The 57,671-nt window shown below is 53.7% G+C and carries 47 protein-coding genes (2 of these 47 cut by a window edge); 16 read left to right on the top strand and 31 right to left on the bottom strand.

The genetic code is table 11. From position 1 onward, the window contains the following. Window positions 1-2,413 carry the 3' portion of a tetratricopeptide repeat protein gene (locus tag ABU190_RS16640; protein ID WP_354691880.1) on the top strand. The gene continues 1,295 nt to the left of window position 1, outside the view, so 2,413 of the gene's 3,708 nt are visible here — the last part of the coding sequence; the start codon falls outside the window, past its left edge; it ends in the stop codon at window positions 2,411-2,413. A gap of 6 nt (window positions 2,414-2,419) precedes the next feature. Here ABU190_RS16640 and ABU190_RS16635 read toward each other — a convergent pair whose 3' ends face one another. From ABU190_RS16635 to ABU190_RS16605, 7 genes are all read right to left on the bottom strand, one after another. Continuing rightward, on the bottom strand, window positions 2,420-5,254 hold the full coding sequence (locus tag ABU190_RS16635; RefSeq protein WP_354691879.1) for a DUF4062 domain-containing protein: 2,835 nt from the start codon (window positions 5,252-5,254) through the stop codon (window positions 2,420-2,422). A gap of 26 nt (window positions 5,255-5,280) precedes the next feature. Further along, window positions 5,281-7,029 (bottom strand): hypothetical protein, encoded by a 1,749-nt coding sequence (locus ABU190_RS16630; RefSeq protein ID WP_354691878.1) that lies wholly within the window; start codon window positions 7,027-7,029, stop codon window positions 5,281-5,283. A 212-nt stretch (window positions 7,030-7,241) separates the two neighbouring features. Beyond that, window positions 7,242-7,937: an ABC transporter ATP-binding protein gene (locus tag ABU190_RS16625; protein WP_041852598.1), complete on the bottom strand. Its 696-nt coding sequence runs from the start codon at window positions 7,935-7,937 to the stop codon at window positions 7,242-7,244. Next, a complete protein-coding gene (locus tag ABU190_RS16620; protein ID WP_041852597.1) occupies window positions 7,930-8,712 on the bottom strand; it encodes an ABC transporter ATP-binding protein in 783 nt (260 codons plus the stop codon). The genes ABU190_RS16625 and ABU190_RS16620 overlap by 8 nt, the downstream gene beginning before the upstream one ends. Then, window positions 8,699-9,748 (bottom strand): branched-chain amino acid ABC transporter permease, encoded by a 1,050-nt coding sequence (locus ABU190_RS16615; RefSeq protein WP_041852596.1) that lies wholly within the window; start codon window positions 9,746-9,748, stop codon window positions 8,699-8,701. The genes ABU190_RS16620 and ABU190_RS16615 overlap by 14 nt, the downstream gene beginning before the upstream one ends. Then, window positions 9,748-10,647: a branched-chain amino acid ABC transporter permease gene (locus tag ABU190_RS16610; RefSeq protein WP_354691877.1), complete on the bottom strand. Its 900-nt coding sequence runs from the start codon at window positions 10,645-10,647 to the stop codon at window positions 9,748-9,750. Before ABU190_RS16610 ends, ABU190_RS16615 begins: the two co-directional genes overlap by 1 nt. Window positions 10,648-10,673: 26 nt before the next feature. Continuing rightward, window positions 10,674-11,780: an ABC transporter substrate-binding protein gene (locus ABU190_RS16605; protein ID WP_162303320.1), complete on the bottom strand. Its 1,107-nt coding sequence runs from the start codon at window positions 11,778-11,780 to the stop codon at window positions 10,674-10,676. A gap of 680 nt (window positions 11,781-12,460) precedes the next feature. Between ABU190_RS16605 and dgcN the strand changes: the two genes are divergently transcribed. From dgcN to ABU190_RS16590, 3 genes are read left to right on the top strand one after another with little or no spacing between them, the layout of a single operon-like run. Beyond that, on the top strand, window positions 12,461-13,462 hold the full coding sequence (dgcN, locus tag ABU190_RS16600; protein WP_354691876.1) for an N-acetyltransferase DgcN: 1,002 nt from the start codon (window positions 12,461-12,463) through the stop codon (window positions 13,460-13,462). Next, window positions 13,462-14,439 carry an N-acetyl-D-Glu racemase DgcA gene (dgcA, locus tag ABU190_RS16595; protein ID WP_041852592.1) on the top strand — a complete coding sequence of 326 codons (978 nt, stop codon included), beginning with the start codon at window positions 13,462-13,464 and terminating at the stop codon, window positions 14,437-14,439. Before dgcN ends, dgcA begins: the two co-directional genes overlap by 1 nt. A 26-nt stretch (window positions 14,440-14,465) precedes the next feature. Further along, complete coding sequence (locus tag ABU190_RS16590; RefSeq protein WP_354691875.1) at window positions 14,466-15,314, top strand: D-amino-acid transaminase; 849 nt, start codon at window positions 14,466-14,468, stop codon at window positions 15,312-15,314. Between the two features lie 558 nt (window positions 15,315-15,872). Here ABU190_RS16590 and ABU190_RS16585 read toward each other — a convergent pair. Together ABU190_RS16585 and ABU190_RS16580 are read right to left on the bottom strand one after the other, a co-directional pair. Next, a complete protein-coding gene (locus ABU190_RS16585) occupies window positions 15,873-16,706 on the bottom strand; it encodes a glycosyltransferase family 8 protein (RefSeq protein WP_354691874.1) in 834 nt (277 codons plus the stop codon). After that, window positions 16,703-18,085: a D-arabinono-1,4-lactone oxidase gene (locus tag ABU190_RS16580; protein WP_354691873.1), complete on the bottom strand. Its 1,383-nt coding sequence runs from the start codon at window positions 18,083-18,085 to the stop codon at window positions 16,703-16,705. The genes ABU190_RS16585 and ABU190_RS16580 overlap by 4 nt, the downstream gene beginning before the upstream one ends. Before the next feature lie 433 nt (window positions 18,086-18,518). Between ABU190_RS16580 and ABU190_RS16575 the strand changes: the two genes are divergently transcribed. Next, window positions 18,519-19,547 (top strand): LacI family DNA-binding transcriptional regulator, encoded by a 1,029-nt coding sequence (locus tag ABU190_RS16575; protein ID WP_354691872.1) that lies wholly within the window; start codon window positions 18,519-18,521, stop codon window positions 19,545-19,547. 68 nt (window positions 19,548-19,615) lie between these two features. Here ABU190_RS16575 and ABU190_RS16570 read toward each other — a convergent pair whose 3' ends face one another. The 19 genes from ABU190_RS16570 to hemB all read right to left on the bottom strand — a co-directional run bounded on the left by ABU190_RS16570 (window position 19,616) and on the right by hemB (window position 42,895). After that, complete coding sequence (locus ABU190_RS16570) at window positions 19,616-20,380, bottom strand: HpcH/HpaI aldolase/citrate lyase family protein (RefSeq protein WP_354691871.1); 765 nt, start codon at window positions 20,378-20,380, stop codon at window positions 19,616-19,618. A 29-nt stretch (window positions 20,381-20,409) separates the two neighbouring features. After that, window positions 20,410-21,192, bottom strand: a complete 783-nt coding sequence (locus tag ABU190_RS16565; protein WP_354691870.1) for a fumarylacetoacetate hydrolase family protein — start codon at window positions 21,190-21,192, stop codon at window positions 20,410-20,412. A 40-nt stretch (window positions 21,193-21,232) separates the two neighbouring features. Then, window positions 21,233-22,192: a D-2-hydroxyacid dehydrogenase gene (locus tag ABU190_RS16560; protein WP_354691869.1), complete on the bottom strand. Its 960-nt coding sequence runs from the start codon at window positions 22,190-22,192 to the stop codon at window positions 21,233-21,235. 73 nt (window positions 22,193-22,265) lie between these two features. Continuing rightward, window positions 22,266-23,576, bottom strand: a complete 1,311-nt coding sequence (tcuC, locus tag ABU190_RS16555) for a tricarballylate/proton symporter TcuC (protein WP_071195874.1) — start codon at window positions 23,574-23,576, stop codon at window positions 22,266-22,268. Window positions 23,577-23,707: 131 nt separating this feature from the next. Further along, entirely contained in the window at window positions 23,708-24,979 is a 1,272-nt protein-coding gene (gene eno / locus ABU190_RS16550; protein ID WP_354691868.1) for a phosphopyruvate hydratase, read from the bottom strand. Further along, window positions 24,976-26,004 (bottom strand): aminoglycoside phosphotransferase family protein, encoded by a 1,029-nt coding sequence (locus ABU190_RS16545; protein ID WP_354691867.1) that lies wholly within the window; start codon window positions 26,002-26,004, stop codon window positions 24,976-24,978. Before ABU190_RS16545 ends, eno begins: the two co-directional genes overlap by 4 nt. Window positions 26,005-26,471: 467 nt before the next feature. Next, window positions 26,472-26,918 carry a YetF domain-containing protein gene (locus ABU190_RS16540; RefSeq protein ID WP_354691866.1) on the bottom strand — a complete coding sequence of 149 codons (447 nt, stop codon included), beginning with the start codon at window positions 26,916-26,918 and terminating at the stop codon, window positions 26,472-26,474. A gap of 10 nt (window positions 26,919-26,928) precedes the next feature. Then, a complete protein-coding gene (locus ABU190_RS16535) occupies window positions 26,929-27,438 on the bottom strand; it encodes a hypothetical protein (protein ID WP_165159107.1) in 510 nt (169 codons plus the stop codon). A gap of 106 nt (window positions 27,439-27,544) precedes the next feature. After that, complete coding sequence (eutC, locus tag ABU190_RS16530; RefSeq protein ID WP_041852581.1) at window positions 27,545-28,315, bottom strand: ethanolamine ammonia-lyase subunit EutC; 771 nt, start codon at window positions 28,313-28,315, stop codon at window positions 27,545-27,547. Further along, window positions 28,312-29,700, bottom strand: coding sequence for an ethanolamine ammonia-lyase subunit EutB (locus tag ABU190_RS16525; RefSeq protein WP_354691865.1), 1,389 nt, complete (start codon window positions 29,698-29,700; stop codon window positions 28,312-28,314). Before ABU190_RS16525 ends, eutC begins: the two co-directional genes overlap by 4 nt. Before the next feature lie 9 nt (window positions 29,701-29,709). Beyond that, entirely contained in the window at window positions 29,710-31,089 is a 1,380-nt protein-coding gene (gene eat / locus ABU190_RS16520; RefSeq protein ID WP_041852579.1) for an ethanolamine permease, read from the bottom strand. A 996-nt stretch (window positions 31,090-32,085) separates the two neighbouring features. Next, a complete protein-coding gene (fbpC, locus tag ABU190_RS16515; RefSeq protein ID WP_041852578.1) occupies window positions 32,086-33,132 on the bottom strand; it encodes a ferric ABC transporter ATP-binding protein in 1,047 nt (348 codons plus the stop codon). Between the two features lie 12 nt (window positions 33,133-33,144). Next, window positions 33,145-35,223, bottom strand: a complete 2,079-nt coding sequence (locus ABU190_RS16510) for an iron ABC transporter permease (protein WP_103245873.1) — start codon at window positions 35,221-35,223, stop codon at window positions 33,145-33,147. Window positions 35,224-35,294: 71 nt separating this feature from the next. Then, a complete protein-coding gene (locus ABU190_RS16505) occupies window positions 35,295-36,326 on the bottom strand; it encodes an ABC transporter substrate-binding protein (protein WP_354691864.1) in 1,032 nt (343 codons plus the stop codon). A 4-nt stretch (window positions 36,327-36,330) separates the two neighbouring features. Then, on the bottom strand, window positions 36,331-37,641 hold the full coding sequence (uhpC, locus tag ABU190_RS16500; RefSeq protein ID WP_317077957.1) for an MFS transporter family glucose-6-phosphate receptor UhpC: 1,311 nt from the start codon (window positions 37,639-37,641) through the stop codon (window positions 36,331-36,333). 86 nt (window positions 37,642-37,727) lie between these two features. Further along, the gene (locus ABU190_RS16495) at window positions 37,728-39,269 is read right to left on the bottom strand and encodes an MASE1 domain-containing protein (protein ID WP_354691863.1); all 1,542 of its coding nucleotides are present in this window, start codon (window positions 39,267-39,269) and stop codon (window positions 37,728-37,730) included. Then, entirely contained in the window at window positions 39,269-39,898 is a 630-nt protein-coding gene (locus ABU190_RS16490; RefSeq protein ID WP_354691862.1) for a response regulator transcription factor, read from the bottom strand. Before ABU190_RS16490 ends, ABU190_RS16495 begins: the two co-directional genes overlap by 1 nt. 175 nt (window positions 39,899-40,073) lie before the next feature. Beyond that, window positions 40,074-41,792, bottom strand: a complete 1,719-nt coding sequence (locus tag ABU190_RS16485; RefSeq protein WP_354691861.1) for a GNAT family N-acyltransferase — start codon at window positions 41,790-41,792, stop codon at window positions 40,074-40,076. A 131-nt stretch (window positions 41,793-41,923) separates the two neighbouring features. After that, on the bottom strand, window positions 41,924-42,895 hold the full coding sequence (gene hemB / locus ABU190_RS16480; RefSeq protein ID WP_071195863.1) for a porphobilinogen synthase: 972 nt from the start codon (window positions 42,893-42,895) through the stop codon (window positions 41,924-41,926). 470 nt (window positions 42,896-43,365) lie between these two features. On the opposite strand from hemB, the gene ABU190_RS16475 reads away from it, so the two are divergent. Together ABU190_RS16475 and ABU190_RS16470 are read left to right on the top strand one after the other, a co-directional pair. Continuing rightward, the gene (locus tag ABU190_RS16475) at window positions 43,366-46,254 is read left to right on the top strand and encodes an autotransporter outer membrane beta-barrel domain-containing protein (protein WP_354691860.1); all 2,889 of its coding nucleotides are present in this window, start codon (window positions 43,366-43,368) and stop codon (window positions 46,252-46,254) included. Between the two features lie 94 nt (window positions 46,255-46,348). After that, window positions 46,349-46,975, top strand: coding sequence for a helix-turn-helix domain-containing protein (locus ABU190_RS16470; RefSeq protein ID WP_354691859.1), 627 nt, complete (start codon window positions 46,349-46,351; stop codon window positions 46,973-46,975). A 17-nt stretch (window positions 46,976-46,992) separates the two neighbouring features. On the opposite strand, the gene ampH is transcribed toward ABU190_RS16470, so the two are convergent. Then, entirely contained in the window at window positions 46,993-48,150 is a 1,158-nt protein-coding gene (gene ampH, locus ABU190_RS16465) for a D-alanyl-D-alanine-carboxypeptidase/endopeptidase AmpH (RefSeq protein ID WP_041852568.1), read from the bottom strand. A 196-nt stretch (window positions 48,151-48,346) separates the two neighbouring features. On the opposite strand from ampH, the gene ABU190_RS16460 reads away from it, so the two are divergent. From ABU190_RS16460 to ABU190_RS16450, 3 genes are all read left to right on the top strand, one after another. Next, window positions 48,347-48,880: an isochorismatase family protein gene (locus ABU190_RS16460; RefSeq protein ID WP_354691858.1), complete on the top strand. Its 534-nt coding sequence runs from the start codon at window positions 48,347-48,349 to the stop codon at window positions 48,878-48,880. 128 nt (window positions 48,881-49,008) lie between these two features. Continuing rightward, window positions 49,009-50,229: a peptide antibiotic transporter SbmA gene (gene sbmA, locus ABU190_RS16455; RefSeq protein ID WP_041852566.1), complete on the top strand. Its 1,221-nt coding sequence runs from the start codon at window positions 49,009-49,011 to the stop codon at window positions 50,227-50,229. Window positions 50,230-50,295: 66 nt separating this feature from the next. After that, window positions 50,296-51,366: a DUF1615 domain-containing protein gene (locus ABU190_RS16450; protein ID WP_354691916.1), complete on the top strand. Its 1,071-nt coding sequence runs from the start codon at window positions 50,296-50,298 to the stop codon at window positions 51,364-51,366. On the opposite strand, the gene ABU190_RS16445 is transcribed toward ABU190_RS16450, so the two are convergent. Further along, window positions 51,363-51,665, bottom strand: a complete 303-nt coding sequence (locus ABU190_RS16445; protein WP_041852564.1) for a YaiY family protein — start codon at window positions 51,663-51,665, stop codon at window positions 51,363-51,365. The genes ABU190_RS16450 and ABU190_RS16445 overlap by 4 nt on opposite strands. Window positions 51,666-51,918: 253 nt before the next feature. Between ABU190_RS16445 and ABU190_RS16440 the strand changes: the two genes are divergently transcribed. Continuing rightward, on the top strand, window positions 51,919-52,155 hold the full coding sequence (locus ABU190_RS16440; protein WP_047371635.1) for a DUF2754 family protein: 237 nt from the start codon (window positions 51,919-51,921) through the stop codon (window positions 52,153-52,155). On the opposite strand, the gene ddlA is transcribed toward ABU190_RS16440, so the two are convergent. Beyond that, complete coding sequence (gene ddlA, locus ABU190_RS16435; protein WP_354691857.1) at window positions 52,152-53,252, bottom strand: D-alanine--D-alanine ligase; 1,101 nt, start codon at window positions 53,250-53,252, stop codon at window positions 52,152-52,154. The genes ABU190_RS16440 and ddlA overlap by 4 nt on opposite strands. A gap of 84 nt (window positions 53,253-53,336) precedes the next feature. Here ddlA and ABU190_RS16430 point away from each other — a divergent pair, with 84 nt between their 5' ends. The 5 genes from ABU190_RS16430 to psiF form a co-directional block, all read left to right on the top strand. Continuing rightward, window positions 53,337-54,020, top strand: coding sequence for an extensin family protein (locus ABU190_RS16430; RefSeq protein ID WP_354691856.1), 684 nt, complete (start codon window positions 53,337-53,339; stop codon window positions 54,018-54,020). A 170-nt stretch (window positions 54,021-54,190) separates the two neighbouring features. Beyond that, window positions 54,191-55,381: a multidrug efflux MFS transporter gene (locus ABU190_RS16425; protein WP_103281663.1), complete on the top strand. Its 1,191-nt coding sequence runs from the start codon at window positions 54,191-54,193 to the stop codon at window positions 55,379-55,381. Between the two features lie 258 nt (window positions 55,382-55,639). After that, window positions 55,640-55,900 carry an anti-adapter protein IraP gene (iraP, locus tag ABU190_RS16420; RefSeq protein WP_041852560.1) on the top strand — a complete coding sequence of 87 codons (261 nt, stop codon included), beginning with the start codon at window positions 55,640-55,642 and terminating at the stop codon, window positions 55,898-55,900. Between the two features lie 100 nt (window positions 55,901-56,000). Continuing rightward, window positions 56,001-57,419, top strand: coding sequence for an alkaline phosphatase (gene phoA, locus ABU190_RS16415; protein WP_354691855.1), 1,419 nt, complete (start codon window positions 56,001-56,003; stop codon window positions 57,417-57,419). A 92-nt stretch (window positions 57,420-57,511) separates the two neighbouring features. After that, window positions 57,512-57,671, top strand: partial view of a phosphate starvation-inducible protein PsiF gene (psiF, locus tag ABU190_RS16410; protein WP_354691854.1) — the 5' portion only. 161 nt of this gene lie beyond the right edge of the window; the window shows 160 of its 321 coding nt (coding positions 1-160); it begins with the start codon at window positions 57,512-57,514; its stop codon lies off the right edge, out of view.

Raw genomic sequence — 57,671 nt, 5'->3', positions numbered from 1 at the left:
TCGCCGCGAGGCCATAACGTTGTTTTTGCGCCAGTACAGTAAAAAGCTGCCGGAGACCTTAGTCGGGCAACTGGTTGCCGCGCCCGCCTGCGGTAACGCGCTGTTTTTGCGTCTGGTGATGGAAGAGTTACGCCTGCATGCGGATCACGACTCCCTGATGGCACGGGTGAGCGCATTACTCACTTATGATGATGCGGGGCAACTGTTCCTGGCGCTGTTAAATGAAACCGACCGGGATTTTCGCACGGAGGGATACTCCCTTGCCAGCCATGCGACGACGCTGATTGCCGCTTCCCGCGCAGGGGTATCACACAGTGATTTAGCCGTCCTGCTGGCACCGCATCTGCACCAGTCAGGCCTGAAAATGGCCGACCAGACCTTGCTGCGCTTGCTGGCGCGTATTGCGCCGTTTTGCCTGAACGAAGACGGCAGGTTGCGTATCACCCATACCATCTTTACCCAAACGCTTACCGCGCTGTCGCCGTTGATGTCCCCGTCCCGGCGGGCGCTGGTGGCCCGGTTTAATCAACGGGATGCGTTTTCGGTGGCCGAGCGCACATACCAGTGGATGGCGCTGGAAAATTATGAGCAATTGGTGGAGACCCTCGGGCATGTCGACGCCTTTTGCGCGTTACAGCAAAGCTACCCGGAGCTGGCCTCGCAGGCAATGCTCACACTTGGCGCCGGGCGAAGTTCCCTTTCGCTGTTATTACATGCGCTGGTGGAAAACTGGAATGTCTGGCGCCCTGAGGTGGTGTTTACGCCCACAATGAACGCGGTAAGCGCCTGGTTTTTGCAACGCGGATTCTGGCAGATTGGTGTGCGCTGGAGTGAACTGGCGGCTGTTCTGGTACGCAAAGCCACGCCCGTTAACGTGATCAACACCATGGGGACGATCAATAGCCTGGCGCTTTTCTATCGCCTGCTTGGGCAGTATGACAAAGCGGAACCGCTGCTTCATGATGCGCTGGCAATGATGCGCAAGATGTTGCCCGCAGGGCACCCGGATATTGGCGTCGTGCTGAATAACCTGGCCGGAATTTACGGCGCACTGGGCCAGCCGGAAAAAGCAGAGCCGCTGTTGCGCGAAGCACTGCAAGCGGTGAGCAACGAAAACAGTATCGATTTTGCCAACCTCGCCCAGAGTCTGGGGGAGTGTTATCAGCAACTGGAAGAATATGAGCAGGCGGAGTCTTTACTGCGTAAATCGCTGGCGGTGAGAACGCGTCTGCAGGCCCGCGACAATCCCCATCTCATCGGCTTAAAGCGCAGCCTTGGCGGGCTCTATATGGAGCTTATGCGTTACGACGAAGCCGAACCTGTTTTGCTTGAAGTGCTGGCCTTGCGTAAGGCGGTTTTGCCGCCGGAACATCCCGATATCGCCACAAGTCTGAACGATTTGGGAGAACTCTATTATCGTCAGGGCGACGCCGATAAAGCCGAACCGCTGTTTACGCAGATGATGGACATCCGGCGTAAATCGTTATCGCCGGGCCATCCTGACTTCATTGCCGGGCTGTTCTATATGGCGGAGTTATACCATTCCATGGGGCGCCTTGAAGACGCCGCATCGCAACTGCGCGAAGCCATCCCTTTGCTTGAGCATCTGCCGGATAATCAGGCGGAGCTGCTATTTGCCCGACAATCGCTGGCAAACCTCTATATGGAAGACGATCGCCATGAAAAGGCGATCCCGCTGTATGAAGCGATGATGACCACGCAGTCTGAACTGAGTCGGCCTGAAAGCCCGGTGATGTTACGGTTACTTGATGACCTTGGCATGCTCTACCTGGGCCAGGATCGTCTGGATGAGGCGGCCTCCTGCTGGGCGAAATGGCTCGCTGTACAGGAGAGTAAGCTCGCACCGGAGAATGCAGGCAGGCTCAAGGTCATGCGTAATCTGGCCTGTACTTACAAAGCACAGCAGAAATATCAGGAAGCGAAAGCATTGCTGCTGCAAATTATGTCGCTTCGTGTTGAGCATAACCATGGTGACGTTGAGCTTAAGGCGCAGTCCGTGGCGGAGGCAGCAGAAATGCATTATTTTCTGGCCGAGTATGCGGCTGCGGAAACCTTATATCGCACGCTCTTTACCATGGTGGAGCCGCAGTGGCTTGAAGCATCCCCGGAAAAAAATGCGCTGTTTCAATGGCTGGTGGCAAGAGGCGTGCTGGACAAAACGGGTCGCAAGGAACAATGGGGGCAGACGCCTGTCAGTATGGCGACCGCGTCATGGCAGACATCCCTAAAAGTCGACGTCTCAACATGGTCAACAGCGGCACAACCTGGAACGCCAGCGGAGCCGGTATCCATGACAGATGAATCTCCGGCGGAACCTGCAAGCGCGCAAACAGAGGCAAAGCGTAGCGTGGGCGAAAAGCTACGCAGTGCCTGGAATAAGCTCGTTCACTAAGCGGGCTTACTCTGTCTGGCCGTGCTCGCCGGCCAGGCGGTAAAACAGATTGCGACTTTCCTCGAGTTTGCGTATCTCGGTTGCGTCGCTGCTGTAAATTGTTTCTACCGCGGCAATGGCGCGGTCATAGAGCTCGACGGCGCGGGCAAAGTTTTTTTCCACCAGATAAACGGTGGCGAGTTCCTGATAGAACGATGACAGCATAATTTGCCGCTGCGGTGTTGGCGGCATCTGTTCGATGAGTGCAACCGCTTCCTGCAGATGCTGTTCCGTTTCGGCGGTGTTGCCGCTTTGGGCCTTAGTCTGCGCGATTTGCATGATAATGTTGGCCAGAACGGCAGGGTCCCGCGGGGGTTGCAGGGCCGCGACTTTTGCCTTTTGGTAAAGTTCCAGCGCCTGTTCACTCTTACCCGCCGCATTGAGTTGCTGCGCCATGTTAGACATGGTTACGGCCAGCATTTTCATTCCGGCTTCACCGGGGTTAAACAGATTTTCCAGCACCTGATCCATGGCCTCTTTTGCCAGTGCCGGGTCAGCGGTTTTTTGCGCCAGCACCGAGAGCGTATTGTAAAAGTGCGCTTTCAGCCCTGGCGGCGTTTTCTCGTTCTCTACGGCAGGTTTAATCATCTCTGCCCACTGTGTCGCCGCCGTTTCCGCCCGGCTCTGACGTAACCAGGTGAAGATGGAGAGCGCGGCAGGCAGGTGGTTTTGCAGCACCGCCGGTTCCGGGGCGCTCCACGCAAATGTCTGTTCAAACCGGGGGTCAAGACGCCGCCCGTCGTAAATACCACTAAACTGCCAGACGGTGTGTAACAGGGCCGGATCCACCTCGTGCAAACGGATCACCGCCATCACCTCAGAGAGTTCGCGTATGACCGGATCGATCTCACCGAGCGACAGCCACTGCCAGGTGCGTTCCGCCAGCGCAAAGCCGCTGCTGTCCTGGGTCTCCCCGAGAATACGTTCCCGGCAGCTTTCCATTTCATCATTGTCCTGTAGCGCCTGATAGAGCGTGTTATGCAATAACCGCAGGCGACCATCGCTGTTCTGGCAATACGGGGCAAGCCGTGCCAGCAGCGGCACTAACTCGCTATCCGGGACTTTCAGCGAGGGGTAAATCGCCAGAATGCGGGACAGTTCGCCATGGGTCAGCCCGCGACGAGAGGCCGCAATGGCGCAGGCGGCGCGGGTCGCCAGTTTCGAGGAGAAATCACGGCCAGACGCCGCTAATACGGAGGTAAACAACGCGCCAGGCCCGGCACAGGCCAGCAGCGCGCTCAGTCTCTCCGGCAGCGCTTCGTGTCGGGCATGCAGGCAAAGCTCTTCTAATACCAGGTGCATAAACAGCGGATTGTCGCAGGCGGGTGCGCTGATAAGCTGCCCGGTCAACTCCCCGGACAAGGACTTGCTGACCAGGCTCAGGCTTGCCTGGCAAAGCGCTTCGCGCTCTTCCTGCGTCAGCGCCGGGAGCGAGTGGCATTTCCAGGTGATTTTTTGCTGCTCAAGGAATGGCTGCACCTCTGGCGTGGCGGACAAGACCAGCAGCACGCGTGAAGGCCATTCAAGCTGTTGCAGGCGGTGAATCGCAAGCTCAGGTTTATCAAACTGGTTGATGGCATCCAGAATCAGAACCAGCGTCGCATTCTCGCGCTGACGGAAGCGTTGAACTCTTTCCATCACCTGTTGCCAGGCGTGATGGTCATCGGAAGCGGGCTCTGTGTTATCTCCCTCTTCGGCCAAAAACCAGAACAGCCGGTTACGCCAGTTGTCGAGCGTCGTGTCGCCATCCGCGCCAATATAGTGGCTGAATACACGATAGTTATCGTCCTGGCTCAGGAGTTCGCTAATTTCAAGCGGCACATAATCGTCGTCCCACGGCATCGGCGCCTGCCGGTTTTTCTCCCGCAGTGTGCTTTCTAAGTCGGCTAAAAAGGCGCTTTTACCCATCCCCGACGGGGCGGTAATCAGCCAGGGCTCCGGGGAAATGGCCATCCAGCCCTGGTTAAGCTCGCTGACTATCTGCTGGCGAAATGCTGTAAGCGGCACATAGGCCCGGCGACGCACGGCGGCGAACTGCGCGTGTTCATGGGTGCGCTGTTGCCAGCGATTGGGCATATTTTCCGCCGGATACAGCGTATCGATGGCGCTGAGCAGGTAAGCCCTTACCGCCTCGCCGAATTGTTCCACGCTGTCATAGCCGTCGATAGCGATAGTCTGCGGAAAACGCTGACGCAGCCGTTGTTTCAGGGAAGCCAGTTGTGCTGTGCGCGTGCTGTCCGGCGTGCCATCAGGCAGGCGATCAAACCAGACATCCTGCGGTGCGTTAGCGCTTGCCAGGGTGGCGGTGAAGGCCGGATCGCGTAAAAACATCTGCACACGCGGCGTGTTGGCAGAAGAGAGGGGGGCGACATCCGGCGGGGGAGCCAGAAACGCAAAGCGAATTTCCAGCTCCGTGACGCTGATATTTTCTTCCAGTGCGTCACGGATCAGCCCGGCGTAGCGCTGGTCCGGTGATTGCTGCCAGTAGGCGGCCAGATCGTCAGCCTGCGGCACCCAGCCGTAGCGCTCGCCAAGGAAACCGATAAAGAAAGGAGGAATGCCAAGCGACCGGCAGCGTTCAATCTCTTCAAGACAAATTTGCACCGTGCGGCCATTGTGGGCCGCCTCTTCGGTGATTCCCCAGCGCAGATCGATTTCGCTGAAATTGATCATCCGCTGATAGCAGATCTGGCGGATCTCCGGGAAGACGCGGGTCACCAGATAGTGGCGTTCGGCGTCCATATCCCGAAATGTGGAAGAGAGAAATACCCGGATTTCGCGCTGCGTGGTTGCCTGAGTCATCGTGCCATTCCTTCGCCTAAAATGTGTTAGCCGCCAATAATTTCCACATCACGTCCGGTGGTGCGCGCCACCCAGCGTGCATTTTCCTGTAGGGTTTCGATACCGAGCGCATACAAAATTTCCTGCAAGTCTTCGGTATCCGGCGTCGGCGAATGGGCTTCCATTTTCGCCAGCGCAGTAGAGAACAGCACCGCAGACCGTTCGTAGTCGGCGATATCCTCTTCATAGCCAAGAAATTTTGCGTAAGCGGCGCAGAGTGCGGCGCAGGCGATCAAAAACTCCGCCAGGTGCTCGCCCACCATATTCCAGAAATGGAGCGTATGCGCCAGGTGCTCATCGGTAAGCCCCCACAGGCTGGAGGCCAGCACCACAGACGTGATGGCGATACCACAGATAAACAGTCCGAAAGCCATGCGTTTTGCGAGGCGATGCTTGCGCTCTTTTTTATGGACGTTCTTTTCGAAGTAATTTTTCTGATCGCGCACCCAGCTCTCTTTCACTGCGTTAATCGCCGTTTTCAGCGTGCTGGCCTCGCTTTGTGGGTAAATACTCGCAGCCAGCATTGCCCGGCGCACCCAGGCGATATTGTCGTGGCTGCGGCGCAGATAATGTAGCGAAACAGCGCGTGCAATCCCGGCCTGACGCCAGACGTTCTGCACACGCAGCCCCTCCGCCAGTGCACGCAGTTCGGTGGCATTGCGGTTGGCGCGAGAACTGTGGACGCGGCTGAGCGCGACGGAAAGCAGTACCAGCAGGAGCAGCGACAGGCTCAGCGAGGTGATAACCCAGTGCTCGCCATCACCCGGCACACGGTTGCCCACCAGGGCCATGATGGCCGCCAACCCAAAGATAACGTTGTATACCTTACGCATATCTTTCATCTGTTTATTCGCCAGCCTGTCGATATGGGCGAAAGCGGCATGACAGAGATGCGATGCGCCGAGGCTGGCATTCGCCTCATCTTCTTTGGTGATACGCGCATTCAGCGTATCGAGGCGCTCAAGACTGCGATACCAGGACTCTTCACCGTGGATCGATGGCGTCTCCGGCTGGCCTTTGACCGGCAGCGGCGGATACCAGGAGACAGAAGGGGCGGTGGCGCCGTTAGCATAGGTTCCCGCTTTACGGCGCACGTGAATATGGCACACCAGGCCGGTGTCCGGTACATCCAGCAGGTTGGATTGGCCCAGATAGCGCTTGATGCCGGGCAGTCTGGCATTCAGCGCGGCCAGGTCGTGCTCCTGAATACGCCCTTCGCGGCGGAAGTTAACCACCTGCGCGGTGCCCCCTAAGCCTCTGGCTTTTTCGCCATCCCACAGCGCGAAAAGAATATGACAACGCTGCGCCAGGTACATACCCGCTCTGGCATATTGCAGGTCGCGGTAGAGAGAGCCCTGCGGGTTTTGATCCAGGGAGATCATCGATTCAGAACCGGGGATCACCGTGTCGATGCAGTAGATACCGCCGGTCTTTTGCGCGTAATCGTAGAGTTCGCGAAATTCCGTCACCGTGTCGGTGAAGTCACGCTCATACTCTTCTTTGGCAAAAGGCAACACTACATGCAGCGGTAATCTTTTTTCCATGATCACGCGGGCAAACAGGCGGTCCGCCCCTTCGGCCAGCGAAGAGAGCGCCATGACCGGTGAATGAGGATAGCGCGCCTGAATCGCGCTGATTTCACTCTCCAGCAGGGCGAGAAGCTGCTCTGTATCCTGCACATCGCGGTGTCCGGTGACGCCTAAGGTCACGGGTAAAGATGAAAATTGAACGGGCATAGTATCGACAACAAGATGAATGAATTTGCGTCAATATACGTTCTATTTCCCGGAGGGAAAACTACTAATATTTCGACTCATCATGCGGAAAACAGAGGGTTTTTTGCGCGCAATAGCCGCAGCAATCACCGCTGAAAGGTAAGGTTATGTTGACCCGCGATCGTGGCGAGGTCACCCGGACAAGGCGTTGCGCCGTCATCCGGGAACCGGGTTTATCCTCCCAGATACATCTTCTTCACTTCCGGGTTTGCGAGCACATCCTTTGCCTCGCCGGAAAGCACAATCTTGCCGTTTTCCAGCACATAGGCCCGGTCGGCAATCCGCAGGGCCGCCGTGGCGTTTTGCTCCACCAACAAGATGGTGATGTTCTCCTCACGCAACTGGCGAATGGTGGCAAATAACTCACCCACCACTTTTGGCGCAAGGCCCAGACTCGGCTCATCAAGCATCAATAACACCGGCTCGCTCATCAAGGCGCGGGCGATGGCGAGCATCTGCTGCTCACCGCCGCTCATCGTGCCTGCCATCTGTTTACGGCGCTCTTTCAGACGCGGAAAGAGGCTGTACATCCTGTCGCGCAGACGGGTGAAATTCGCCAGATTGTTATATGCCCCCATGCGAAGGTTCTCTTCGATGGTCAGGTTGGTGAAAATTTTTCGCCCTTCCGGTACCAGCGCCAGCCCCTTGCGGACAATGTGGTGCGTCTGACTGCGGGAGATGTCCTCATTAAGAAAATTGACCGTTCCGCTGGAGCGTACCATATTGACGATACCGTTCAGCGTCGAGGTTTTCCCCGCGCCGTTGCTGCCAATCAGCGTCACAATTTCCCGGTCGTTAATCTCGATATCGATGCCTTTCAGCCCCTGAATAACGCCATAAAACACTTTCAGCTCACGGGCGCTAAGCATAATTTACGTCCCCCAGGTAGGCGGAGATCACCTCCGGATGTTGAATCGCGTCGGACATCAGTCCGCTGAATAACGGTTTGCCATATTCCAGCACCATGACGCGTTCACACAGGGCGTTCACGAACGGCATATCATGCTCAATTAACAACACGCTTAACTGGTAATCCTTACGCATACGGAAAATCAGGCTTGCCAGATCTTCTGTCTCTTTGGGGTTCATCCCGGCGGCGGGCTCATCCAGTAACAGCAGTTTTGGCCCGGTCGCCAGCGCGCGGGCAATCTCCACTTTGCGCTGGTTGCCATAGCTCAGATTGGTGGCCTGCATGTTGGCGTATTCGGCGATACCGATATAGTCAAGCAGCGCCATCGCCTTCGCCCGGGCGGCACGTTCGGCAGGGAAATAGCGGCCAATGTGCAGCGCGGCTTCCAGCAGTGAATAGTGGCTGCTGTGATCCAGCCCGACCATCACGTTTTCCAGCACGGTCATCGAGTTAAACAGACGGATGTTCTGGAAGGTGCGGGCAATCCCTGCGTTCACCACCTTGTTTGGTTTTAAGCCCTTGACCGATTTGCCCGCCAGCAGCACGTTGCCACTGGTCGGTTTGTAGTTGGCCGTGATGACGTTAAACAGGGTGGTTTTCCCGGCGCCGTTGGGGCCAATCAGGCCAAAGATTTCGGCTTCATCAACGTGAAAACTGACATTATCAATCGCCCGCAGGCCGCCGAACTGCATGACAACCTCCTGCACTTCGAGAATCGCGTTATTTGACGTCATGACGGCGTCTCCCGAAGCGGACTTGCCACACTTCTTTTTTGCCCAACAGACCTTCACGGGCGAATAACATAATGATCAGCAGCAGCAGTGAGAACACCACCATACGCAGCCCCGGATAAGAGCCCAGGTCGTGGCCGAACAGCGACAATGGCTGGTCGAGGAAACGCAACCATTCGCCGCTGCCCACAACCACGATGGTGCCGAGCAGTGCGCCCGTGGTGCTGCCCAGACCGCCAAGCACGATAATGATCAACAACTGGAAGGTCAGCATAAAGTCGAACAATCCCGGTGCGATGGTGGTCAGCAGCGAGGCCAGCAACCCACCGCCAATGCCTTCGAAAAAGGCGCTGGTGGCAAAGGCACAGGTTTTGATGCGAAAAGTATTCACCCCCATGGCGATGGCGGCGTCTTCGTCATCGCGGATCGCCTTCATCATGCGGCCATACTTTGACCACACCAGTTGCAGGATCATCCCCGATGCCGCCAGGGCGAACAGCCCGCACCAGAACAGCAGATGGGGCTGCTGAGGAATATCATTAAGCCCAATGGCGCCGTTGGTGATCTGCGGGTTATTGATAGCGAGGATCTTGATAATAAAGCCAAAACCCAGGGTCACAATCGCCAGATAGTCGCCGCGTACGCGAAATACTGGAAACGCGAGGCAGACCGCCAGGAAAGCGGCGCATAGTCCGCTTATCAACAGCGCCGGTAAGAAACTGGTGTGTAACATCAGGATAAACGGGCTTGGCGCGGTCATCTCGAACATATCGATTTTGCTGTCGCTGGAGAGAATAAACAGCGCGGTAACATAGGCTCCCACGGCGACAAATCCATTGGGCTCCAGTGACAACTGCCCGGTGACGCCGTTAATCAGGTTGTAGCTCACCGCCAGGATCATAAAGACAAATACGGTGCTGATTACCCGAATAATGTAATCGTTGAAAACCAGATTCATCCCGGCCAGCAGCGCAATGGCGAGCACAATAATGACCAGGTTACGCCCCTGAGCGCCGAGAGTGGTTGAAGCGTTAAACATTAGAAGCGGCTCCTTTCCAGACGTTCGTCACCCATAATGCCCACCGGGCGGAACAACAAGACCAGAATCAAAAACATAAAGGCGAAGGCGTCTTTGTAACCCCCCAATTCGGGGTACAGCGCGACAGCGACCACTTCGGTGAAGCCAAGAATAAACCCGCCGAGCACCGCGCCGGTGACGCTGCCAATGCCACCGAGCACGGCGGCGGCAAACGCTTTCAGGCCAATCAGTACGCCCATCAACGGATCGATAGTCGGGTAGCTGATGGAGTAAAAAACACCGCCCAGCGCGGCGAGACTGCTGCCCAGGGCGAACACCAGCGAGATAATGCGGTTCGCATCAATACCCATCAGGAGCACGGTATTGACGTCAAACGCCACTGCGCGGATCGCCATCCCGTAGCGGGTGCGATAGAGCAGCCAGAGGATCGCCAGCAGCAGAAGCACGGTGATCAGCGGCACAACCCACGCCACGTTAGTGATGATGATGTGACCAAAAGTCAGGGTGTTGTTGAACCAGTCCGGAGCAGAAAAGAAACGCGAGCTGCCGCCGAAGAGGACGTTAAACAAGTTTTCCAGGAAGAAGCTGACGCCAATGGCGGTGATCAGCATGGAGATTTTTGATGCCTGACGCAGCGGGCGATAAGCCACCCGGTCGATAAACATTCCCAACAGGCCGCAAAGCCCGAGGGTCAGTAAAATGGCTACCCAGAAGGGCAGCCCAATGGAAGAAAAAAGAAACAGGGTCGCAAATGCGCCGACCATCATGACATCCGCATGCGCGAAGTTGATCAGGCGCAGGACCCCATACACCATGGTATAGCCAATGGCGATCAGGGCGTACATGCCGCCCAGACTCATGCCATTGACGACCTGCTGGAGAAAAATGGTGCCATCCATCTCGTTTAATAACCTCTTATTACTGCTTACGGATTCACCACAGTTTTGAATGCCAGTTGACCATCTTTCACTTCGTTAATCACCGCGCTACGAATGGCGTCGCCGTCTTTCAGAGTTAACGTACCGGTTACACCCTGGAAGTCTTTGGTCGCGCGGATTTTCTCGTTAACGCAGACGCGATCGTGCGGATCGCTACACTGGTTCATCGCATTGACGATCACGTTGTAGGCATCGGCTGCCATTGCGCCCCAGGTATGGGTTGGCGATTTGAATTTCTCTTCCCAGCCTTTAATAAAGGTTTCGCCTGCCGGAGTCTGCTCTTTGGCGTTCGGTGAGTAGTAGTCGGTGGTCATGTACCCGTTCACCGCATCTTTGCCCACATCAAAGAACACCGGATCCGCCGCCAGACCATCGCCGCCAACAACCGGTTTGTTTAAGCCCAACTGTTTTGCCTGCACGGCAATCAGTGCGCCTTCGGTGTAGTAGATCGGCATGTAGATCATGTCGACGTTTTTGGCTTTCACGCTGGAAAGCTGCGCTTTAAAGTCTTTGCTGCCCGCAGGTGCCTGGACTTCAATAGGAATGGTGCCGCCGTTTTTCAGGAACTGGGCGCGGAAGGCTTTGGCCAGGCCAACGGAGTAGTCGTTGCTGCTGTCAAAGACGATAGCCGCCGTTTTCGCATTCAGATCGCGTGAGGCCAGGTTGGCACCCACCACGCCCTGGAAGCTGTCGGAGAAACAGACGCGGCTGACATACGGGTGGTTACGGGTGACGCGGTCGTTGGTTGCGGTAGAGGAGACCAGCGGAGTTTTGCTGTCGTCGGCAATTTTGACCATCGCCAGCGTGTTACCGGAGGTGACTTCACCGATCACCGCGTCGACTTTGTCGCTGGAGACCAGGCGCTGCATGGCGTTCGCGGCTTCAACTTTGTCACTTTTATCGTCAATCACGATAAGCTTGACGGTGTCGCCGTTTTTCAGGGTCGGGGTGATGCTCTGAATCAGTTCCAGGCCTTTCTGTGAAGGTTGACCATATCCGCTGAGCGGTCCGCTCAGGGGCAATACCACACCGATTTTAATCTCTGCCGCCAGTGCGCTGTGCGCCCCAGCCAGGCCGGAAATCAGTACTGCTATTAAAGAGACTTTCCCACAAAAACTCTTCATTGTTACCTCACCGTCCGTCAGTTAATTGTGAATGTTGAAGCATCAAATACCGCGTAACACTGAATACTGATGCGCCTGGCACCACGCGGCCGCTTCGTCTGGAATGCGCTGCATGTCGTACTGACTTCTTCCGTAAGCGCGAGCCTGATATTTCCGTTAGAAACGAAAGCCGGAAGAAAGGAATATTAATTAATGGCCAGGCCTTTTGATTTTCCAGAGATATATCTGGCGACAATTTCCATCAATAACGGATTCACCTTACATCCATTAATTGGATTTTTCTCATCCATTCTTCTTATAGATTTATCGTGCGTAATAGCACTGTTTTGGATCGCTAAAATAGTGCATTGCGCTTTATTGGTGCGTGAATAGTGATGAGATCACATTATGATAAATATTTTTATTGCCTGGCTGATGGGAGGGTGTGGATTTAAAGATTAATATTTTCACAAGCGTTTTCTGGATTTCTTTTATCAGAATAAAACACTGCCTATTTGCAATAAACATGGTAAATAAAGCCTGCAATAGCGACAGTTGACAATAATAAAACCCTTGTTATTCTGCATAAACAGTCAGCCTTTATTTAATTTTTTCAGAAATGTTATTTCTGCGTTAATTTATTTTCAGTCTTATCCTGAGGGGGATAAATAATGAATATCCAAAAGCCCTATCTGCTTTTTCTTGGTGATGCGCATGACCAACTGGCAGCAAAAGTTGCCGATGGGATTAAACAATGGCACCCGGAATATTGCGTGGGTCAGTACCGTATGGCGAATTGCCATGCCGATTGCCAATTAACGGATATGGATATTGATGCTGCGGTTAAAGCGGGGGCAAAAACACTGGTGGTGGGTGTGGCTAACCGTGGCGGTATTATTTCAAAAGAGTGGATTTCAGTACTGAGTGCGGCGCTGGAAAAGGGAATGGATTTAGCGGCTGGCCTGCATAATAAGCTGGCCGATGTTCCTGAGTTAAAGGCGCTGGCCGACCGGCTGGGTCGCAATCTGTTTGATGTTCGCCATCCGACGCAGCAATACCCGGTTGCCAGCGGGCGCAAACGCAGCGGTAAACGCGTACTGCCGGTGGGCACTGACTGCTCTTGCGGCAAAATGTATACCGCGCTGGCTATTGAAAAAGAGATCCTGGCGCGCGGCGGCAAAGCCACATTTCGCGCCACCGGGCAAACCGGCATCCTGATTAGCGGGGCGGGGGTGAGCGTTGATGCGGTGGTCTCCGATTTTGTCTCCGGCGCGGTGGAAACGCTCGCTCCGGCGAACGAGGCCGATCACTGGGATATTATTGAAGGGCAGGGGTCACTGTTTCATCCCTCTTTCGCGGGCGTGACGACTGGCCTGATTCATGGCGCGCAGCCGGATGCGCTGGTGCTGTGTCACGAGCCGACCCGCACCCATATGCGCGGCGTGGATTATCCGATTCCGGACATCGCTGACTGTATGGCGCTGAACCTGAAAATGGCGCAACTGACCAACCCGGATGCCCGTTTCGTGGGCATCTCTTTGAATACCTCCGCCCTGAGCGATGCCGTTGCGCGGGCGCTGATGGCTGAACTGGAAGCACGTCACGGACTGCCGGTTGTGGATCCGTTCCGTCAGGGCGTTGGCGCGATTGTTGATGCGCTGGCGGCACTGTAATGGAACTGACCATCGCCCATGAACGCTGGCCGTTGCGCCATGCATTCACCATCGCCAGGGGAAGTCGAACCGTGGCCGATGTGGTGAGTGTCACCCTACAATTGCAGGGATTTACCGGACGCGGAGAATGTCTGCCTTATGCGCGTTATGGCGAATCGGTTGAGAGCGTCATGGCACAAATCGAGCGTCTGCGCCCGGCGCTGGCGGCGGGTATGACACGTATGCAATTGCAAAGCGCACTGCCTGCGGGGGCGGCGCGTAATGCGCTGGACTGCGCGTTCTGGGATCTGGAGTGTAAGTCGTCCGGGCAGAGTGTCTGGCAGCGGGCCGCATTGCCCGCACCACACAGTTTGCATACCGCGTACACCTTATCCCTTGATACCCCGGCGCGCATGCAGCAAATGGCGCAGGAAAACGCCTGGCGTCCGCTACTTAAACTCAAGCTCGCCGATGATGAGGACATTGCCCGTGTCAGCGCCGTGCGGGAAGGGGCGCCACAGGCCAGACTGATTGTGGATGCCAACGAAGGCTGGGATGAGACGATCTATCTGCGTCAGGCTCCCGAACTGGCGCGCCTTGGCGTCACGCTTATTGAGCAGCCGCTCCCGGCAGGTAAAGATGCGGTGCTGGCTCAGTTGCCGCATCCGGTGCCGCTGTGCGCCGATGAATCCTGCCACGATCTTGGCTCGCTTGGCGCTATTGCCGGGTGCTACGAGATGGTGAATATCAAGCTGGATAAAACAGGCGGATTAACCGAGGCGCTGCGCGTGCGGGAAGAGGCCACGCGTCTTGGCCTGCAGATTATGGTGGGGTGCATGGTCAGCACATCGTTATCGATGGCGCCCGCCGTGGTGGTGGCGCAGCAGGCGAGCGTGGTCGATCTCGACGGGCCGCTATTGTTGGCTGAAGATCGTGAAGACGGGTTGCGTTACGACGGCAGCGAACTTTTTCCCCCGACCCCGGCGTTATGGGGTTAGTGGCGTAATGATGTAAGGAGATGGACATGTCACGCACGGTTTACCTCAACGGGGAGTATGTGCCGGAAGAAGAGGCCAAAATTTCCGTTTTTGATCGTGGTTTTTTATTTGCCGACGCAGTGTATGAAGTTACGGCGGTGGTGAACGGTAAGCTGGTGGATTTTGCCGGTCATGTTGCGCGGCTCGCGCGATCTTGTCGTGAGCTGGGCTTACCTCTGACGCTTTCGCAAGACGATCTGCGCGAGATCCATCAACGCCTGATCGCAGAGAATGGGCTCACGGAAGGGGGGATCTATCTGCAACTGACGCGCGGTAACAGTGGCGATCGTGATTTTCACTTTCCATCGGCGCAGACGCCGACCACTCTGGTGTTGTTTACCCAGGCGCGAGCGGTTGTGGACCATCCTGCTGCCAGTAAGGGCATCCGTGTGGTGACCTGCCCGGATATTCGCTGGCAGCGGCGGGATATTAAAACCGTGCAGTTGCTGGCGCCGTGTCTGGCAAAAGCCTGGGCCGAGGCCAACGGCGCGGATGATGCGTTTTTGGTTGAAGATGGCTTTATTACCGAAGGCAGCGCCTGCAACTGTTATATCGTGACGGCGGATAAAACCATCGTTACGCGTCCGTTGAGTAATAATATTTTGCACGGCATTACCCGTAAGGCGTTGTTCCGTCTGGGTGATGAGCACGGCATCACCTTTGAAGAGCGGTTATTTACGCCGCAAGAGGCACGTCAGGCGAGCGAAGTGTTTATCAGTTCCGCCACCACCTTTGTCTGGCCGGTGGTGAGTGTGGACGACCAACAAATCGGCGACGGTAGGCCTGGCGAGATAACGAAGCTGTTACGCCGGATTTACCTTGAGATGGTGGGGTAACGCATTCCCGGATGCGGCGCAAACGCCTTATCCGGGCTACCACCGGTTTTCTCCCTCTCCCCCTGGAGAGGGTTGGGGTGAGGGGAATATGCGGCTCGGAAGGTGGGTTCCGTTCACCTTATGTTCATGGCGAAATGTCACCTCCGGACACGTGAACGGGTAAAGGGGAACACCGCGTTCCCCTTTACAATCCCCGCGGCCCCGCAAAGAAATCGGTGCTTCGCACTGCGTTCGCCTCCCGCCCCGCTGCCTGCGGTCGGTTTGACTCGACGTCCTGTCTCGACAAACCTCAGTCCGCCATCCCTAGCGGCCTGACCTTGCCATCGGGTCTTCGTCTCACCGATTTCAGCGGGGACTCAACCCCCTCGCTGCACGCTCTGCGCCAGGGGGGCACAAAGATGTCGCTGTGGTTGTCATGCGGGAAAACGAGTCAGCCATGGTTAACAAGGTTGAAGACGTTCACAGTATCTACGATTTGTAGCCCCGGTAAGCGCAGCGCCACCGGGGATTTTTCCTGAATGTGCTCTGGTGAGGGGAGCAGACCACACAACCCCCCCCTCAATGCGGGTAATACTCCCACCACAGACGGTGCAATGCGTACCACTTATCGTCCGGCTCGGGGAACTTCTCCCAGGGTTTATCAATGATGTAATGCACATTCTTCACCCGGCTGAAATCCCACATCTTCGGGTGCTGCAACGCCAGCGTCTTTAACGCGTTATAACCATAATGCAGCGGCACCCAGCGATCGCGGAAAACATCGTTGAGAAAATCCTGCTCGGCAAACACGTAATCGGAGATATCCGCCATGGCGGCCAGTTGCGTCACCATCCTGTCGTACACATCTTTATCCGGCGTCAACAGCAGAAAACCGCCATTAAGATAGTTATCCAGTGTCGCCGGTGGATGCGCCGTCATCTGCGGATCTTCACACCAACTGTAATAGCAGTTTTCAGGCTGCCAGCTTTCCGGGTAGCTGGCGATACGGTTGGGATTACAGCGGCACGCGTGGCAGGCGGCAATAAAACCCGCCTGCAGCGGTAACTCGAACACTTCATCCATGTTCTGTACCACCAGCATATCGGCGTCGAGAAACGCCACGCGCTGATACTCCTCAAGTGTCCATACCGCCAGTTTACTCCACACCTCGGCAAAACGGGCATTAGCGTAACGGTGTGCCAGTGCGGGGTCGGGGCCAAGAATCGGCACCTCCCGAACCACACATCCGGCATCGCTCAACGACCTGCGTGTCGCGGCCTCAATGCCAGGCGTCACCATCACCACCAGCGGCCATGGCGAACCGCTTCTTTGCAGCGAATGGCGCAATGCCTCCACGCCCGGTACGTAGCCGGGCTGGGTGAGCAACGTCACCCAGGCGAACGCGGTACTCATGACAACAGCTCCGCCATAAAGTCATTGAGGAATTTACCCTGCGGATCGAGCGCCTGGCGCACCTCCTTAAAGGCGGGTAACTGTGGGTAAAGCGCGGGCCAGTCATACAGGCTGGCATCGAAATATTTCCCCCAGTGGGGCTTCCCACCCTCGCTTGCCAGAAGCGTCTCCACCGCCCGCAAAAAGGCCAGCCCCTCTTCGGAGAGTGAACCATCTTCGGCGTAATAGACCACAAAACCGAAGAAGCAGGTGGGCTGCTGCCAGGATGGGCTCAGCCAGGCGCCTGATGGCCCGGTACAGCGCAAAATGATCGGGTAGTGCATATGAGGTTGTTCGCGGGTGTGCCACTCGCGGATCCGCGTGATAAGCGCGGGGGCGCGGTCCATCGGTACGCCAATCTCAATATTGATCTGCGGCGTGGCGATGCCGCGACAGAAGACCTGATAGACATCGCCAATCACGTCGGAGAAATCTTTAAAGCGCGTCACTGTACGAAACGGCTTACCGTTTTCGTCCACAATACGGGTGTCGTTGCGCATATTTTGCAGGGTGTTTTCCACCGCGACATTCATCTGATCACTGGTCTCTTCCAGCGTCAGCAGGTCACCATGGTTATCCCGCCAGGCCTGACGCTCATCGTCATGCGCTTCACGGGCATTCCAGGCGTGGACTTTGTTTTCATCTACAAACCACCAGGCCTTGCTGAATGTCCATTGCTGATTCCAGGCCACCAGATCTTCTTCGAGCGTATCGGCACTGTGCGCGCTTTTAAAACAGGTAAACTGTGTGTAAGGACGCGTGCGGAGTGTAACGGCGCTAATGGCACCCAGCGTTCCCAGCCCCAACTGTGCCGCTGCAAACCAGGGATGTTGGTCATCCAGCGTATGAATTTGGCCCGCTGCATCAATAAGCCGGATAGCAAGCGTCTCATCCGCCAGCGAGCTTTGCTGCATACCCTGACCGTGCGTGCCGGTCGAGATCGCGCCCGCCAGCGTCTGCGAGGCAATCACCCCCGGCGAGGCGTGGAGCATACGGTTCATGGCGGTCAGCACTTCATAAACCTCATGCAGCGGAGTACCTCCGGCAAAGGTAACGCTGTCGTCGCTCACCGCCAGCAGGCCCCGCAGACGGGAGAGATCAATAAGGATATCCTGCGGCTGGGTTATCGCGAGCATCCTGCCCGGAGACATGCGACTGCCCATGATGCGTACCCGCCCCTGACAACTGGCAATCGCCTGCTGCAACTGCGCTTCAGTTTCTGGTGTGATAACCGCGCGTTCCTGTGCCAGCGTGGCGTTTTGCGCCCAGTTTAAAACAGCGTGCTCGTCTGCAACGGGATGCGTCTGGCGGCGGGGGAAAAGCGGTTGCCGGGTGGTCATTGGCGTCTCCTTAGAATGAAATTTGTCCTCCCTAACAGCATAGCCTGTCATGTAAAAGTGTGAGGAATGTCTCGCTTGTTCTTGTAAAAGATCGGTACGACGGGCAGGAGAGGCGCACAGGGAAGGGGGCGTTTCGGGGGGGGTAAATATCATTTTTCATTATCAATAATAATAAGCCTTAATTTTTTCTTAATAAGAAAACGATTCTTAAGGCAAGTTAAAATATTTATAAGTTTGCACTATGTCTAATTAATTCAGGCAGATGTTAGTATGGTAAACCGATAGTGCCAGATATAAGAATCTGTTATTATGGCTTATGCACAATATTCTTGATGCATTTTCACAGCGAAAAACTGTAGGGATTATAATTTAATCCCCGGCTTTCTGAATTGATGACGGGAAATCCGCGCCAGGACGACATTAAGGTGACGCAGTGACAATAAAAAAATTGGCTGCAATATTGGGCTTATCTCATACCACGGTATCACGTGCTTTAAACGATCACCCCGCCATTAGCCAGGCCACCAAAGACAGTGTGCTACAGGCTGCCAGAGATTATGGTTATATTCCCAATAGCGCCGCGCGCGCGTTGCGTAATGCCAGTACCGGCGCATTTGGTCTGGTGATCCCGGATATTCAGAACGATTTCTTTATTACCGTCACCAATGCCATCGCGCATGTCGCCGCCGAGCGCTCCTGGCAGATGATGCTGGGCATTACCAGCGACAAGCCGGAGATGGAACATGCCGCGCTGTTGCGCTTAATGACCGCCCGTGTGGACGGCATTATTTTCGCCCCAACCGCCAACCCCCTTTCAGAAACGCAAGAGCTGATTACCCGTACGAATGCCGTCCAGCTACTGCGCAAACATCGTAGCCTGCAGGCGCCGGTTATCGCTATAGACGATCGCCACGGCATTTCGCTGGCGGTAAAACATCTGCGAGAACTGGGTCACCAGCGTATCGGTTATATTGGCTCCTCCGAAGAGTTGAGCACCGGCTATGAACGGTTACAGGGCTTTCTGCAATGTTTCACCCCGGCAGAACAGACGGCGCTCCAGGCGCTTATTCATGTCGGTCCGCCGCAGGCTGAATTTGGCGGTGAGGCTTTCAGGCGCGTGATGGCCGCAGAGGTGCCGCCTACCGCCCTGGTGCTCGGTAGCCCACGTTATGCCATGAGCATTTTACTGACCGCGAAAGAGAAAAATATCCGTATCCCGGACGACCTTTCGCTGGTGGCCTATGGCGATGTCTCCTGGGCCAGCCTGCTGGAGATGAAACTGACCTATATTTCGCTGCCGGAAAAACAGATTGCTGACGCCTGCGTCGCCATCATTGATCGCCTGATGAATCAGGAACAGACGCTTGCCCCGGAGGCCTTTTACGCCTCCACCGATAGCCAGATCTTTACCCCGCAACTGGTGACCGGCGACTCCACAAAAGCGATTCGCCCCCGTCGCTAAAAGAAAAAACCGGATGAGGCTGCCGCGCGCATCCGGAAAAGAAACACCAAAACAAGTACTTCGGGAAACTATCTGAATTTCGCCAGCAGTTGCTCCGCGCCTTTGGTCAATAGCCCCTGGTCAGAACCAATGGCAATCATCTGGAAACCCAGCTCGATATAACGGCGGGTTTGCGCTTCATCCGTACAGAGAATGCCGACGGCTTTTCCAGCCGTTTTGATGCGTCGGCCGGTGTCTTCAATCACTTTAATGACTTCCGGGTGCATCGGCTGACCAATATAGCCGAGGCTGGCCGCGAGATCGCCGGGGCCGATAAAGAAGGCGTCAACGCCATCAATGGCCGCCATCGCCTCGATATTTTCCAGCGCGAGAGTGGTTTCCGGCATGACGATGAGACAAATTTCTTCCTCGCAGGTGGTGGCGTAGTTTTTTATCCGCCCAAAGCCGGAGGCACGCGGCGCCCCACAGTAGCCGCGCACGCCATGAGGTGGATAACGCACGGCGGAGACCAGCGCTTTTGCCTGTTCGACGGTATCTACCTGCGGCACCATCAGGGTATTTACCCCCGCATCCAGATAACGCTTAATCAGCGAAATATCGTGGTTGGGGATACGTACGATGGGCTGAGTCGGTCCGCCAGCCGCGCAGGCCTGCAACTGCGAGTAAATTTCGATGTATTCACTCGGGCCATGTTCCGCATCGAGTCCAATAAAGTCATAACCGCAGCCGCTGAGGATCTCAGCGGCAATATAGCTGCCCAGTTGAGTCCAGAGACCGAGCTGTACGCTGTTGTTTTTAATGGCATGCTTGAAATGATTTTTTTGCAGTTCCATAACGGCTCCTTTAAGCCTGCGAGACTTCCTTAGTCGGCAAAGCGGGTGCTGATGAGCCCCACACCAGTGATTTCTGCATCAAAGGCATCCCCCGGCCTGGCGGATACCGCCGGACCGATAGCGCCGGTGATAACAAACTCCCCGGCGCGCAGCGGCTTACCGATACGTACCAGGTCATCCGCCAGCCATTTCAGCGCATGTAGCGGGTGGCCGAGAATGGCGGTCGCTTTGCCTTGTGAGACCACTTCACCCGCGCGCCTGGTGACCATTTCGCTGCGTGTGATGTCGCAGTCGGAGAGGGCGACCGGCCTGGTACCCAGTACCACCAGACATGCGGCGGCGTTGTCTGCAATAAAATCACAGGACTTCACGTTCCAGCCGGTGACGCGGCTGTCGCAGATTTCAAACGCCGGAAGGAGGTAATCAACGGCGTCGATGATGTCGAGGAGGGTGTGTTCAGTTTGCGTCAGGTCTTTTTTCAGGACGACGGCAATCTCGGTTTCCACGCGCAGATCGCTGACGACCGGTTTAGTGATTTCCGCACCGTCGATCAGCACCATGTCGGCGTAGATATTGCCGTAACAGGGGTCTGAAATACCGAACTGCTTCTGCACGGCTTTGTTGGTTAAACCCAGTTTACGTCCGACCAGACGGCGGCCCTGCGCCTGCCAGATTTTGTCGTTGTAATCCTGAATCATGTACGCAGTCGTCAGGTTTTCACTGTCGACCAGCTCGCGAATCGGGTCGCCCGCTTCGTTGTTATCCCAGGCATGGCGCAGCAAGTCTGCCGCTTTGATAATGTTGTTTTCCATTGTTCTTGCTCTAATTATCTCTTTGATTTGTAGGGTGCTATCAGTCGCTCACTCGATTTTGCGGTTGTCCGGCCAGATACGCTTTGACGTTATCAACGGTGGTCGCCAGAATGCGTCCACGCGCTTCAACCGAGGCCCAGGCAATGTGTGGGGTAATAATGCAATTCTTCGCCGTTAACATTGGGTTTTCAGGCACCGGCGGTTCTTTGGAGAGGACATCGACAGCGGCACCGGCAATCACGCCGTTATTGAGCGCATCGGCAAGGTCAGCTTCGTTAACCAGATCGCCGCGCGAGGTGTTAAGCAGCAGGGCGGATCTCTTCATTTTGCGCAGGGATTGTGCGTTGATCATGCCCTGTGTTTTGGGCGTCAGTAAGCAGTGCAGGCTAATCACATCGGCTTCGGCGTAAAGAGTATCGAGGTCGACATAGCGGACGCGGTCGTTTTCCAGCGTTTTGTTCTGGTATTCGTCATAAGCCAGTACATTCATACCCAGCGCCTGCGCCACGGCGCCGAACGCCTGGCCAATACGGCCATAGCCGATAATACCCACGTTTTTGCCCGCCACTTCGAGCATCGGTTTCAGCCAGTAGCAGAAATCCGGTTTTTTCCCCCAACCACCGGCGTGGACATCGCTGTCGTGCAGGCCAACCTGGTTACAGAGTTCCAGCATCAGCGCAGTTGTGAATTGTGCGACGGTAGAGGTGCCGTATGTCGGGACATTGGAGACCGTCACGCCGTGGGCTTTTGCCGCTGCGAGGTCAATAACGTTATAACCGGTCGCCGTAACGCCAATAAATTTCAGGTTAGGACACTGGCTAAATTCTTTTTCGCTTAATACGACTTTGTTGATAATCGCTATTTCCGCATCGCCAATTCGTTCCACCACTTCTTCCGGGGCCGAGTTGTCATAAACGGATATTTCTCCCAGTTGCGAAAGCGCATCCCACGACAGATCGCCAGGATTAAGTACGCCACCATCTAAAATAACAATTTTCATACATTACCTTTTCCAGTTTATTTTCAGCAGTACACCAACTTAATCGATGTACTGCTGTTTGGTCAGCAATTAATTAATGTAATTCTTTGGTCTGATTAATGGCTGTTTGTTTATGGTCGAGGGTTAATACGGCCAACAAACTTAATACGGCGTTAAATCCAAGCCAGACACCCACCATCGCATTACTGTTAAAGGTGTGGTTAAGCCAGGTACAAATTGCCGGCGTCAGGCCACCCAGTACGGCGGCGGCAACCGCCTGAGCAAAAGAGTAACCCGCCGTACGGGCATGTGCCGGTACCAGTTCGACCATCGCGGCAACCTGAACGGAGCTGTAGCAGGCATACATAAAAGAGAACCACAGTTCAAATACGACAAATTTAAACACCGTCGGGTCGGCTGCCAGCCAGGAGAGCATCGGCCATGCGGTGAGCGCACCGGTCAGCGTCACCACGATAAGCATCGTTTTTCTGTTGACCCGGTCAGCGATCATCGCTGTGATCGGCAGCCAGAACAGGATCGACAGGCCAACAAAGAACAGCGTGATAAAGCCAACGTTCTCACCGAGGTTCAGGCTTTTGATAAAAGTGGGGGCATAGGTGGTGACCGTTTGCGCGGTGACGGTTGCCATCGCCACCATCCCCATGCAGACCACAATGGTGCGCCATCCGGTCACCAGACTTGTGCAAATCTCTTTTACGGTCGGTGTGGTTTTCTTCTTCGCGAAAACTTCCGTCTCTTGCAGGTTTGAACGCAGCCAGAACATCAGCGGGATAACCGCGCAGCCAATCAACAACGGAACGCGCCAGCCCCAGTCGTGCAGATCTTCGGTTGACATGTTATACAGCAGTACCAGGCCGATAATAGACGCTGCCATGACCGCAAACTGCTGAGAACCCACCTGCCAGCAGGTATAGAACGCACGCCGGTTCGGCGGCGATATCTCTGCCAGATACACAACCACGCCACCCAGTTCCGCACCGGCTGAGAAACCTTGTAGCAAGCGACCAAGAATGACGATGATCGGTGCGGCGATACCAATGGAGGCATAGGTCGGCGTCATGGCGACGCACAAAATACCGATGGACATCAGGGTCAGGGCCATAATTAACCCTTTTCGACGGCCATGACGGTCGGTGTAAGCCCCCAGAATAATGGCCCCAAACGGACGGGCGAAGAAGCCTAAAGCGAATGTCATCAGGGTGAGCATTAATGACACATATTCATTATCAGACGGGAAATAAGCCTGCGAAATATAACGCGCATAATAGCCATAGACCATAAAGTCATATATTTCGAGGGCGTTTCCGGCACCCACCTGAACAATGGGTTTGATCTGCATTTTCTTTTTGGCTGCAGGCAATGCCTCGCCGCTGTAATCGGTCATTTGAATCTCCTGAAATTATATATCGACAATTTGGAAAAACTCATACAACCAGAACAGACATCGAAAATTCAGGTCAATGCGTAGGGCCCGGAGATAACGCCTGTTCAGCTAATCGGAATAAAATTAAAAAATTATTTATGATCTAATGCGGCGATGCCGAAAAATCCCAGAGCATTGGCCTCTTCCAGCCGAATGGCTTCATTCCATTTTGATGTACGCTCTGAGCGGGTCATTGAGCCCACTTTTAATTGCCCGGCATTCAAACCTAATGCGAGGTGGACAATAATATTGTCTTCGGTTTCACCTGAGCGCGCGGAAACAATCGAGCCGTATCCCGCTTTTTGCGCTTCGGTAAATGCATGACGTAATTGGGTAATGGTGCCAGCCTGGTTGGCTTTTAATAATACGGCGTTACAGGCTCCTATTTCCGCCGCTGCTTTTACGCGCTCGCCATTTGTCACGAAATAATCATCACCGACAATTTGCACCCGAGAACCTGCGGCTTTCGTAAAGGCGATAAGACCTTGTTCATCATCTTCTGCCAGCGGGTCTTCAATAGAGAGAATCGGATACCGATCCAACCAGCCGAGCAATAATTCACACATGCCGTCTGAGTCATATTCCGTGGCTTCCAGCGCCAGGCGGTAGCGGCCCTCTTTGCCAAACTCAGACGAGGCGATATCCAGTGCAATAGAGACATCCTGGCCCGGTACATAGCCTGCGCTTTCAATCGCTTTTACCAGCGTATCCAGCGCCTGTTCATTGCTGCTGAACTCTGGCCACCAGCCGCCTTCATCCGCCACGCCGCTTAAATGGCCGCGCTGTTTCATGATGCGCCCCGCGCTGTGATACACCTCAGCGGTCATCACCAGCGCTTCTTCAAAGGATTTCGCCCCGTTGGCGATAACCATCAAATCCTGAATATCGATACGCCGCCCGGCGTGCGCACCGCCGCCGAAAATCTGAATTTGCGGCAGCGGCATCGCCACTTTCCGATCGCCTGCCAGATACTTCCACAGCGGCAGGTGGGCATTGTTAGCCGCCGCATAGATAGCCGCCATGGAGCAGGCGACCGAGGCGTTGCCCCCCAGACGGGAGAACGTGCCCGTGCCGTCCAGTTCAATCAGAATGCTGTCGATAAGTTTCTGATCGTTGATATCCGTGCCGATAAGCGCCGGGGCAATTTCATGTTGAATGTTATGCAGCGCTTTTTGCACATCTTTGCCCGAAAGAACACTGCCGCCATCGCGCAGTTCCACCGCTTCGTGCATCCCGCAAGAGGCCCCGGCCGGTGCCATGCCGCGACCAAAGAGACCATTTTTCAGATGAACTTCAACCTCAACTGTCGGCCAGCCCCGGGAATCCCACACGCGACGGCCCATCACATTTTTAATACGACTCATAACCCGTTCTCCTTCCGCCAGAATGATGTAATGTCTTTCAATTGCGTAAATTGACGTTCCAGTAATGTGCAACTTGCGCGACGTACGTTATTCGCATGTCTGCCCTGGAGATATTCCGCCGGTGATTTGCCGTCGACGCGGGCCAGAATTAAACAGGGCAGCAGTGTTGCGACACGGGCTTCGTATTCCCCGGCAGGTTCCCAGGTGATATGGTGGAAATAGCTTTGGTACATTGCATCAAAGGCGATCATGAGTTTTTGCCGTGTCTCCTGCGACCCGGCAATCACCGTTTTTAGCAGGAAGTGATTTAAGCAAAATGCTAAATCGAATGCCGGGTCGCCATACCATGCGCATTCCGCATCGAGAATGACCGGGCCATCTGGGCCGCGTAAGATATTTTTCGGGCTAATATCACCGTGCACCAGTGCCAGTCTGGTGGATTGTGTTCGGTGTAATACCGTCAAAATAAAATCAGCAAAGTGCGGGTGAACGCGGGCGATCTCCCCAAGATAGGGATCCAGACGCAGCGAAAAGAAGTTGTCGTCATAGGCGAAGATTTTTGCCAGCGCTTCGCTTTTTGCCGTCTTCTGATGGATTTCACCTAATATGCTGCCTGTCTGCGCGGCAAAATCGATATCGATTTCTCCGCTTAACAGTTGTGATTTCCAGTTATGAAATTGCTCTGCGGGCAGATAATCCATCACAAAACAGAGCGCGTTACGGTCGATGCCTGTGATATGTGGAACCGAGCGCGGCGCAATACCGGCGACGGTTTGCATCCAGTCTATTTCGGCAAAGACACGTTCAAGCGGTGCATGCCACTCTTTGGCGACTTTCAATTTTGGCAGTGCCTGTTTCAGGCAAAACTGCCGTTCCCCGGTGCTGACTTTTAAAATGTTGGAAGAGACGCCGCCCGTGAGTGGGCTGACGTGCAGGGCCTCTTCTGCTTCGAGGAGGCCCATCGTTTGCAATACATCACGTATTGCATCCTGATCTATCGACAGATCTTTGAAACACGTTTCCATTCATCACCCGTAATTGATGTATTTACGTAACTGTTTCTGATGAGTAAAAAGCAGCAGGCAAATGTTCCCCTGCGACTGAATTAGCCGTGACGCAACGACGTTAATTATTTACAGAAAGAGGGTATCTATCATGGCGAAAAGAATATGCCTTGATAAATGCTTACCGTCCCGAATGTAGCTTTTTAATCATACTGTATTTATTTATGCACACGTGTGCATAAGAGTCAATCAACCTGCGGAGTAATTATGTTGACGTGCCTCTCATTTATTTTTTAATGATTGTAACTTGCTGTTTTTTATGCTTTTATATGGGTGTGATCTTGATCGTAATTATAAGAAATGGAATTTTTAAAGGTCACGATTGTGGATTTTATAGAAAGTTAATGAAATTAAAGGGACGGACAGAAGGCAGCGCACTGTGAACTGCCTGCGGCATAATTGCAGACAGCCACAGTGTAAATCGGGTTTTATGGCGACTTCGCAATAATCGAGATATGGCCATTGCGCTCAAGGATGGCGTACTTAATATCGTCAAGTTTATCAATGCCCTGATTATTACGTGCAGAGACCATGATGTCATCATAGGTGATATCAGCCTCTTTCATTTTGCCGCGTAACATCTGGCCATGTTCCACCAGGATGACCGGAGCACCGTCGATCATGTCTTCCGGGTTATTGATATATTTTTTGAGATAGCCGAACAGAATGTCCACCGTCACCAGGGTAATGATGGTTAGCGCCGCACCGGTGACGGAAAAATCATTCCCCAGTAACGCCTGTTGTGTGGCCTCGCTGATGATCAACAGTAAGATAAGATCAAAAGAGGTCATTTGTAACAAAGCCCGGCGTCCGGCGATTTTAAAAACCACCATTAACACCAGATAGATGGCGATTGTCCGCAATACCATTTCCATCGTCTCGCCCTCAGGGGTAAATAAATTGCCAGATGCTGGTGCTGGATGCGCCTTCCACACCAATTTGCGACGTTACGCTGCCCGGAAGCTGTGGGGTCAGCCCCAGCCAGAGATCAAAGGCTTCTCCCGGATGCGCGTGGGAATATTCCAGACGCAGTATTCCGTTTCGACTGGAGACTTGGTCTGGCTGCGGCTGAAGCGTGCGTATCTCATATTGCTGCATAAAATCGCCGCCCAGCGTGATGACGAGCTGCTCATGCTTTGGCGCCCTGACGGTAATGGCCAGCGCCATATCGCTTTGTAAACGCCCGAATCGCTCGTAATGTACTTGCAGTTGTTTATCGCCAGTTTCCTGCGTTCTGTCGCTTAAAAATCCGTGGGAAAACAGGCCTGCAAGGGCGCTGATGACAATCAAAAAAAGCAGATAAGCGCCATATTGCTGTACCCGGGATTCGAATCTCAGCCAGCGCGGGTTCTCTCTTACAGGATGATTCTGGGGATCAGGTGCGGTCTCTTTCACCTTGGAGTCTCCACAAACGTAGAATGCACACAGGGTTAACAGAGTATGGAACAAAATTTGCGTTACGCGTCGCGCTTTACCCATGGGCGATAAAGCGCGCGGGAGGCTAACGAACGCGTGGGGTCACGCGTCCATGCAGGGCAGGGTTATCGCTTTCGTCTTTTAACTTCACGCCGGTAAGCCTGCGCAGGAACGCCTGTTCCAGCAGCCAGGCGAGCTTAAAGGCGGCTGCGTCATAATTCAGCCCCTCGGGGCGAATGTTCGAAATGCAGTTGCGCTCCGACTCCAGCCGTTTGCGCTCGGGTTTCCATGTCAGATAGACACCCAGGCTGTCCGGGGAGGAGAGGCCGGGGCGTTCACCAATCAGGATCGCGACCGCTTTGCTGTTGAGCGTTTCGCCAATGTCATCCCCCAGCGCAACCCGTGACTGATGCGCCAGTACCACCGGGGCAAGTGAAATCCCCAGCGTCTCCAGATAGGGCAGCAGCGCTTTAATCAGGCCGACGGACTGGCGTTGCACCGCATGTGAAGAGAGGCCATCGCCAATCACCAGCAGCAGGTCGTGGGCGGGCGTCCGGCTCGCTTTTAAGGCATCGCGGCTCTCTTCGCTGAGCATGCGCCCCAAATCCGGTCGATTCAGATAGATGTGCCTGTCTGTCGCCGCGCTGTGCGCATTCAGCGTTTGCAGCCCCAGCTCGTGTAGCTGTGTCGCCAGACTTTCACTGTCGAACGGCTGGTGGATGGCATCGCGGGCCTGAGCATGGGCCAGGCCAAAGTTCAGCACCTCACGCGTGGGCAGACTGGCGCCGCTGCGCCCAAGTGCGATGCGGGCGTCGGTAAATTCGCGCAGTAATGTCCAGGCATCGGGTGGATTCATGCGCTCACTCCTTGTGGTAATGCGGTCAGCAGCGGGTGATTCGCCCCGGTTAAACGCAACTGTCCGTGGGTATCGATAATTTGCATACGGGTGAGCCAGTCGGCGAACTCTGGCGCATGTTTCAGCCCCAGCAGACGGCGGGCATAGAGGGCGTCGTGGAACGACGTACTCTGATAATTGAGCATGATGTCATCCGCGCCCGGTACGCCAATCAGGAACGTCAGCCCGGCGTTACACAGCAGCGTCAGCAACGTGTCCATATCATCCTGATCTGCTTCGGCGTGGTTGGTGTAACAGACGTCGCAGCCGATAGGCAGCCCCATCAGCTTGCCGCAGAAATGATCTTCTAAACCGGCACGAATGATCTGCTTGCCGTCATAGAGATACTCCGGCCCGATAAATCCGACCACGGTATTGACCAGTAACGGGTTGAAGTGGCGCGCCACGGCATAGGCCCGTGCTTCGCAGGTTTGCTGGTCAACGCCGTGATGCGCATTCGCCGACAGGCAGCTCCCCTGGCCGGTTTCAAAATACATCACGTTGTTGCCGAGTGTGCCGCGTTGCAGGCTCAGGGCTGCATCCTGCGCCTCTTTAAGCATCGACAGATTAATGCCAAAGCCGCTGTTGGCCGCTTCGGTTCCCGCCACGGACTGAAAGACCAGATCCACCGGTGCGCCACGTTCAATCAGTTGCAGCGTGTTGGTAACATGTGTAAGCACGCAGGATTGGGTGGGGATGGCAAAACGGCTGATGATGTCATCCATCATATGATTGAGCCGTTCGAGGACTGGCAGGCTGTCGCTGGCCGGGTTAATACCCACCACCGCATCACCCGCACCGTAGAGCAGGCCATCGAGCATGCTGGCGGCGATGCCTTTTAAATCATCGGTGGGATGATTCGGCTGCAGGCGAACGCTCAAATGGCCGGGCAGGCCGATGGTGTTGCGAAAACGGGTAATCACGCTGCATTTGCTGGCCACCAGAATCAAATCCTGGTTACGCATCAGCTTGCTTACCGCGGCTGCCATCTCCGGCGTGACGGCCGGGGCGATGTGTGTCAGCGTGGCGGCATCGGTGGTATCGGCCAGCAACCAGTCACGGAAATCGCCGACGGTCAGGTGGCGGATAAGGGAAAAGGCATCGGCGTTGTGGGTATCAATGATCAGACGGGTAACTTCATCGCTTTCGTAAGGAATGAGCGGATTGTCCAGAAGGTCACGCAGCGGGATATCGGCAAGGGCGATTTTCGCCGCCATGCGCTCTTCCGCTGAATCTGCCGCGACACCCGCCAGCACATCCCCGGAACGGGCCGGGGACGCTTTTGCCATGACTTCTTTAAGACTGGCGAACCGGTATGTCCGGTGCGCCAGGGTCGTTTTATACATTTCGCCTCCTCAGGAGAGCGCACGCAGTTGCGGATCCATCGCCGCACGCTCACGGGCTGACGCTGTTTTACGGAACCACATGTAACCGCCCAGCATCATCAGCGCGAAAATGAGCGCCAGCAGGGTGTTGTACCAGACCATCGCGACCAGACAGAGTACCGCCATACCCAGCGCAAACGCGGGCGCTATCGGGAACAGGGGCGCTTTAAACGGACGCACCAGGTTCGGCTCGCTACGGCGCAGTTTGAACAGCGCGGCCATTGAGATGATATACATAACAATAGCGCCGAATACTGACATCGTCACAATGCAGGCGGTCAGCGGCATGCCGCTAATGGTTACCAGCGAATCGGAGAAAATGGCCGCGATCCCCACCACGCCGCCGGCCAGAATCGCCAGGTGCGGTGTGCGCGTTTTACGGTTCAGGTTCGCCAGGCTGGCAGGCAGGTAGCCCGCACGCGCCAGTGAGTAGATCTGACGGGAGTAACCCATGATAATACCGTGGAAAGAGGCCACCAGGCCAAACAGCCCCAGCCAGACCAGCATATGCAGCCAGCCGCTACTGTTGCCCACCACGACTTTCATCGCCTGCGGTAAGGGATCATTAATGTTCGACAGGGCGCGCCAGTCACCCACGCCGCCGGCAAATATCATTACGCCAACCGCCAATACGGTCAGCGTCAGGATACCGCCGCCCAGCGCGCGAGGAATGGTGCGTTGCGGGTCTTTGGCTTCTTCGGCGGCCATCGACGCGCCTTCTATTGCCAGGAAGAACCAGATAGCAAAGGGGATAGCGGCAAACATCCCCGACAATGCCGGGGCGCTAAAGCTTTCTGCACCTGCCCAGCCGTTAGCCGTGAAGTTGTCCCAGGAGAAGCCCGGTGCAACAACACCCATAAAGACCAGCAATTCAAATATCGCCAGCAGGGTGACGATCAATTCAAACGTAGCGGCAATGCCGACACCGAGAATATTCAACGCCATAAAGATGATATAGGCACCACAGGCGATCCATTTCGGATCGAGGGACGGAAATTGCACGTTCAGGTAGGCCCCAATGGCCATTGCAATAGCCGGTGGCGCAAACACAAATTCAATGAGCGTGGCGAAACCGGCAATAAATCCGCCGGTGGGGCCGAAAGCCCGATACGCGTAAGCAAAAGGGCCACCCGCGTGTGGGATCGCCGTTGTCAGCTCAGTGAAACTGAATATGAACGCGCAATACATGGCGGCAATCGCCAGCGCGACAATCAAAAATCCCATCGTTCCGGCCTGGGACCAGCCATAACTCCAGCCAAAATATTCGCCTGAAATGACCAGGCCGACGGCTATGCCCCATAAGCGGAAGCTGCCGAGTGTTCTTTTTAATGTGGTTGATTCTGTGGTCATCATTTACTGCCTCGCCATTAAACACAGTGCAATGTCAGTAGCAAAGGCAGTGCCAAGCTTAAAAAATAAATAAATTCAATATGTTAATAATGGTATGGAGAATGGCGCGAAAAAAACGCGGCACCGATGTAGCGCCTGACGGGTAATTCTGGTGCATGCTGCCCCGCAATGGTGAAATTTGCCGTAGGGTAAAAGCTTTTGATGTTTTTCCCAGGAGGAACTTGCTGAAAGCGAAGCGTAAAAATAATGCCTTGAGTGAAATTTCATTAGGCATAGTAGTTTGAATCTTTTATGGTTAAGGAAAAAACAAAATATTATAGGGAGCAGGCAGGGAATAAATCCGACAATTCTTACACCCTTTTTATCCCGGCGACGCTTTACTATTATTAATTATTGACGATATTTACTGTTTTTATTTCACATAGTTTTTACATTTTAGATTTCATTACCTTATGACATTGTTTTGTCGGTTGTATCACAATGTTTTCAGGTAATTACCTGATGTTAAATTTAATCGTTGAGAATGAGTTGACCTGAATTGTTTCGCACTTTAGTTTGAGAGAAAAATTTTTCAGGTAAATCCAGGATTATATTTAACTAAGGAGGGGCATATGGCCTGGCGACCGATTTTATATGTCATTTTTACGACTAACCCACGGCTGAGCAGCAGGCGAGCGCGGCTGCGTGTGGTCGCAAACCATCCATAGTGAGGTTCCTGGTCAGGAAGATAAGGTATTCCGGTGGCGAAGCCGCATCCGGGAATAATCCCCGGTGGCGTAGCCGCTTACCCGTTCACGTGTCCGGAGGTTCCATTTCGCCATGAACATACGGTGAACGGAACCCACCTCCCGAGCCGCATTTTCCCCCTCACCCTGGCCCTCTCCCTCAGGGAGAGGGAACCGATCGTGCTCGCATTTTTTATGGGGATCCCTCCCCCTCTACGATCGGGCACCGAACCCGTAACCCGGATAAGGCAAAGCCGCATCCGGGATAAACTCACGCGGTTTCGGCCAGTTCGAACATACCGTAGGGGTGGATTTGCAGGTAATACTGCTCACCAACATCCGGTTGCAGACGGGTAGCGTTGACCTGCAACAAAATGCGCTGGCCGTGCCATTCCACAATCACCTCGTACTGCGGCCCCATATAGGCCACATGCACGATCACGCAACGCTGGCTGTCATCACCCTGTTCACCCAGCGTGATGGCCTCCGGACGGACACCCACCGTGCCGCTTCCCTGGGCCGAGAAATGTGCCGGCACAGGTAAACGGTATCCATAGATATCAACGAATTGCGGGTGGAACGTTGCCGGGAACAGGTTGGCATCCCCCATAAAACTTGCCATAAAACGTGACGCAGGCTGGCGATACAGATTCTGCGGCGAGCCCATTTGCATGATGTGACCCTTGTTCATCACCAGCACGGTATCGGAGACGGCAAATGCCTCGCTCTGGTCGTGCGTCACATACAGCGACGTGATGTTGAACTGCTTTTGCAACTCGCGAATTTTATCGCGCATGCTGCGACGCAGGTTGGCGTCGAGGTTACTCAACGGCTCATCAAACAACAGCACCTTGGGTTTGAGGATCAGCGCGCGTGCCAGCGCCACGCGCTGTTGCTGCCCACCGGAAATCTGATCCACGTAGCGGTCTTCAAAGCCTTCCAGATCCACCATCGCCAGCGCTTCTTTCACCCGCGTTTTCACCTCCGCGCGTGAAACCCCCAGCATCTTGAGACCGTAACCCACGTTTTCTCCCAGCGACATATGGGGGAAGAGGGCGTAGGACTGGAACACCATGCAGATATCGCGCTGCTGAATGGAGCGATGCGTGACATCCTCACCATCAATAAAAATGTGTCCCTCAGAGGGCTTTTCCAGCCCTGCCACCAGACGCAGTACCGTGGTTTTCCCACAGCCTGATGGGCCAAGTAACGTCACCATCTCTCCCTGAGGGATGGCAAGATTAATGTTGTCGATAACCGTGTTGTTACCAAATCGCTTGGTGACATTGCGCAGTTCAACGAAATGTTTTTGTGTCATGGTCGCGCTCCGTTAGGCCTGGTTTTTAGCTTTGGAACGGGAGATACGCGCCTCACCGATCAGCCAGTCAAAGATGAAGATGATGGCGAGCATCACCACAATAAGGATTGAGCCATAGGCAATTGCCACGCCGTATTCGCCGTCTTCCACGCGGTTCAGAATGTAGGCGGTCGCCACACGCGTATCCGGCGTTACCAAAAAGACAATGGCGCTGACGGTAGTGATGGCGCGGACAAAGCTGTAAATCAGCGCGGACAAAATCGCCGGGCGCAGCAGGGGCAGCAAAATCTGCGTAATGGTACGCAACGACCCGGCGCGCAGGCTAAGTGAGGCCTCATCCAGTGATTTATCAATCTGGCCTAAGCCTGCGATCCCGGCGCGAATACCCACAGGCACGTTACGCATCACCATCGAAATAATAACAATGGCGGCGGTGCCAGTGATGTACACCGGGGCGCTGTTAAAGGCGAGAATATAAGAGACACCCGCCACGGTGCCCGGAACCGCAAAGCACAGCATGGTGGTGAACTCGATGGTCTTTTTCCCTTTGAATTGCTGGCGCACCACAATCCAGGCAATCAGCAGGCCGAAAATGGCGGTAATCGGGGCGGCAATCCCGGCGTAAAGCAGGGTATCGAGCAGAGAAGGCCACGCGCCGTCACTCATTCCCTGGCCAAACAGCTTAATAAAGTTATCCAGCGTCAGGGTGTAGTCCACGCCCCAGTTCACCGTGAAACTGCCGTAGAAAATGCTGCCATAGAGCAGGGCGTTGAAGGCCACCCAGACTGCCAGCAGCGCCACTACGCTCCATACCAGCGTGACCGGCAGAGGCTGCACATCGCCGCGATAGGATTTGCCGGAAACGGTGACGTAAGAGCGTTTGCCGATCCACATGTACTGCACGCAGAACACCAGCAGCGAGAAGAGCAGCAGGAACGCACCAAGCGTACTGGCGGCCTGATAATCAAGCTGCGAACCGGTGATATAGAAGTAGATTTGCGTTGCCAGCACGTCAAAGTTGCCGCCAAGCACCAGCGGGTTACTAAAATCGGCCAGCGACTGCACGACCACAATCAGAAACGCGTTAGCCAGCGCCGGTTTCAGTAGCGGGATAAATACCCCGTTAAAGGTCTGCCAGCGGCTGGCGCGCAGGGTGTACGAGGCCTCTTCCAGTGATGGATGAATGGTCTTAATCGCCCCGTCGAGGATCATAAAGGCCATGGGAGTGAACGCCAGCACCTGCGCCAGCCAGATACCGGTAAACCCATACAGCCAGTTGGTATTGGTGAGCCCGAACCAGTCGACCATTAATTCGGTGATATAGCCGGAACGTCCCATCATCAGGGTAACGCCGAGGCCGACGACAAACGGCGGGGTGACGATCGGCAGAATCGAGAAAATGCGGCCAATAATCGCGCTGCGCTGCGCAATGCGGGTTGTGTAAATCGCCAGCACCAGGCCGAAGAAGGTACAGCCGACACCCACGGCAATAGAGAGCCAGATGGAGTTCAAAATCACCTGAATGATGTGCGCCTGGGCGAGCACATTCATAAACGCCAGCGGGGCAAATTCGCCACTGGCGGTGGTGAACATAGGAATAAAGATGGCAATACTTGGCCAGACGATAAAGACGCCGATCAGTGCCACGATGACAATCAGCGAACCAATAACAAAACGGTCGCCGCCGAGCCACTCCAGGCGGGTGAGCGCCAGAGTCATGATGGCTGCAAGGGCGACAAACAGCACAATCACCGCATAACCGAGGCCACGTCCTTCCACGGTGGCGCTGACAGCCACAAACGCCATGCACAGTAAGGCCCAGCCGGCGTCAAAGTAGTGGCGGCCTCGCTGCTCGCGCTTCGCTTCACTCAGTGGGCGAAGCAGTAACACGGCGGGCAGCAGATACCACAACCAACTGACGTTAACGTGCGACCAGCCGTAGGCGTCGATAATTTCATCGCGCGTGGACTCCAGCAGGCCATAATCCAGGCTCCAGCTTGGCAGCAGCGCAAAGGCCAGCCCGCCAAGCAGAACCCAAAGGAATATCGCATCCCGCTTGGGGGCGGGATGGAGTGTGAGTGTGTGTGACATAAGCATTCCGGTGTTGTAGGCCGGGTAAAGCCGTTACGCCGCTACCCGGCAATATGATCGCCAATGCGTGTTTACTGGCCCATCTTCACGTCGCTAACCCATTTGTTAATGAGCGCTTTACGTACGTCCGTGGAACCGTATTTATCCATGTCGTAATTGATAAGTTTCAGGTCGTCGAGCTTGAGCGAGTTCGGGGAGGTTTCGGCGGTAGTGTTGGTCAGGATCTGGTAAGACTTGCCCTTTTTCCATGCCAGCTCCTGTGCTTCTTTTGACAGCGCCCAGTCAACGAACAGCTTCGCGTTATCCAGGTTACGTGCCCCTTTCAGGATGCTGATACCGCCAATTTCGTAGCCAGTGCCTTCACAGGGTGAAATCAGTTCCAGCGGCGCGCCTTGCTCTTTTTCCAGTGAGTAGTCATGCAGGAAGCCAATGCCGATGGCGGTTTCGCCACGCGCGGCGTTACGTGCCGGGGCGATACCCGATTTGGTGTACTGAGAGATATTGCTATTGAGCTGTTTTAAGTAATCGAAAGCCTGGTCTTCGCCCCAAAGTTGAACGAAGGTTGCCAGCGCGGTATAGGCGGTGCCGGAACTCTGCGGGTCGGCGATTTGAATTTCGCTTTTGTATTCCGGTTTCGTCAGATCTTTCCAGCACTTCGGAATGGGCAGATTTTTCTCTTTCAGGCGTTGGGTGTTAACGCCAAAACCGAGAATGCCCACGTAAACGGCGGAAGAGAGATTGCCTTTCACTTTGGCCGGATCGCGGAATTTCTCCATGATCTCGCTCAGATTGGCTGATTTATAGGGCTGCAACAGTCCCATCTCCCCGGCCTGCGACTGTGGATCCAGCGTGCCGCCGTACCAGACATCCGCCTGCGGGTTTTTCTTCTCCGCATCAACTTTCGCCAGCGTGCTGCCTGAGCCGTTGCGGATGAAGGAGGTTTTCACATTGTATTTCTCGCCGAAAGCCTGTGTTTCGGTTTCACACATTTCGTTGGTCGCGCTGCAGTAGACCACCAGACGACCTTCTGCTTTGGCCGCGCTGCTGAATGCCGCCAGCGCCAAACCGGTCGCCACCAGGGTAGAGAGCAGGGTAACTTTCATTGTTTTATCCTTCCTGTGAGGTTGTAGGACTGCGAGACGTCATGATGCCCGCCATCAACAAGGGCATCAGAAGTAAACCCATTAATACGGCGGCGACGGAGAGCAAGCTGAACATCCCCGACCAGCCATAGTGTTCAATCACCTGCGACAGCGGCCAGCCCGCCAGCGCTGCGCCCGCATAGGCAAAGACGCCGAGAAAACCGGTTATCGATCCTGCCGCGGCCTTATGCCCGCATTCGACGGCGGCCAGGCCGATGAGCATTTGTGGGCCAAAAACAAAAAATCCCACGGTAAAAAAGCACATTGCCAGCAACGCGTAGTGATGTACCGGCGCCAGCCACAGTGCCGCGACCGAAACAATCAGCCCCAGCGTGAAGAGCAAAATCATCGGCGCTCTCTGCCCGCTAAACAGCAAATCCGATCCCCAACCGGCGAACAGCGCACCTAACAGACCGCCGACTTCAAACAGCATCACCGTGGCATTCGCGCTCAATAAATTGACGCCGTGGCTTTCTGCCAGCCAGATGTTGCCCCAGTCATTGAGCGCAATGCGGATCAGGTAGACCAGCACATACGACACGCCCAGCAGCCAGATCATCGGGTTACGCAGCATGGTGATACGTAACATCTGCCATAAGCCCATCGGGGGGCTTTGTTGTTCCTGACGGAGCTCCAGCGGGTCATGCCGCCATTCGCCCACGCTCGGTAATCCTTCTTCCTGCGGTGTACCCCGCAGTTGCATTGTCAGCCAGACGCCGAGCGCCATGCTGATTATCCCTGGTGTCAGCATCGCAGCCTGCCAGCCCCACCAGTGGGCGGCAAAGGCACATATCAGCGGAATCACGGCACCGCCAATATTGATGGACATGTTCCAGCATCCCCACCAGAAGCCGCGTTCATTGCGGGAATACCAGTGGGTGAGCAGGCGAGCACAGGGGGGCCAGCCCCAGCCCTGAAAAAAACCGTTTAATGTCCAGACCACTAACAGCAGCGGCAGTGAGTCACCAAAAGCGAACAACACGTTCAGTAAACCCGTGGCGAACAGCCCGCAGCCCATAAAGGCGCGCTGCCCGTGGCTGTCGTGCCATAGCCCGGCGGCAAACTTTGACAGGCCATAGCTGAGGTAAAACAGTGAGCCCATCAGCCCGATGTCGCCTTTGTCTAACCCCAGATCGCTTTGTAGCGCCGGAAGCACGTAATTGACGCTTTTACGCGTCAGGTAAAACGCCGCATAGCCCACCACCATGCACAGCAGTAACCGTGGGCGAAAAGCCCGGTAACGTTGTTCAATTTCAGCGGATGAGATGGCGTGCATAGCGGTCTCCAGTTGCGCTGACTATAGGTAAGCGCAAACGAAAGCGGATGAGAGAAACTCCCCAGGTGACTAAGACTTTTTCCTGGTCAGAGCGGGTTTTGTTGCAAAATTGTGGGCAGGTTAACAGTTACGTGCGTGCCCTGACGCGATTCAAGCGTCAGCTCACCCCCCAGGGCATGGACACGTTCGCGCATTCCCTGGATACCAAAGCCCGGCATCTTCTCAGCGGCTATACCGAGGCCGTTATCATGCACTTCGAGACACAGACGGCCGTTTTGCTCGCTAAGGGCGATGCGCACTTCACTGGCGCAGGCGTGTTTGCAGACGTTATTGAGTAACTCTTGCAGCAGGCGATAGAGGGTGAAAACCAGGGTTTCGCTGGCAGGGGGAGCACTTAGCCGATAATCGAAATGGCAGGTAATACCGCGCTCAGCAAAGGCAAATTCGTTAACCAGATGGTGCAGGGCTTCTTGTAACGAGAGCTCATCCAGCACCGGTGGGCGAAGCTGGCGCAACAGTTGCCGGGTAGAGTGGTGGATGCGCCTGGCGAGTTCGTTGATTTGATTCGCGGCTTCCAGCGCCCGATCTGTTTCGCCCGCCCGCTTTACCAACTGTGACTGAATTTGGATGGCGGTAATATTCTGGCCAATTTCGTCATGCAGTTCGCGGGCGAGACTTTTGCGGGTGTCCTCTTCTGTATGGATAAGTTTCTCGGTCAACACCCGGCGGGCCTGTAATTCCGCCTCCAGCCGTTTGCGGTAGTGGTGCAGATTTTGCGCCAGATGTTGCTGACGGCTGATGGCGATACCCAGGCCAATCCCCAGCAGCGCTTGCGTCGCAAGGAAGATTTCCAGTTCCAACAGGTCGCTAAACCCCACCCCAATCTGACGGGCGATCGTGATCAACATACTGCCGAGCAGGCCAGAAAGCACGCCGCCCTGCCAGCCGAACTTCCATGCCATCACCACGTTGGGTAAAAACACCACGATCAATAACAGGCGTTCAATCTGCGGTGACAGCACCATCTGCGTGCCGATCCCGATAATAAAAAAGAGGCTGCACCAGATGATAAGCGAGGTCCGTAACGGTGGCGCTATCGTGTCAAGGCCAAGCAGATGATGGCGATGTTGCTGACGTAAGAATTCAAAAATGAGATAGACAAAGGGTGTCAGCAGCACCCCGCCGGTGAACGAGGCCAGGCCCGCCAGCAGCATGGTGCTTTGCAAAAAAGGGGCGAGCAGCAGGGTATGCATCAGTGCGCTGGCGGTAACGGCAGTCAACAACAGGGACAATCGCTGCCAGTAGAGCGGAAAGCGGTGCCAGAAATGTTGCGTCATCAGCGCCGGAAGCAGGCTGATGATGGGCGCGGCCAGCATCGTATAGCCACTCAGGAGCTGCTCGCTGTGCAGCCAGAAAATCAGCGCCAACTGGGGGAGCAATAAGGCTGGCCAGAAACGACGCGAGAGCAAAATCAGCAGTGCCAGATAGACACCATGCGGTAGAAAGAGCACCGCCTGCTGGCCGTTATGGGTGAGGTAGAAACTGAGCGTCCACAGCATTAGCCAGCCAGGCCCCCATGCCAGCACAATAAACAGCGAGATGATCCCGTGGCGTAATGAACGCGACATCAGTGATTCGCCAGCAGATTATGGTTAAGCGCAAAATGGACCAGCTCAATGGTGGTGGCGCAGTTCAGTTTACCGAGCACATTGGCACGGTGAACATGCACCGTTTTATGGCTGAGATCGAGTTTGAACGCGACTTCTTTGACGCTATCGCCTTTCACCAGTAAATCAAACACTTCCCGCTCACGTGGTGTCAGGGACGCCAGGACTTTGTTCGGTTCGATCCCGCCGCGCAGCGCCTTTAGCGCATCGGCACAAAGATAATGGCCGCCAAGACCGACGGAACGCACCGCGCGCACCAGTTCTTCCGGGCCACAGCGCTTGGTCAGATAGCCGCTGGCTCCCGCGTCCAGTGCACTTTGCACAAAGGCAGGGGTATCGTAGATGCTTAGAATGATGGCGCGAAAATCAGGGCGCTGCGCCCGCAGGCGTTTCAGCAGACTCAGACCATTTTCATCCGGCATGGCGACATCAAGGACCGCGACATCCACATCACTTTTTAATAGCGCAGGCCAGGCTTCGGCGGCGGTACTGTATTGCCCGGTGACGCTGAGATCGTCTTCAAGGCCAAGAAGTTGGGCGAATCCTGAACGCACCACCACATGATCATCCACCAGAACCACACGAATCATAACGCACTCTCATAAGCCTAAAGCTTTATGATGCCGTCTGGTTTTCGCGTGGCAATGCTCTGGTCAATGATATGTAAGCGGTGTAACAAAATTGCAATATTTAACCTGTTCCGGGAAGAGAAAGAGGTGTTGCCATTGAGGCCATCCCAGGCCATCCGCAAATCCTTTCTGAGGATCAGGCTGCTGTGTCATTCAGATGTGCGGCGATATAGCGTTCATAGCGGTTCGCTTTCAAATGGGTCAGGTCGACGAGCACCAGACCGTCTACGCAGTTGTTGAAATCCGGGTCACAGCCAAAATCGATAAACTGCACGCCGCCGGGGTCGCACAGCTCGGAGTATTGCTTGTAAAGCGGCGGAATACCGCAGCCCAGGTTGCCTAGCAACGACTTAAGACGCGTCAAATCTTCGGTGTAATCTTCGCCCGTAAACTGTGCCAGTACATCCGGTAGTGTCGCAGGCCAGGGGCGGCGGGATTCGGCCAGCGGCCATCTTGCCGGAAACCACAACCGATAGAAGGCAACCAGTAAATCCCGTGCTGCGGGCGGTAAGCCGCCGGAAATAGAGACCGGGCCGAACAGATAGCGATACTGGGGGTAGCGTGCCAGATAGGCGCCAATACCGGACCACAGATAGTCGAGGCCACGGCGTCCCCAGTAACGCGGCTGAATAAAGCTGCGCCCCAGTTCAATGCCGTGCTCTAACACCTCTGACATCCGTTTGTCGTAATGGAACAGGCTATAGCTGTACAGCCCCTCCGGGCCATGCGCTTCCACCTGACGCGCCGTAGGCGTAAAGCGGTACGCGCCGACGATCTCCAGATCGGTTTCATCCCATAAGATCAGATGCAGGTAGTCATCATCATAACGATCCGTGTCACGACGCTTGCCGCTACCTTCACCAACCGCACGGAAAGCAATTTCGCGCAGACGGCCTAACTCACGCAGCAACGGCGCATCTTCTTGCCCCTGACGCTGCCAGAGGTAAATGATTTTGCCGTCAGCGGTGCGTCCCAGACATTCCGCCCGGCTAAGTTCGCGGCGCAGCGTGGCCCGGTCTTCCGGGCGGGCGATCGCACACTCGGTTTTAAAGACGCCGGGCGCTTTTTTGCCTAAACGTCGCACGTGTTTACGGCATTTATCCGCCAGATCACGTGGAGTCATCGAGGTCGAATGCCAGCTATCCCAGGGAATACGCTGACCGATGGTGATGGGCAGTTGGGTACCACGGCGACGGAACATCTGCTGCATAAGGAGCAGCATTGGCAGCGTATCGGAAAGCAAGGCGCAGCCATAAAAGAGGGGGCTGTTTCGGGCATTGATCCACACCGGCAAAAGCGGGGTGCGGAATTTGGCGGCCAGTTTGATAAAACCGGGGTGCCATTTGCCGTCGCGAATCCCTTTGCGGGTCAGGCGTGAAACTTCACCAGCCGGGAAGAAAATCAGCACGCCGCCGTTCTGCAACTGGGTTTCCATCTGCTGCAGCGAGGCCTTGCGGGTGCGACCGCCACCCATATTATCCACCGGGATAAACAGGGAGCTGAGCGGTTCCAGATGGCTCAGCATGCGGTTGGTCACGACTTTTACGTCGCGACGCACGCGAGAAACCGCATACATCAGCGCCAGACCGTCCAGCGTGCCTGTCGGGTGGTTGGCGATAATCACCAGGGGGCCTTGTTCGGGGATTTGTTCAAGATCGTATGCGGGGATGGTGCAGCGAATTTGTAGATGCTCCAGGACCTGCTCAATCATATCCAGCCCTTTCAGATGGGGATGGTTTGCAGCGAACTGCTGGAACTCTTGTTCGTATAATAAACGCCTGAGCAGATTCTTTTGCCAGGGCGCGGGTTTGGCCTGTGGCCAGAGGTCGTCGAGTACATTGTCGAGACTAAACATGGTGGCTCCTCCTGCCGTCTTGCGATGACAGTAGAAGTACGGGATGACAGTTGCATTTCAGCTTTATGAATAAATGGTAATGCGGGGGAGGCGATGAGAACAGGCCCGGCAGCCGCGCCGGGCCTGAGGGCTTACAAAATCTTACGTTCAGCCAGGTCGAGTGCGAAGTAGCTAAAGATCAAATCGGCACCGGCGCGTTTGATGGCGCCCAGACTTTCCAGGACGACTTTCTCTTCGTCAATGGCTCCCGCCTGCGCGGCGAATTTGATCATCGCGTATTCGCCGCTCACCTGGTATGCGCCCAGCGGCAGCGTGGTGCGCTCGCGGATATCACGCAGGATATCGAGGTACGGACCTGCCGGTTTGACCATCAGGCAGTCGGCACCCTGGGCTTCATCCAGCAGCGATTCGCGAATCGCTTCACGACGGTTCATTGGGCTCATCTGGTAGGTTTTACGATCGCCTTTCAGCGCTGTACCTGCCGCTTCACGGAACGGGCCGTAGAATGATGACGCGAATTTGGTGGAATAGGACATGATGGCGGTGTCGGTAAAGCCTGCGGCGTCCAGCGCCTGGCGAATCGCCTGCACCTGACCGTCCATTGCGGCGGAGGGGGCAATAAAGTCAGCGCCAGCGGCGGCGGCAACCACTGCTTGTTTCCCGAGATTAATCAGCGTGGCGTCGTTATCGACACCGTGGTCGCAAAGTACGCCACAATGACCATGTGAGGTGTATTCACAGAAGCAGGTATCTGACATCACAATCATTTCCGGCACCGCGTCTTTGGCAATCCGTGACATGCGCGCTACCAGGCCGTTTTCCTGCCAGGCATCGCTACCGGTCGCATCAGTGTGATGAGAGATACCAAAGGTCATCACAGATCGAATACCGGCCCTGGCAATGCGTTCAATTTCGCGGGCGAGGTGTTTTTCCGGAATGCGCATCACGCCAGGCATGGCGCTGATGGCTTTGTAGTCGTCGATCTCTTCTTCAACGAAGATAGGCAGCACCAGATCGTTCAGGCTGAGTGTTGTCTCTTCGAACATAGCGCGGAGCGAGGCAGATTTGCGCAGGCGGCGCGGACGGGTGATTAAGTCGGTCATGATTTGCCTGATGTCTTAGGAACAGAGGGCACAGTGTATCCGAAAAGTGACCGGTATGTTTCACCAAAATCGGCGTTAAAACGGCAATATATGAAGGACAATGCGTAAAGACATTAAATTGCATTAAATTATTCATCAGTTCAATTTTGATTGGTGTGATTTATTGTTCGTCATGATGTTATTTTTATTTCAATTGGAAATTGTATTTTTATTTCTTCTGTCAATGTGTTTTTTGATGGGTTAATATTTATTGATTAAGTTATATCTTTTTGATTTTAAAGTATTTTGCAATGTTTATATATTCTGATTTTTTATATTTATGTTTAATGTGTCCGAATCCGGACTTTACGTGAACTTTAATTGAACCATTTTCTTTTTCTGCGGCATAATTTCCCCGCAAATAATTTTATTGCATTTGATGCATTAATAATTGATGGACCAACGATAATGTCCCTGAGGAGGGATGACAAATGCACTCGTGGAAAAAGAAACTTGTAGTATCTCAATTAGCATTAGCCTGCACGTTGGCAATTGCTTCTCAGGCAAATGCGACGAAGTACGACACCTTTGGGTATCATGACGACGCCAATACCGCATACAGTTGGGATGATTGGACAGTCGACGATAAACTCAATTATATTTCTTATCATGGTTACATCTATAATAATGCGGCTGATGGCGCTTACGATCAGACGTTTAATAATGATGTTGTAAACGGTGTCCTCTCCACCTATTACATGAACCATGATTATGCCAATGGTACGAGTAATACCCTGGATGTTAAAAACTCAACGATCCACGGTATGATTACCTCTAAGCGTCCGATTGCTTATGTTGACGATGCTGGTAGGGGCTATACCTGGAACAACGGTACTAACGTCGATTATAAGTGGCATGATGGTGACATCTTCACTCTGAATATCGAAAACTCTACTATTGATGACGATTACGAGTATTTCTATTTTACCGACAGCTATCTGAATGGTGAAGGTAAAACTGCATCGAAAGATTACCGTACAGCAGCGTTCGCTAAGCAAGGTGTTGCCGTCACTCTGGACGTAGAGAGCAACATCAATATCACTGCCAATTCCCGTGTTGCAGGTATTGAACTTTCTCAGGGTGACACTTCGAATGTTGATTACACGACCGAATCCCATACCTGGGACAATAATGTCGTTGTAAAAGATTCTGCGATTACTTCGGGATCTTATACTCCGCTGGAAAACGAAGGCTTCTACGGTAAATCTCCAGAACCAAGCGATTATTCTGGAAATATTGCCTATAACACTGATTCTGCAGGAAATATCATTCCTAACGATGACACCGCAATGTCTTTCAGTGATAATTCTGCGTCTAACTACTCGATGAAAAACAACGTTTCTCTCAGCAATTCGACGCTGACGGGCGATGTCGTTTTCAATAGCAGCTGGAATGCCAACTTCTACGCGAATGGTCATGATTCAAACAATGATGGTGTGCTGGATACCAACGGCGGCTGGACTGACGATGGACTGAACGTTGACGAACTGAACATTACGCTGGATAACGGCAGTAAATGGACCGGTGCGGCAATCTTTAAGTACGATGCTATTGGTCCGGCAGATATGTATGACGTTGCGGTTAACGGCCTGGAGCCGACGTCGACCTATGACAAATGGGGCAACGTTGTTGACAATAAATCCTTCCAGAGTGGTTTATTCAACGTCAAGTTGAACAATGGCTCGCACTGGAATACCGTCAATAAATCTAACATCGACAACCTGACTGTTAACAACGGCTCTCATGTTGATGTGGCTAACGGTTCAAGCCTGCTCGCGGACAACATTACGCTGACCAACAATTCAGCTATGAACCTGAGCTCTGGCGGTCAGGTTGCAACCGATCATCTGAAAGTCGACAGCCACAGTAAAGTCGACCTGAATGATGAAACCACTTATCTGTATGCAAATACCATCACCGTATCAAACGGCGGTGAATTCAGCATCGGCGCAGGCGCTTATGAAGCAGGGGCTTTTGGTACGAATACCATGGACCTCAATAAAGGCGGCGTATTTAACATCAACAGCAGTGACTATGTGTTAGACGCAGACCTGGTCAACGCCCACACCAATACGAAGAATAAGTCTGATTCAACGTACGGTTATGGTGTGATTGCTATGAATTCTGATGGTCACCTGACCGTCAATGGTAACGGTAACCTCAACAATGCCGACCAGGAATTCAGCGTTTATGATAAGGATGACAATGTTGTAGCGGCCAAAGGTAACTACAAAGTTCGTATCGATAACTCTACTGGCGCAGGTCGTATCGCTGACTACAAAGGTAAAGAACTTATCTACGTCAACGATAAAAACACCACTGCAACCTTTAGCGCAGCAAACAAAGCTGACCTTGGTGCGTATACCTATCAGGCTGAGCAGAAAGGTAACACCGTCGTTATGCGTCAGATGGAACTGACCGACTACGCGAACATGGCGCTGAGCATTCCTTCTGCAAACACCAACATCTGGAATCTGCAACAGGATACTCTGTCTACCCGTCTGACCAATGGTCGTCATGGCCTGGCTGACAACGGTGGCGCATGGGTGAGCTACTTTGGTGGCAGCCTGAATGGCGACAACGGCGTGATCAACTATGATCAGGACGTTAGCGGTATCATGGTCGGTGTTGATACCTTCGTTGACGGTAACAATGCGAAATGGATCGTCGGTGCTGCAGCAGGCTTTGCGAAAGGTGATGTAAGCGATCGTTCTGGTAAAGTTGATCAGGATAGCCAGTCTGCGTACATCTACTCTTCTGCGCGCTTTACTAACAACATCTTCTTGGATGGTAACCTGAGCTACAGCCGTTTCGATAACGATCTGTCTGCCAGCATGTCCAACGGCCAGTATGTTGACGGCGACTCCTCAACGGATGCATGGGGCTTCGGTCTGAAACTGGGTTACGACTGGAAAGTTAACGACAAAGGTTATGTTACTCCGTATGCCGGTATCTCTGGTCTGTTCCAGTCTGGTGATAACTTCCGCCTGAGCAACAACATGAAAGCGGGCGATCAGGACTACGATAGCCTGCGTTATGAACTGGGCGTGAACACAGGTTATACCTTCAGCTATGGCAGCGATCAGGCTCTGACGCCGTACTTCAACCTGGCATACGTTTACGATGATTCTAACAACACTGCAAAAGTGAATGGCGATTCTATCGACAACGGTGTTGAAGGTTCTGCGGTTCGTGTTGGTCTGGGTACGCAGTTCAGCTTCACCAAAAACTTCAGCGCATACACTGATGTGAACTATCTGGGCGGCGGCGACGTTGAACAGGATTGGGGCGCAAAAGTTGGCGTGAAATACACCTGGTAATAAATCTGGCAGGGAATATATTTTCCCTGCTATTTTATCAGTATCCAAATTCCCGCCACGGATTGGCGGGAATTTTATTTTATAAGGGACCTGAATGATTTCATTAAGTAAGCCGCTTGCGGAGTTATATTTACTAGATGAATGTTTTTCCGCTCATGGTATTCCTTTTGAGTTAGCTAATGACGCCATTCTGACTTTCAATAAAATCGACCCGAATAACGTTACCCTTGTCCTTCTGCAGGGTGAAATCGCCATTAGTCGAAAATATAACGATGTATTATTAGGTATTGCCAGGGCACCTTTTATCAAAGGACTAAGTACAGGTCTTGTTCAACGCCCATCCGAGTATATATACACCGCGCAAAACGAATGCTCGGGATATTACTTACCTTCTGATTTAGCGATGATGCTCATAGATAAAAATCAACTGTGGCGCGAAGCGTTTGCGTGGCTGACATGGTGGCACCGCATTGCTGAAACCCGGGATTGTCAGCTTATTGGCAGCAGTACCTACGACCAAATTCGGGCATCACTGTTAACCATGTCTGACTGGGACGAACAGCTTAGAGCGCGCGTTGGGGTTATTCAGTATATTCAGCGACGCACCGGGGTTTCTCGCTCTGTGATTGCCGAAGTACTGTCCGCGCTGCGTAAAGGAAACTATATCGAAATGCATAAAGGCAAGCTGTTGAAAATCAACCGTTTGCCTTATGAGTATTGACCAACTGCCCGGCCACATCAGGACGAAGGTGCGACCACTGGTTTATTGTTGCTCAATTCACTAACCAGATCGTTTACACCATCGCTCATATTCACGAAACGCGTTAATGGCGAACGTGTGATCACCACGAACACACCGACATTACTTTGCGGGATCATCGCCATATAAGTAATGAAACCGCCACCACCGCCCGTTTTCTGAATAATTCCCGGATGCCCGTCTTTCGGCGCCATATACACCCAGCCCAGGCCTAACGCATCGGCTTTACCCGGCACATCCATTCCGATAACACGTGTAAGCTGGTTGCGCTGATAAATCAGCGTCTGCATACGATCTGCCTGGCTGTTACGGCTGTAGAAATCAGAAGAGAGGAATTGCTGCATCCAGCGCATCATATCGCCCGGCGTTGAATAAACACCACCGCTACCAATAGCCGCCAGGGTGTTATCGCACGGACTCGCGCCTTTTTCCGCCACCATCAGACGACGACACTGGTCAGGTGATGGCGTAAACGTGGTGTCTTTCATCCCCAGCGGACGCGTAATTTGCTCTTCGAAAAGCTGAGAGTAGGGTTTCCCCGCCGCATTCGCCAGAGCGTCGGCCAACAGATCAAATGCCAGGTTGGAATACGCCGCCTGGGTTCCTGGTGCCGATTTTAACGTCGCCGTAGAGAGCCAGTTCCAGCGCTCTGTGCGGGTCGGCCAGGTAAATACGGTACGCTTTGCCGCACCACCCGGTTGTTCACGCGGCAGTGCGCTGGTATGTGTCGCCAGGTTAACCAGCGTAATCGGCGCACCCTGATAAGTCGGCACACGCGCACCCGGTGGCGCATATTTGCTTAACGGATCGTTGAGTTTCACTACGCCTTGGTCGAGGAGCTTCACCAGCATTTCGCTGGTCATAAGTTTGGAGAGCGATGCAATGCGAATAACCGAATCAAGCTGCGGGCGCACATTCGAACCAGGGCGCGTTTCACCAAAGCTTCTGAATACCCGCTGGTTACCGTCAATCGCTACCATCGCCATCCCTGTTGCGCCACTGCCATAAAAAATATGGTTGGCGTAACGATCAACAATATCAGACGCAAACTCAGCATCAGGTGACTGTTGTGCTGCATGCGCGCAAGTCAGTGTTAACGCGTAGAGCGTCGCAGAGAAAAACAAACAACGTTTCAACGAAAGCATCCGTAAATGAAAGAAGTGGATAATGCGTATTTATACTACCAGGCAGCATATTTCAAAGCACCGAAAAGCGCATTATTTCGCGAAATAACGTAACGAGGGGTAAACATGAACTTTTTTCCGGACCACAAAATAGCCGCTTCGTTGTGATACCCTTTTTCTTTCCGCAGCGAATTTCTGGAGGCGAGCAATGTCAGGTAAGCGAGTGGTGATGGTAGTGGATATGCAAAACGGGGTTTTTGCGACGCCACGTTTTCGACGCGAAGCGTGTGTAGCGCAGATAAATCAGCTCACATGGGCGGCGGATACGGTAATTTTCATCCAGCACATCGAAAGCGGTGGACTGGAAGAGGGGAGCGAAGGGTTCCAGTTACTACCCGATCTTTACCAGCCTGATAACGCTTTGTATGTCACCAAAACCGCCTGTGACAGCTTTTACCGTACCCGGCTGGCGGATGTTTTACGCGAGCACGATATCTCTGCATTCGTCATGTGCGGCTGTGCGACAGATTATTGTTTCGATACCACGCTGAAAAATGGGGCCAGCCGTGGGTATTCAATTACCGTGGCCGAAGACGCCCATACGACAGCCAACCGACCAGCAGCCCCGGCTGAAACACTCATCGCCCATTATAATGAGGTCTGGCGCACACTTACGGTGCCGGATAACCCCGTTTTTGTGAAACCCGTCGAAACAATTCTTCACGAGTGGCAAACGAACTAAGGCGTTACGCTCAGGTCTGATTCTACAGTTCTCACAACGCTCCCCCACCGCAGGAAGCCCCTGTGGCGGAGGTGTGTTGTGCGCCGTATGAGTAATGCACAAAAATAAGAAGTGAGCAGGAGAGTATTATGTTTAAGTCTTTTTTCCCAAAGCCGAAGCTGTTCTTTCTTTCGGCCTTTATTTGGGCACTGATCGCAGTCGTTTTCTGGCAGGCCGGTGGGCAGGTCTGGATAATGCGGCTGGTTGGCGCTTCTGAGGATGTTCCCATCAGCGCGGCGCGCTTCTGGTCCCTGAACTTCCTGCTGTTTTATGCCTACTACGCATTATGCGTTGGCCTCTTTGCGCTATTCTGGTTTTTCTACGCACCGCATCGCTGGCAGCGCTGGTCAATTCTGGGAACGGCCCTAATCATTTTTGTGACCTGGTTTCTGGTTGAAATCAACGTCGCGATTAACGCGTGGTACGCGCCATTTTACGATCTTATTCAAAAAGCGCTGAGTGCACCGAATAAAGTCAGTATTGGTCAGCTTTATAGCGAAATCGGCGTCTTTTTGTGGATTGCTCTGATTGCGGTAACCGTTGCGGTGCTAAATAACTTCTTCGTGAGCCACTATGTCTTTCGCTGGCGTACGGCAATGAACGAATTTTATATGGAGCACTGGGACCAGTTGCGCCATATCGAAGGGGCGGCGCAGCGTGTTCAGGAAGACACCATGCGTTTTGCTTCTACGCTTGAAGACATGGGTGTTAGCTTTATAAACGCGGTCATGACGTTGATTGCTTTTTTACCGGTTCTGGTGGCACTGTCGCCACACGTACAGGAGTTGCCGCTGGTGGGGCATCTGCCGTATGGTCTGGTGATTGCGTCCATTGCCTGGGCCCTCTCCGGCACCTTTTTACTGGCGTTTGTCGGGATTAAACTGCCGGGGCTGGAGTTCAAAAATCAGCGCGTAGAAGCCGCATATCGTAAAGAACTGGTGTATGGCGAAGATGACGTTAACCGCGCGAAACCTCATACAGTAAAAGAGCTCTTTTCCGCCGTCCGCCGTAACTATTTCCGTCTTTATTTCCACTATATGTATTTCAACATTGCCCGCATTTTGTATCTGCAGGTTGACGTGGTGTTCGGTCTGGTTGTCCTTTTCCCGACCATCGCCGCCGGGGCGATTACTTTTGGTCTGATGCGCCAAATCACAAACGTATTTGAACAGGTGCGCAGTTCATTCCAGTATCTGATAGCCTCCTGGACCACGCTGGTGGAACTGATGTCCATCTATAAACGTTTGCGCAGCTTTGAAAGCGAGTTGAATGCACCGCCAGCATCGCAAATGACCAACACTTTCAGTTAAGCAAGGAACGATATGCCTGTTTGCGCGCCGCGTCTTATCGCGACCACAATGACACTGCTGGCGGGAATGATTCTCGCCGGTTGTACGACACCGAAAAACACAACCAGCGCAGAAGAGACGAAGGAGGCCGAAGCGGAGAAGCCCCGCGATGTGGCGAGCGTGGTCAGAGAAAAAATGCCCGCGAGTGTGAAAGACCGGGATGCGTGGGCGCAAGATATTGCCACCACTTTTAGCAGCCAGTCGATTGCACCGACGCTGGAAAATATCTGTTCGGTGCTGGCGGTTGCGCAGCAGGAGTCTAACTATCAGGCCGATCCGCAGGTGCCGGGGCTGAATAAAATCGCCTGGAAAGAGATTGACCGCCGTGCGGCACGTTTACATATCCCACTTGCCCTGGTACACACCGCGCTGAAAATTGAATCGCCCAATGGCAAAAGTTATAGCGAACGTCTGGACAAGGTTCGCACCGAAAAACAGTTGAGTGAAATTTTCGACGATTTTATCAGCGTCGTGCCGATGGGGCAGACGCTTTTTGGTTCTTATAACCCGGTGCATACCGGTGGGCCTATGCAAATTAGCGTTGCGTTTGCCGAGAAACACACCGACGGCTACCCGTGGAAAATGGAAGGCACGGTGCGACAAGAGGTCTTTACCCGTCGCGGTGGCCTGTGGTTTGGCACATATCACCTGCTCAATTATCCGGCAAATTACACGGTACCCCTTTATCGCTTTGCTGATTTTAATGCCGGACATTACGCCAGCCGTAACGCGGCATTCCAGAATGCACTAAGCAAAGCGACCGGCGTTAAACTGGCGCTGGACGGCGATCTGATTCAGTACGGCAGCAACGATGCAGGTGCAACGGAGCTGGCAGCCAGAAAACTGGGGGCGAAACTGGGGATGAGCGACAGGGATATCCGCCGTCAGTTACAAACCGGCGACAGTATTGCCTTAGAGAAAACGGCGTTATACCAGAACGTTTATCGTCTGGCAGAACAGAAAACCGGGAAAACGTTACCGCGAGAAATGCTACCGGGGATCCAACTGGAAAGCCCGAAGATCACACGCAACCTTACAACTGCCTGGTTTGCTAAGCGTGTCGATGACCGTCGGGCGCAATGTATGATGAAAAACTAATGATGACGTCGCCAGCGCAATACCAGGGCAATCACGCCCAGAAATGCGCTGCCAATCAGGAAAGGCACCAGACCAAAAATGGTGCCAACACCTAACCCCATCTCAACGTGTGGTCGGTTGGTGTCCTGCATTTGCATCAAATGTTCAAAGACCCCGGGCGCATGCACCAACAGGTTCAGCAGTTGCGCGCCTGCCCAGAAGCAGAGCAGCACAAACACGGCATAAGCGATATTACCGGGCGTAGAGGCGTCGCGAGTTTTTTTACCCGAAAAGGGTTTCGACAGGGTAAAGTCAGCCATATAGACCTCCGCTACGTTTAATTACGTTGGCTCAGAGCCAGTGAATCGGTGTAATTTTGACAGTTCGATTAAATTGTCAACATCGGAATGGTGATAATTTCGCAGCGGGAATGATTCCGGATGTGTAAATTTTGTACGTGCTCACATTTTTGTAACATTTCGACCATCGAATTAACATTTCAGAATTTCCGTACGCGCCACAGACGTGCCATGACAAATATGCGAGGATGGCGTTTTTATTGCCGGAGTTGTCATGAAGCTGCCTTCAAAAATACGCCGTGACTGGCACTACTATGCGTTTGCGATTGGTTTGATCTTTATTCTGAATGGCGTTGTGGGTTTGCTGGGTTTTGAAACGAAAGGCTGGCAAAACTATGCCGTCGGGCTGGTGACCTGGGTTATCAGTTTCTGGCTTGCCGGATTTATCATTCGCCGCCGCCCCGAAGAAAACGAAGAGGCGGCGAATGAGGAAGAAAAAACGCAGGATTAACCGTTCATCGAACTTTTCAGCGCGCTATCAGCCTGATGGCGCGCCAAAGCCAGTTCAATCAGGCGCGTGATCAAATCGGTGTAGCCGAGACCGCTCGCCTGCCACAGTTTCGGGTACATGCTGATATTGGTGAAACCAGGCAATGTATTGATCTCATTAATAATCACTTTGTTGTCCGGTGTCAGGAATACGTCGACGCGTGCCATACCCGCGCAGCCCAGAGTCTGATACGCCTGTACGGCGATAGCGCGAATATGATCATTCACTTCGGGGGCGATCGCCGCCGGTACAACCACTTGCGCACCGTTATCGTCAATGTATTTGGTATCGTAAGCGTAAAACTCACTGTTAAGCACGATTTCGCCACAGGTGCTGGCTTGCGGATCGTCATTACCCAGCACTGCACATTCGATCTCGCGACCGGTGATGCCGGTTTCGACCACCACTTTATGGTCAAATTCGAACGCCAGGCTGACGGCGGCATGGTACTGCGCTTCGTTGGAGACTTTACTGACGCCAACGGAAGAGCCCTGGTTGGCTGGTTTTACAAACAGCGGCAGCCCAAGTTTCGCTTGTATCTCAGAGAACGTCATACGATCGCGATTACTACGGGTTAAGGTGACAAAAGGCGCAATAGCGAGACCCGCATCACGGAGCAGACGTTTGGTCACGTCTTTGTCCATACAGGCGGCGGAGCCCAGCACATCTGAGCCGACAAACGGCAGGTTCGCCATGCGCAGCAGGCCCTGTAGCGTACCGTCTTCACCCTGCGTACCATGGACAATCGGGAAAATCACATCCACTTGTGGGAAGGGTTTGGCATCACTGGCATTCATTAGTTGCTGTGACGGTTGTCCCGGCACCAGCGCAACGCTGCTTTCAGAGGGATTAAGTGCAATTCGCGCCGGATCGCTGGCATTTTGCAGGTAATTATTCGCGTCGTTGATATGCCACTGACCCTGCTTATCGATCCCCAGCAATACAACATCGAAACGCGATTTATCCATTGCATCGACGATATTTTTTGCCGATTGCAGCGACACTTCATGTTCAGCCGACTTGCCGCCGAACACGACCCCTACCCGCAGTTTTGCCATCTCAACTTTCACTCACATGAATCAGAAAGCACATACCATATCACTTCTGCCATACTGTTTTGCAGTGATTAATGGAGGGGATGCGTGAAAGGGAAAGGCTTCATCGGTTTGTTTATTTTGCTCGGCGGACTGGCGGCGGGTTGGCGCTATTTGCCCGCCTACTACAACCCCTTCGCACCATTACACCTTAATGATCCGCCAGGCCGCATTACCCAGTTTAAGTTACGCCGGCTCGATCCGGGGCAGTGCGTTGAGTTGCTGCAACAGGCAAACCAGCAGCAACTCATTTCCTCAACATCTGTCGCCGATACCCAGGGTGACTGTCCGCTGAACAATGTGGTACGGGTGCGCGATTTTGGCCCGGTCAAACTCAGCAGCAGTTTTCTTGCCAGTTGCCCGCTGGCACTCAGTTCAGCGCTTTTTGTTGAACAACAGGCCCGGCCGCTAACGCAGCAATTTATGGGCAGTCCGCTCATACGCATCGACCATCTGGGAAGTTACGCCTGCCGTAATATCTATAATCGACCCGATGCCCGTCTAAGCGAACATGCCACTGCTGAAGCGCTGGATATTAGCGGTTTTCATCTGGCAAACGGTCAACAGGTAACGGTACTGCGAGGCTGGACGCGCGATGATACGCGCCCCTGGCTACAGGCGATGTTAAGCGCGAGTTGTGGGTATTATGGCAATGGCCTTGGGCCGGAGTACAACGCGGCGCACGCCAACCATTTTCATCTTGGGATGCGTGGATTTCGGCTATGTCGCTAAAGCATAAACTACCGTGATAAGTGTGGTTGATATTCAGGGCTGTGGCCTGTGGCAGAATAGAGAAGATAAAACACCAAAAAAAAGCTAATCGCACCTCTGGTGCGTATTCTTATTACTGTTCTTGTTAACCTGTGTCTAATTTGCCAAAAACTGAATAATAATTGTTGTTTATGGAATCCTGGAGAATTAACCTTATTTCCGTATGGTTCGGCTGTTTTTTCACCGGTCTTGCCATCAGTCAAATCTTACCGTTCTTGCCCTTATATGTCTCCCAACTGGGGGTCTCTTCTCACGAAGCGTTGTCGATGTGGTCCGGGTTGACCTTTAGCGTCACGTTTATGGTTTCCGCGATAGTTTCACCGCTATGGGGCAGCCTTGCTGACAGAAAAGGGCGCAAGTTAATGCTATTGCGCGCCTCTCTGGGGATGGCAATCGCCATTTTACTGCAGGCTTTTGCGACAAATGTCTGGCAGTTGCTCATCTTACGTGGCGTCATGGGACTCACGTCTGGTTACATTCCCAATGCGATGGCGCTGGTCGCCTCTCAGGCTCCCCGTGAGCGTAGCGGTTGGGCGCTAAGCACACTCTCGACGGCGCAAATCAGTGGGGTGATTGGCGGGCCGTTAATGGGCGGCTTTCTGGCGGACCATTTTGGTTTACGAACCGTTTTCTTAATTACCGCAACGCTGCTGATTGTCAGTTTTCTGGTCACACTGTTTCTGATCAAAGAGGGGGCGCGTCCTAAGGTCAGCAAGGCGCAGCGGCTGAGCGGCAAGGCCGTCTTTTCCTCGCTACCTTATCCGGGCCTGGTGATCAGTCTTTTTCTGACGACGCTGGTTATCCAGTTATGCAATGGCTCTATCGGGCCTATTCTGGCGCTGTTTATCCAGTCTATGACGCCCGACAGCAGCAATATCGCCTTCCTCAGCGGGATGATTGCCGCCATACCGGGTGTTTCCGCGCTTATCTCGGCGCCGCGTCTGGGGAAACTGGGCGATCGAATTGGTACGGCGCGCATTCTGATGGCGACGTTAGTTTGCGCCGTGGTGCTATTTTTCGCCATGTCGTTTGTTACCTCGCCGCTACAACTGGGCATTTTGCGTTTTATGCTTGGCTTCGCCGATGGTGCGATGCTGCCCGCCGTTCAAACGCTGCTGCTTAAATATTCCAGCGACCAGGTGACCGGACGTATTTTTGGTTATAACCAGTCGTTTATGTATCTGGGTAACGTGGTCGGGCCGCTGATGGGGGCGTCTGTCTCGGCGATGGCCGGATTCCGCTGGGTATTTGTCGCCACGGCGCTGGTGGTTTTATGCAATATCTGGCAACTGGCGCTGGCATTACGTAAAGCGCGACGTTGAACGAATATCCAGATCGAAAGCTTCTGGCTCCGGTCTGGATATAAAATTTCTTTATAGAAAAAATATATTCTTTTATCTCCCGCCTCGCTTTGACACAGCAATAAATTTGCGTCTATGTCATAGAAACGTTTCGTTACTGGGTTTCCTGTTTTACGGTTCTACATAGCGCAAATTTAGCGAAAAATAATAGATGCATCCACTTTGCAACTACAGAACAGAGTGCTAACGTCATCGAATATCACATAAGGAAATAGCGCTATGAAAAATCTCATTGCAGAGCTGTTGGTAAAACTCGCGGAAAAGGAAGAGGAATCCAAAGAACTGGTTGCGCAGGTGGAAGCGCTGGAGATCGTTGTCACTGCACTTTTGCGTCAGATGGCGCTGCCTGAGCAACAGGCGCTTATTCAGAGTATTGAAGGCGCGATGGATGATGTTCATCCGGGAACGGACGTTTCCGATCATGACACGGAGTTGCTGCAACAGTATATAAAAAAGCTTTTAAGGCACCCGCGCAACTGAGACTTTGAGATAAGTCACGCTGTCATCTCACTGTCATACGCGGTGCCTATAGTCGCTCTGTTTTATTTCTTTTTAAGTATTTATACACGGAGAAAATAAAGTGAAACAGAGCGTATTATTCATCGCCTTATTCCCTATGCTGTTTACCCCTGCTATTTATGCGGATACCACTTCCGCCACTACTGTGCTTGAGAATCGTGCCGCACAGGGCGATATTACCACGCAAGGCGGCGCCCGCCGTTTAACTGCCGATCAAACTGACGCAATACGTTCCTCGCTCAATGACAAACCGGCTAAAAATATTATTCTGCTGATCGGTGATGGCATGGGCGATTCAGAAATTACCGCTGCGCGAAATTATGCCGAAGGGGCGGGCGGTTATTTTAAAGGTATCGATGCGTTACCACTGACGGGTCAGTACACGCATTACGCGCTGGATAAGAAAACGGGCAAACCCGATTACGTGACCGACTCTGCGGCATCCGCAACGGCATGGTCTACCGGCGTGAAAACCTATAACGGCGCCTTGGGTGTCGATATCCACGAAAAAGATCATATGACGATCCTGGAGATGGCAAAGGCCGCGGGTCTTGCTACCGGTAACGTCTCTACCGCTGAATTGCAGGACGCTACGCCTGCAGCGCTTGTTTCCCATGTGACGTCGCGTAAATGCTACGGCCCGAGCGTTACCAGTGAAAAATGCGCCAGCAATGCGCTGGAAAAAGGCGGCAAAGGCTCCATCACCGAGCAGTTGTTGAATGCGCGTGCTGATGTCACCCTCGGTGGCGGTGCGAAGACCTTCAGTGAAACGGCAACCGCCGGTGAGTGGAAAGGCAAAACGTTGCGTGAGCAGGCACAGGCACGTGGCTATCAGTTAGTGGGGGACGCCTCGACGCTGGCGGCCATCACCGAAGCGAATCAGGATAAACCGCTGCTGGGGCTGTTCTCCGATGGCAACATGCCGGTTCGTTGGGAAGGCCCGAAAGCCTCATTACACGGTAATCTCGATAAACCTGCGGTGACCTGTACGCCAAATGCTAAACGTACCGATAGCGTACCGACGCTGGCGCAGATGACCGAAAAAGCGATCGACCTGCTGAGCAAAAACGAGAAAGGTTTCTTCCTGCAGGTGGAAGGCGCATCGATCGATAAACAAGATCATGCTGCCAACCCGTGCGGCCAGATTGGTGAAACCGTAGACCTCGACGAAGCCGTGCAAAAAGCGCTGGCCTTCGCCAAAAAGGATGGCAACACGCTTGTCATCGTTACCGCTGATCATGCTCACGCCAGCCAGATTATCCCGCCTGACACCAAAGCGCCTGGCTTGAGCCAGTTGCTGAACACCAAAGACGGTGCGGTGATGGCGATAACCTACGGTAACTCTGAGGAAGAGTCGATGGAGCATACCGGTACACAGGTTCGTCTGGCAGCCTATGGTCCACACGCGGCTAACGTTGTGGGCCTGACCGATCAGACCGACCTGTTCTTCACCATGAAAAACGCGCTTGGGCTGAAATAAGTTGCTGCCCGGTGGGAAATCTCTCCTGCCGGGTGGTTTTTTCTCCATGACAGACCATCCTTAAGGGGCAAGGCTTACAGAAGGATGGTGCTATGAAAATAACATTACTTGTTACGCTCCTGTTCGGCCTGGTGTTTGTTACTGCACTGAGTGCCGCTGAGAAGACCCTTACCCCTCAACAACAACGTATGACCCTCTGCAATCAGCAGGCTACGGCGCAGACCCTCTCCGGTGATGTCCGCAAGCGGTATA

Source organism: Phytobacter sp. RSE-02 (genome assembly GCF_040578655.1).
Lineage (GTDB): Bacteria > Pseudomonadota > Gammaproteobacteria > Enterobacterales > Enterobacteriaceae > Phytobacter > Phytobacter diazotrophicus.
This window is presented reverse-complemented; position numbering and strand designations above follow the sequence as displayed.

Excerpts from the sequence above, each read along its gene's own strand:
- ABU190_RS16635 (WP_354691879.1), bottom strand. The coding sequence starts at position 5,254 with ATGACTCAGGCAACCACGCAGCGCGAAATCCGGGTATTTCTCTCTTCC.
- ABU190_RS16630 (WP_354691878.1), bottom strand. The coding sequence starts at position 7,029 with ATGCCCGTTCAATTTTCATCTTTACCCGTGACCTTAGGCGTCACCGGA.
- ABU190_RS16625 (WP_041852598.1), bottom strand. The coding sequence starts at position 7,937 with ATGCTTAGCGCCCGTGAGCTGAAAGTGTTTTATGGCGTTATTCAGGGG.
- ABU190_RS16620 (WP_041852597.1), bottom strand. The coding sequence starts at position 8,712 with ATGACGTCAAATAACGCGATTCTCGAAGTGCAGGAGGTTGTCATGCAG.
- ABU190_RS16615 (WP_041852596.1), bottom strand. The coding sequence starts at position 9,748 with ATGTTTAACGCTTCAACCACTCTCGGCGCTCAGGGGCGTAACCTGGTC.
- ABU190_RS16610 (WP_354691877.1), bottom strand. The coding sequence starts at position 10,647 with ATGGATGGCACCATTTTTCTCCAGCAGGTCGTCAATGGCATGAGTCTG.
- dgcN (WP_354691876.1), top strand. The coding sequence starts at position 12,461 with ATGAATATCCAAAAGCCCTATCTGCTTTTTCTTGGTGATGCGCATGAC.
- dgcA (WP_041852592.1), top strand. The coding sequence starts at position 13,462 with ATGGAACTGACCATCGCCCATGAACGCTGGCCGTTGCGCCATGCATTC.
- ABU190_RS16590 (WP_354691875.1), top strand. The coding sequence starts at position 14,466 with ATGTCACGCACGGTTTACCTCAACGGGGAGTATGTGCCGGAAGAAGAG.
- ABU190_RS16585 (WP_354691874.1), bottom strand. The coding sequence starts at position 16,706 with ATGAGTACCGCGTTCGCCTGGGTGACGTTGCTCACCCAGCCCGGCTAC.
- ABU190_RS16580 (WP_354691873.1), bottom strand. The coding sequence starts at position 18,085 with ATGACCACCCGGCAACCGCTTTTCCCCCGCCGCCAGACGCATCCCGTT.
- ABU190_RS16570 (WP_354691871.1), bottom strand. The coding sequence starts at position 20,380 with ATGGAACTGCAAAAAAATCATTTCAAGCATGCCATTAAAAACAACAGC.
- ABU190_RS16565 (WP_354691870.1), bottom strand. The coding sequence starts at position 21,192 with ATGGAAAACAACATTATCAAAGCGGCAGACTTGCTGCGCCATGCCTGG.
- ABU190_RS16560 (WP_354691869.1), bottom strand. The coding sequence starts at position 22,192 with ATGAAAATTGTTATTTTAGATGGTGGCGTACTTAATCCTGGCGATCTG.
- tcuC (WP_071195874.1), bottom strand. The coding sequence starts at position 23,576 with ATGACCGATTACAGCGGCGAGGCATTGCCTGCAGCCAAAAAGAAAATG.
- eno (WP_354691868.1), bottom strand. The coding sequence starts at position 24,979 with ATGAGTCGTATTAAAAATGTGATGGGCCGTCGCGTGTGGGATTCCCGG.
- ABU190_RS16545 (WP_354691867.1), bottom strand. The coding sequence starts at position 26,004 with ATGGAAACGTGTTTCAAAGATCTGTCGATAGATCAGGATGCAATACGT.
- ABU190_RS16540 (WP_354691866.1), bottom strand. The coding sequence starts at position 26,918 with ATGGAAATGGTATTGCGGACAATCGCCATCTATCTGGTGTTAATGGTG.
- eutC (WP_041852581.1), bottom strand. The coding sequence starts at position 28,315 with ATGAATCCACCCGATGCCTGGACATTACTGCGCGAATTTACCGACGCC.
- ABU190_RS16525 (WP_354691865.1), bottom strand. The coding sequence starts at position 29,700 with ATGTATAAAACGACCCTGGCGCACCGGACATACCGGTTCGCCAGTCTT.
- eat (WP_041852579.1), bottom strand. The coding sequence starts at position 31,089 with ATGACCACAGAATCAACCACATTAAAAAGAACACTCGGCAGCTTCCGC.
- fbpC (WP_041852578.1), bottom strand. The coding sequence starts at position 33,132 with ATGACACAAAAACATTTCGTTGAACTGCGCAATGTCACCAAGCGATTT.
- ABU190_RS16510 (WP_103245873.1), bottom strand. The coding sequence starts at position 35,223 with ATGTCACACACACTCACACTCCATCCCGCCCCCAAGCGGGATGCGATA.
- ABU190_RS16505 (WP_354691864.1), bottom strand. The coding sequence starts at position 36,326 with ATGAAAGTTACCCTGCTCTCTACCCTGGTGGCGACCGGTTTGGCGCTG.
- uhpC (WP_317077957.1), bottom strand. The coding sequence starts at position 37,641 with ATGCACGCCATCTCATCCGCTGAAATTGAACAACGTTACCGGGCTTTT.
- ABU190_RS16495 (WP_354691863.1), bottom strand. The coding sequence starts at position 39,269 with ATGTCGCGTTCATTACGCCACGGGATCATCTCGCTGTTTATTGTGCTG.
- ABU190_RS16490 (WP_354691862.1), bottom strand. The coding sequence starts at position 39,898 with ATGATTCGTGTGGTTCTGGTGGATGATCATGTGGTGGTGCGTTCAGGA.
- ABU190_RS16485 (WP_354691861.1), bottom strand. The coding sequence starts at position 41,792 with ATGTTTAGTCTCGACAATGTACTCGACGACCTCTGGCCACAGGCCAAA.
- hemB (WP_071195863.1), bottom strand. The coding sequence starts at position 42,895 with ATGACCGACTTAATCACCCGTCCGCGCCGCCTGCGCAAATCTGCCTCG.
- ABU190_RS16475 (WP_354691860.1), top strand. The coding sequence starts at position 43,366 with ATGCACTCGTGGAAAAAGAAACTTGTAGTATCTCAATTAGCATTAGCC.
- ABU190_RS16470 (WP_354691859.1), top strand. The coding sequence starts at position 46,349 with ATGATTTCATTAAGTAAGCCGCTTGCGGAGTTATATTTACTAGATGAA.
- ABU190_RS16460 (WP_354691858.1), top strand. The coding sequence starts at position 48,347 with ATGTCAGGTAAGCGAGTGGTGATGGTAGTGGATATGCAAAACGGGGTT.
- sbmA (WP_041852566.1), top strand. The coding sequence starts at position 49,009 with ATGTTTAAGTCTTTTTTCCCAAAGCCGAAGCTGTTCTTTCTTTCGGCC.
- ABU190_RS16450 (WP_354691916.1), top strand. The coding sequence starts at position 50,296 with ATGATTCTCGCCGGTTGTACGACACCGAAAAACACAACCAGCGCAGAA.
- ABU190_RS16445 (WP_041852564.1), bottom strand. The coding sequence starts at position 51,665 with ATGGCTGACTTTACCCTGTCGAAACCCTTTTCGGGTAAAAAAACTCGC.
- ABU190_RS16440 (WP_047371635.1), top strand. The coding sequence starts at position 51,919 with ATGAAGCTGCCTTCAAAAATACGCCGTGACTGGCACTACTATGCGTTT.
- ddlA (WP_354691857.1), bottom strand. The coding sequence starts at position 53,252 with ATGGCAAAACTGCGGGTAGGGGTCGTGTTCGGCGGCAAGTCGGCTGAA.
- ABU190_RS16425 (WP_103281663.1), top strand. The coding sequence starts at position 54,191 with ATGGAATCCTGGAGAATTAACCTTATTTCCGTATGGTTCGGCTGTTTT.
- iraP (WP_041852560.1), top strand. The coding sequence starts at position 55,640 with ATGAAAAATCTCATTGCAGAGCTGTTGGTAAAACTCGCGGAAAAGGAA.